Below are 54123 nucleotides of genomic sequence, written 5' to 3' on the forward strand. Positions count from 1 at the left end.
TCGTGACCGGCTTCATCACCGAGCGGGGCGTCTGTCCGGCGACGCGGGAGGGACTTCTGTCGCTCTATCCCGAGCGGGCCGGGGAGTAGCGACTACAACCTTTTATAGTTCTGCCATAGAACCTGTGGCAGGCTGCGCACCTAAAGTTGTGGTCGCGAGAGCCGAGCGTGAAAAAGAGCAAAACAAAACCCAAAGCCAGGGATGCCGAGAAGGTGGCGCGGCAGGTGGTGATCGACGCCGCGCTGGCGATGAGCGGCTCTGGCCTGTCGCCGGGTCGCTCGGGCAACGTCTCGTGCCGCTGGAAGGGCGGCATGCTCATCACGCCGACCGGCATGGCGTATGCGGAGATCCGTCCGCGCGACATCGTCTTCGTCAATGCGAAGGGCAACGTGCCCGACAAGAAATCGCGCAAGCCGTCGAGCGAGTGGCGCTTCCATCTCGCCGCCTATCACGCACGTCCCGACGTGAAAGCCGTGGTGCACACGCATTCGCTCAACGCGACGGTCCTGGCCTGCGCGCACAAACCGATCCCGGCGTTTCACTACATGGTCGCGGTGGGCGGAGGGAACGACATTCCCCTCGTGCCGTACGACACATTCGGCACCGATGAGCTGGCGCAGTTCGTCGCCACTGGGCTCGCGCAGCGCAACGCCTGCCTGATGGCGAACCATGGGCAGATTGCCATTGGCGCCAACCTGGGGGCGGCGCTCGAGTTGGCGCGCGAGGTCGAAGTGCTGGCCGAGCAGTACGTGAAGGTGCTGACGCTCGGCGGCGAGCCGCACATTCTTCCCGAGGACGAGATGGCGCGGGTGCTAGAGCGCTTCAAGAGCTACGGGCAGAACGCGCAGGGATAAGCCGCTCGGCGGCTAATCCATGAACTCGCCGAGCGTCGTCTTGCAGGTCCGGCGCCACTGCTGCTTCGTCATGTGCGTGCCCCGATCCCAGATCGCCATGCAGTCTTTCATGCGCTGCTCCGGTGATGGGTCGAGATTGATGCTGCCGGTGGTGGTCGTTGCCGTCGGCGTCGTTCCCGCCGGAGTGTTAGCCGTGGCGCTGGTGCCGGGATCGGCAAGCGCTGTAGCGCTGATCAATAGAGCGCCGGCAATGGCAATCATGCTGGCCTTGGCAATTCTGCTCATTCGTTTGTCCGTTGTCTGTCAGCGGGAACAGCGGCGATGCCGCTGCTCCCTGCGAGCCTAGCTAACGCGCGGGCCCTGCATTTGGCGCAGCGCCGCTTCAATTCGCCGCCAAGTCTCTGCCTGCATTGTGTCGCCCTCGTGCTCGAAATCGCGAGCCTTTTGAGCCGCGTGCGCCACGGCCAGTTCGCCCCGCGCTTCGCGCAGCTTGCGCGCATGCTCCTGAATTTCCATCGCCTGCATGTCGGATCCTCCATGGTGTTGGCGATGGAGGGGATGTGGGGACGGAGCGGCGAGGTACCAAGTCGGTAACCGTTCCCGGTCAGGCGGCTGGCGGGAAAGGCGAGAGACCGGTAGGCTTTCGCGATTGCAGTTCACCTGCGAAAGCAACTGCGCACCGTACCTTTCGGTGGTTCCCATGCGCCGCCCTGCCATCTTCCTAACCGCCCTGACCGCGTGTGTCGCCCTCGCCATGGCAGAGGCAGTCGGCGAGCAGTACCAACAGTTCGGCGACGCTCAATCCGCCGATCTCGATCTCCTGAACAGGAGCAGCGACGGGACCCGCGAGCTGAGACGAAGTGAGGGCAAGGCCTACGACATCGAGGTGTGGGACACAGAGGCGAAGAAGACCCTGGGCGCCATCACCGGCCTGTCAGGTGTGGTCAACGTGGCGAACCTCAGTCCGGACGGAACGAAGGTCGTCACTGCCGAACGCACGGGCATCGTCGGACTGTGGGACGCCGCAACCGGCAAGCAGATCCGCTTGCTGCGCGGGCACGAGGACCAGATTCACGACGCGCGTTTCAGTCCGGACGGGACGACGATCGCGAGCGCCGCACGCGATGGGACGGCGCGGACGTGGGACGCCGAGACCGGTGCGCAGATCGTCGGGCACAAGCAGTCGGGCGGAAGCTACGTCGATGCGGTCTCGTTCAGCCCCGACGGGCGATGGGTGCTGTCGTCGGGTAACGGGTGGGTCGATATCTGGAATGCGCGAACGGGCGACGTTCACTCCTCGACGAGGATCGGCCCCGAGGACGAAGGCGCCTTCACGACGTTTGCCCGCTTCAGCCCGGACGGCAAAGCTATTGTCGTCATGGACGACGATAAGCCGAAGGATCAGATCCCCCTCGTAATGCCGCTGCCGCGGAATTAGCCGTCAGCGTGCATGACTTCGCCCTATTGCGGCGGCGGCGCCGCAGCGCTGACGATCGTAAAGGTCGCGTCGACCTCCTCCGCCGGCGAGGGGGAGAATGCTGGTGGCGGGGCAAATGGTTTGGCGCGATCCAGTGCGGAGAGGAACACGGCGTCGAGCGGCTCGTACCCGCAGCTCATCTCGATGCGGCGGGAGAGCAGCTGGCCCGAGGGGCCGATCCTAATCTTGAACCGCACGCTGTTGACTTGCAGCATGCCGCCGGCCTCCTTCACGAGAGCGCCCACCTCGGCCATGTCGATCTGCCCGCCAATGAAACTCGACAGATAGGTACGGTATTTGACCACCTCGGCCTGCTGCTCCGGGGTCAACGGCGGCGGCGCGAAGTTGAGCGGCGGCGGCCCGTCTTGGTCTTTCGCCTGCTGTTGGGCGAAGCTGACGCAATGGCAGCTCAGGAGGGCGATGATCGCCAACAATGTCCGTCGCATACTGAACCCAAACGCGGTCGTCTCTCATACTAGAGACGATTCCGGGTGCTAGTTTGCGAATCGGAAGTGCATGACGTCGCCGTCCTTGACGACGTACTCCTTGCCTTCCAGCCGCATCTTGCCGGCGTCTTTCGCCCCGTTCTCGCCGCCGAGCGCCACGTAGTCGTCATAGGCGATGGTCTCGGCGCGGATAAATCCCTTCTCGAAATCCGTGTGGATGACGCCGGCCGCCGCCGGACCCTTGGTGCCGCGCGTGATCGTCCAGGCGCGCGCCTCTTTCGGGCCGACGGTGAAGTAGGTGACGAGATCGAGCAACTTGTAGCCGGCGCGGATAAGCCGATTGAGGCCCGGCTCGGCGAGGCCCATCTCGGCGAGGAACTCGGTGCGGTCCGCCGGCGGCAGGCCGGCGAACTCGGCCTCGATCTTGGCGGAGATGACGACGCTGACGGCGCCCTCGGCCTGCGCCTTCTCCTCGACCTTCTTGGAGTACGCGTTGCCGTTGGCGGCGGCGGACTCCTCGACGTTGCACACGTAGACGACCGGCTTGGAGGTGAGGAGCTGCAAGCCGACGAAGATCGGCCGCTCCTCGGGCGTGATGCTCGCCATGCGTGCCGGCTTGCCGTCGCGCAGGGGGACGAGCGCCTTCTCCATCACGGTGAACAGCGCTTTCGACTCCTTGTCGCCGGCCTTCGCCTTCTTCTCGGTGGCGACGCTCCGCTTCTCCAGGCTCTCCATGTCGGCGAGCATCAGCTCGGTCTCGACGACCTCGGCGTCGGCCAGCGGGTCGATGCGGTTCTCGACGTGCGTGATGTCGTCGTCCTCGAAGCAGCGCAGCACGTAGGCGACGGCATCGACCTCGCGGATGTGCGACAGGAACTTGTTGCCGAGGCCCTCGCCCTTGGAGGCGCCGCGTACCAGGCCGGCGATGTCGACGAACGTCAGCCGCGTCGGGATGATCTGGCCGGACTTGGCGATGGCGGCGAGCTTGTCGAGGCGCTCGTCGGGCACGCCGACCTCGCCGACGTTCGGCTCGATGGTGCAGAACGGATAGTTGGCGGCCTCGGCGGCAGCGGTCTGCGTCAGGGCGTTGAAAAGTGTCGACTTACCGACGTTGGGCAAGCCAACGATGCCGCATTTGAAGCCCATGAAACCCGCGCCTGGCTGATGAGGAGATTGGCTTGGGTTGCCTGGGACGTCGTGGCCACCCGCCGGAGCTGCCGCATGCCTAGTGGCTTCGGGCCGGAAAGTGAAGCCCGCCGTTGCCGCAGCGGGTACGCTGGGGCGCTCTCCCAGCATTTCGGGTGACTTTGTTGTGTCCTACCGCGATCCGCGGCCCTTGGCGGCGAGATCGCACGGGTAGATGCCATTGACGATGCGGGCGATGACGGAGTCCACATCGGAGCCGGCGTCGCCGAAGCGGGCCGCGGAGAGCTGCAACCGCACGTGCTCGAGCAACGACACCGGGATGACGCCGCTTTCGACCATTGTGCCACCGAAGCTCCGCGGCAGGCAGATACGCCGGTTGGTGCCAGTGTTGAGGCTACTCAGCCGCGTGCCGATGCGATTGAAGCAGTGGCCTAGCTTCTCGTCATGGCAATGCTTCACGAACTCGTAGACGGCCTCGGCATGCGCCGGGCGGGCGAGCAGCACAGCGCAAATCGCGATCGCCGTTGCAGTCAGCTTGGTCACCGCCATGCTCCTCGGTTACACGAGGCTAACGCGCAGCGATGCATTCTGGATCAGTATCTGGCCGGCAGGCAAGGTATTGGCGCGGCCGCGAAGCACTATGGCGGGCGGCGCTCGTCGGTCGGCAAATCGTCCCGCTAAAGCCTAGCCCGCGCGCGCTCCATTCCCGCGCAGCGCCGCGAGCTGCCGGCCCTCGTGCATCAGCTGGGCGATCTCGCTCTCGGCAAACGTGCGCTCGGTTCGATTGGCCACGCCCAAGGCGCCGACGACCTCGGTGCCGTCGAAGATCGGCACGACGATCGAGCCGGCGAGGCCGGTGGCTTTGGCACCCGGGCGCACGTCGCCGGAATTGTCCGTCTGGATGTTGCAGGCGTTGACCGGCTCGGCGCGTTCCACCGCGAGCCCGGCCATGCCCTTGCCGACCGGGATCGTGCGGATGATGGCGACGACGGCTTCGGGCATGCCGGCACTCGCCGCCGCCAGGTGCAGCATGCCGTCGTCACCGAGGAAGTGGATCGTGCCGCTGTCGGCCGCGAAATCGCTGACGATCCGCTGCAGGGCAAGCGAGCAACCGTGGGCGCTAGGGGTCTCGGGCATCTGTGGCGCTCCTCTCATGAGCGGAGAAGCGTAACAATATTACATGAACGCGCAAGCGCCGGACGGCACCGGCTACAAAGAGACTAGCGGAACTGGGTGAGCGTAAAGGCGGAATAACTCGCCGGGCTCGGCAGCTTCTCCTTGCCGCTCATGGCGTCGGCGAGCGCTTCCCCGATGTTGGTATCGGGATCGGCTTCCTTCACCGCGATGACGATGAACGGCCGCTGCCAGCTCGTGCCGCCCGTCTCGCAGTTGGTGCACGGGTCGCGGTACTGGCCGAGGTTGAGCGTCCAGATCGGTATGTTGGCCGTCACGGCGCCCGACACCAGCGTCGCCGCCTGCTTGGCGCGGCGCTCGGCGCGGGCCACCTCGTCGGCGGCATTGCCCTCCTGCGAGGCGGTGCCGACCGTGATCACTTCCTTGGCGTCGGCAAGCGCGTTCTTCACCTCGTCGTCGAGTACGGCGGCGGCGACCTGATCGCGCGGGATCGTCACGCCGTCCTTCTCGAGGTCCTCGGCGCTGCCGCGCACCCACAGGAAGCTCTTGTTCAAGACGACGACGTCGAAGGCGGCGTGCCGTCCGGCCTTGTCCTTGCCCTCGATGGCGAAGACGGTGGAGTTGCGCGTCTGGCGCACCTCCGCCTGCGGGTTGACGGCAGCCGTCTCGACTTTCAACGGCTCGATGACACGCTTGTGGATTTCGACGGCGCCGTAGGTCGCCGCGGCGCCGGTCGTGGCGACGAGCATGGCAACGCCGGCGTTGGTCTTGAAGAGACCCAGGAACCAGGAGATGCGATCCCACCAGCCGGCGCCCCTGTCGTAGGCGCGGTAGCCGCGCCAGAACCAGCCGAGCACGCCGCGCCGCCGCTCCTCCTCGCGCACGAGCGCGGCAGCTGCCGCGGCTTCCGGGTTGCCGCACGCGATCCACGCCACCACAAAGCCGACGGCGAATGCGCCAGCGATGTACCAGGAGAGATTGGTCATCAGGTCTTGCGGCATTGTTTCCCCTGACGTGGCGGTAGCAGCGCGGCACCGCGTCGTGTGGCGCCGCGGCCGGCGATACGTGCGCCGGCCCAGCGTGCAGCGACGCTAGAAGTTTACGTGCTGGATCACGTAGCCGGCGGCGAAGGCGATGAGGCCGGCAATGACGATCTGCGGCATCACGGAAACGAACTTGCCCAGCAACTCGACAAAGGCGTGGAACAGCGCGACGACGCCCGACCACAGCACCATGAACGCCTTGTAGAGAATGTAGGCGATGGCGCCGAGGGCGATGATGAGGATCACGATCTTCCAGATCGGCAGCGACTGCCAGTCGGACGAGAAAACGGAGACGATCTGGCCGAACGACCAGGTCCAGACCAGCTGCAGAAACTTGAAGATTGCAGCGATGCCCTGCTGCAGAAACTGAACTATGGAATTGATGATCCCTTCCACGTGCGCCTCCCCTGGCGATCCCAACCTGTCCGGTCACCCCGGCCCGCGCCCACACTGACCCGAGCGTGGTGTGTACGCAAGCTGCGGCGCACAAGTGCTCAAGCTTTGAGCCGGTACCCGGTGGCGAAGATGCGCCAGATGATGGCGAGGCAGACGATCAAGAAAACGAACGTCATGCCCAGGCTGACGCCGACGTTCACGTCGGAAATTTCATAGAAGCTCCAGCGGAATCCGCTGACCAGGTACACGACAGGGTTGAACAGGGTGACCGTCTGCCAGAACTCCGGCAGCATCTTTATCGAGTAGAACGTGCCGCCCAAAAATGTCAGCGGTGTCACAATCAGCAGCGGGATGACCTGCAGCTTCTCGAAGCCGTCGGCCCAGATGCCGATGATGAAGCCCAGAAGCGAGAAGGTCACGGCCGTCAGCACCATGAAGGCCAGCATCCACACCGGATGGGCGATGTGCAGATCGACGAACAGGGCCGCCGTGGCGAGGATGATGAGGCCGAGCATGAGCGACTTCGTCGCCGCGGCGCCGACGTAGCCCAGCACGATCTCGAGCGGCGAGATGGGCGCCGACAGGAGCTCGTAGATGGTGCCGGTGAAGCGGGGGAAGTAGATGCCGAACGAAGCGTTGGCGATCGACTGGGTGAGGAGCTGCAACATGATCAGCCCCGGCACGATGAAGGCGCCGTAGCTGACGCCGTCGATCTGCGCGATGCGCCCGCCGATCGCCGCGCCGAAGACGATGAAATAGAGCGACGTCGACAGCACCGGCGAGATGATGCTCTGCATGATCGTGCGAAAGGCGCGCGACATCTCGAACGCGTAGATGGCTTTGACCGCGTGCAGGTTCATTTCTTGCTCCTGACGAGATCGACGAAGATGTCTTCCAGGGAAGACTGCGTCGTGTTGAGGTCGGCAAACCCGATGCCCGCGGTGCGCATGTCGTTGAGCAGCGCGGTGATGCCGGTGCGGCCGGCGTGCGTGTCGTAGGTGAAGGTGAGCGCGCGTCCGTCGGTCGACAGCTCAAGCGCGTGCGGGGCGAGGGTTTCCGGAACGACGGCGAGCGGCTCGCTCAGCTGCAGCACGAGCTGCTTCTTCCCGAGCTTGGCCATCAACACGGCCTTCTCCTCGACAAGTATCAGCTCGCCCTTGGCGATGACGCCGACGCGGTCGGCCATCTCCTCGGCTTCCTCGATGTAGTGCGTGGTGAGGATGATGGTGACGCCGGTGGCGCGCAGCTCGCGCACCACCTGCCACATGTCCTTGCGGAGCTCGACGTCGACGCCCGCGGTCGGCTCGTCGAGGAAGAGGATGGTCGGCTCGTGCGCCAACGCCTTGGCAATCAACAGACGGCGCTTCATGCCGCCCGAGAGCGTCATGATGCGGTTGTCTTTCTTGTCCCACAGCGACAGCGCCTTCAGCACCTTCTCGACGTAGGCGGGGTTGGGCGCCTTTCCGAAGAGGCCGCGGCTGAACGAGACGGCGTTGAATACGGATTCGAAGGCGTCAGTGGTCAGCTCCTGCGGGACGAGGCCGATCATCGAGCGGACGCGGCGGTAGTCCTTGCGGATGTCGCCGCCATCGACGGTCACGGAGCCGGTCGTGGCATTGACGATGCCGCAGACGATGGAGATGAGCGTCGTCTTGCCGGCGCCGTTGGGGCCGAGCAGCGCGAAGATTTCGCCGCGGCGGATGTCCAGGTTGATGTCCTTCAGGGCCTGGAAGCCGCCGGCGTAGGTCTTCGACAGGTCTTTGATGGAGATGATTGCTGTCATGCGGGAATGGCGGCTCGCGGCTGTTATGGCAAGGCGACTAGGTGCTGGATGAGCGACGCTAGCGGTTCTCCAGTCCGGTCTTGGTGCGACTGGCGCGGATCCGGTCCGCCTCGGCGAGCATCTTTGCCTTCATTGCCGTGAGGCCGTCGCGGACGCTTGCATGCGCGGCGGCGGATCCGGCCTGAGAGCCAAACGTGTCGGGATTGGCTGTATCATAGGCGAGGACCGCATCGATCGTGCGCGCCAAGCCGGGAATATCGCCGAAGGCATACTGATTGATCGGCTTGCCGGTGACTTGCGACAGTGTCGCGAAGAGGGTCGGGTCCTCTGTTTTGGGATTTGCCAGCAGGAAGGTGCGATAGCGTAGCTGGCCGAGGTAGAAGACGAATACGGCATCGTCATTCTTGCCGGCTTGGAGCAACTCGCCGGCGCGCTTGTAGTACTCGGCGGGGTGTTGACCGGCGAGCTCCTGCACGGCCGGCGGCGTGGCGATCGGCGCCTCTGCCCGCACGCCGATACTTGCGGTCAGTGTCACGAGCGCGAAGACGAATGGTGCGAGGCCGCGGCCGAGGTTCATGGCTAACTCCCAAGTCCTTACACAAAACCGCATCTAGAGCGCCACGGCTGGTGGATCAAGCGATGGCCCCGGCTTACTCTTTGTCGGTGCGGCCGGCGAGCCACTTTTTCAGGTTCTCGGCGAGCGCACCGGCGCGTTTTGACGCTCGTTCGCCGGCCGGATGCTGTGAGGGCGCCGCCTTCTTCGGCGGCGGCGGCTCGCGCTCCTCGGGTGCCTCCTCGGCGTCACGGGTCTTGAGCGCGACCTGTGACAGGAAGCGGGCGCTGTCGCCCTTGGCGAGAAGCGGCGCGGCATCGGCCATCGCGTCGAGCAACGGGTCGAGCCAAGTATATTCGACCTTGGCGAAATCGCGCAGCACGTAATGGGCGACGGCGTCCTTGGCGCCCGGATGGCCGACGCCGATACGCACGCGGTTATACTCATTGCCCAGGTGGGCGGTGAGGGAGCGCAGGCCGTTGTGGCCGGCGTTGCCGCCGCCTGCCTTCACCTTCAGCTTGGCGGGGGCGAGGTCGATCTCGTCGTGAAAGACGTAGATGTCCTCGACGGGGATTTTGAGAAAGCGCGCGGCCTCGCCGACGGAGCGGCCGCTGTCGTTCATGTAGGTGGTGGGCTTCAGCAGCACGACGCGCTCGCCGCCGAGGGTGCCTTCCGCCGTCTCGCCTTGGAAGCGCTTCCGCCACGGGCCGAGGCCGTGCGCCGCAGCGATGCGGTCGAGCGCAACGTAGCCGACGTTGTGGCGGTGGCGGGCGTACTGCGCGCCTGGGTTACCCAGTCCGACGAACAGCTTCATGGACTTGCCCCGGCGAGGAAAGAGAAGGCGGGCGCGCTCTTACCGTCGCGCCCGCCTGCCGTGTGCGTATTACTTCTTCTTGGCGGCCGGAGCAGCGGCCTTGGCAGCCGGCGCGGCAGCGCCCTTGGCGGCAGCCGGAGCCGCACCGCCCTTGGCAGCCGCAGCGCCCTTGTCGCCAGCGGCGGGAGCCGCAGCAGCGCCTTCGGCCGGAGTTGCGGCGGCTGCGGCAGTCGGAACTTCCTCCTCCTGCTTCACGGCGCCGGCGATGGTGGCGATGGTGAAGTCGCGGTCCTTGATGGTCAGCTCCGCGTCCTTCGGCAGGGTTACCGCCGAGATGTGGATCGAGCGGCCGATCTCCAGGCCGGTAAGATCGATCTCGAAGTAGAGCGGGATGTGATCGTACGGGCAGATCACTTCGATGTCGTGGCGGACGATGTTGAGAACGCCGCCGCGCTTCAGTCCGGGCGAGAGCTGGTCGTTGATGAAGCGGACCGGAACCTCGACACGGATGCGTCCGTCCTTGCCGATGCGCATGAAGTCGACGTGGATCGGCTGGTCCTTGACCGGGTCGACCTGCAGGTCGCGCGGGATGACGCGGTTCTTCGTCCCGTCGACGTCAACGTCGAGGACGGTCGAGGTGAAGTGACCCTTGATGACCTGCTTCCACAGGTCGTTGTAGTCGAGGACGATGGTCAGCGGCGTTTCGCCGTTGCCATAGATGACAGCCGGAACTTTTCCTTCACGACGAGCTTGGCGTGCGGCCCCCTTGCCGGCACGTGGGCGCGCCGTGGCTTTCAGCTCGATCGGTTGCTGAGCCATGGACACTTCTCCAAAAAATTGCGGGCCTTGCGGCCCGTTGATCGACGCGGCCTCCAAGGGTGCCGGGCGCCGTCTCATGCTGAAATGCTTGAGATGGCGCGGGTTATAGCGGCGGATCAGGTGCTTGGCAATTGCCCGGGGCAGGGCCGGATCAGGCCCGGGCCTGCCGGATTGCGCCTATTGGCGTTGCCACAGCGGGAACGGATCGTCCAGCGATGTCCAGGACTTGGGGTCCAGCGGCCCGCTCTCCGGCACGGGCAGCAGGCAGTCGTCCAGCTCCTCGACAATGGCGCCCTTATCCATGTCGCCGACACCGATGAAAACGAGTTCCTGGCGCCGGTCGCCCCACAGGGCGTGCCAGGCCTTGTCGATGCGGGCGCGCAGTTCCTCGTCCTCCGGCCACTTGGCCTTGGGCACCGCCGCCCACCAGTAGCCGGCGGCCTCGTGGCGGACGAGCGCCCCGGCCTGGCTCAACTCGCCGACCCAGGCTGGCCGCGTCGCCAGCCAGAAGAAACCCTTGGCGCGAATGACGCCGGGCCAAGGCTTGTTGAAGAAGGCGTGCAGCTTCGCCGGGGCAAACGGGCGGCGCGCACGGTAGACGAAGCTCGAAACGCCGTATTCCTCCGTCTCCGGCACGTGATCCTTGAAGCCGGCCAACTCGCGGTACCAGAGCGGGTGGCTGTGCGCCGCCTCGAAGGAGAACAGCTCGGTGTCGAGGATGGCGTCGATGGCGACCACGCCGCGCGTCGTTTCGATGATGCGCGCATCGGCGTTGAGGGCGCGAATGATCGATTTCGCCAGCTCGATCTCGCGCGGCGTCGCAACGTCGATCTTGTTCAGGACGATGACGTCGGCGAACTCGATCTGCTCGGTGAGCAGGCCGACGAGCGAGCGCTCGTCATGCCGCCCGAGCGATTGGCCGCGGTCGGTGAGAAAGTCCTCCGAGCGGTAGTCCTTGAGGAGATTGGCGGCGTCGACGACCGTTACCATGGTGTCGAGGCGCGCGACATCCGACAGGCTGCGGCCGTCCTCGTCGCGGAACTCGAAGGTGGTGGCGACGGGGAGCGGCTCGGCGATGCCGGTCGATTCAATGAGGAGGTAATCGTAGCGGCCGCTCGCGGAGAGCGCCCGCACCTCGGTCAGCAGGTCGTCGCGCAGGGTGCAGCAGATGCAGCCGTTCGACATCTCCACGAGCGTCTCGTCGGTGCGGGACAGGTTCGCCCCGCCGTTGCGCACCAGCGCCGCGTCGATGTTCACCTCGCTCATGTCGTTGACGATGACCGCGACGCGCCGGCCGTCCCGGTTGTTCAGCACATGATTGAGCAGCGTCGTCTTGCCTGCACCGAGAAAACCAGACAGTACTGTTACCGGGAGACGCTTACCGAGCTGCATGTTTTTGCTCCTGTTTTGATCGTGATGTTATAATATCCGAACTGAGACATTCGCGAAGAGCCGGGATCGCCTGATGGTTCGCAAGGTGGCCAAACGCCGGCCTGCCCCCGAGCAGGACAAGATGATCGTCGAGGCGCTGCGCGACGTCGGGCGCCCGGTGAGCGCGTACGAGCTGATCGAGGAGCTGCGCAGCAAGGCGAGCCTCGCGCCGCAGACGGTCTATCGCTCGCTCGACCGGCTCATCGCCGATGGGCAAGCGCATCGTCTGGAATCGCTCAACGCATTCGTCGCTTGCCGGCATGCGAGCCACGAGGGCGAGACGGCGGTGTTCGCCATTTGCAACGACTGCGGCACCGTCAGCGAGTTCGACGAGCCGGCGGCCGTCGATCGGCTCGCTGCGTGGGCGCGCAAGGCTAAGTTCGCCGTCGACCGCATGACGCTCGAGTTGCGCGGTCACTGCCGTGAGTGCATCGCCCGCACGACGCGTTGAGGCGTTGCCGGCCAGCGCCGCGCTCTTGGTAATCGCGCCGTGCACCCATGCCGCTGTGTCGTTCGCAACACGCTGCATCACGTAACGTCCTTCGTTGCTACCGCCACGGCACCCCGCTTCGGCGCGAAGCCCTTGACCACGGTTAATATGCGGATATTATAACATCCGTAAAGCGTATTCTCGGGGGCGTTCAGTGAAAGTATGCGTAGCGTTGGGTGCTGCAGCCGTGGCTGTGGCGATGCAGGCCGCGCCGGCACAGGCGCAATCGGCACAGGGACAGGCGCAGCCGGCGGCGCCACAGGCGTCGGACACGGTGCAATTGCCGGCGGTCACCGTGACCACCGCGAGCCCCGTCGCCAAGCCGAAGAAGACCAAGCACAAGTCGACGAGCACGGCGCCGGCTTCCGGCGAGCCGGCAGAAGCGCCCTCCGCGCCGCTACCGGCCGTGGAACTGCAGCCGCTTCCCGGTGCCATCGTCGATGATCAGTCGTTCGTCGCGGTGACGGTGGCGACGGCGCGCGAGTTCGCGGCCAGCGGCGGCGCCACGATCACCGACACGCTGGAAATGAAGCCCGGCATCGCCGGCACCAACTTCGCGCCGGGCGCCAACCGGCCGATCATCCGCGGCCTCGACAGCTATCGCGTGCGCACGCAGGAGAACGGCATCGGCACGCATGACGTGGCCGCCATCTCCGAGGACCACGCAATCCCGCTCGACCCGCTGGCGGCCGATCGTGTGGAGGTGGTCCGCGGACCGGCAACGCTGCGCTATGGCAGCCAAGCCATCGGTGGTGTCGTGGCGGCCGAGAACGAGCGCATCCCGACGTTCATTCCCAAAGGTGGGTTCACCGGCCGCATCGTCGGCGGGTTCACATCGGTCGACGACGGCTCCGATGGGGCGCTGAGCGCTACGGCCGGCTCCGGCGGCGTCGCCGTGCATGCCGACGGCTTCAAGCGTAGCGCCGATGACTATCAGTCTCCACGCGGTAGCGTGCTCAACAGCTTCGTCGAAAGCGAGGGCGCGTCGATCGGCACCTCGCTGATCGGCACCGACGGCTTCGTCGGCGTCTCCTTCACGCGTTTTGCCAGCCTCTACGGCATCCCCGGCGAGGAGGCCGAGGAAGGCGTCAATCCGCGCATCGACATGGAGCAGAACAAGTTCATGGCCAAGGGCGAATGGCGCGTGCGTAGCTCAGGTGTCGACGCCATACGTTTCTGGTTCGGCGCGTCCGACTATGCGCATGACGAGCTCGCCATCCACGATCCGACAGTCGATACCGAGTTCGAGGTGGGCTCGCGCTTCACCAATCGCGAACAGGAGGCGCGCGTCGAGATCCAGCACGCGCCGTTCATGACCGGCCTGGGCGAGATCAGCGGTGCCGTCGGCGTGCACGTCGACAACCGCGACACGCGCGGCCAGAGCTTCGAAGGAGATTCTCTGCTCGAACCGGCGCAGACGCAGAGCGTCGCCGCCTTCTGGTTCGAGGAGCTGGCGGTCACGCGACAACTGCGCCTGCAGGCGGCGACCCGCGTCGAGCACACGGCGGTCGACGGAACGGGTTGGGCGGATGTGACCGATCCGCTTGCGCCCGCGGTGTTTGCCGGCGAGCGCTCGTTCGCGCCGGTGAGCGGCGGCGTAGGGCTCCTCCATGCATTGCCGGCGGGTGTCGAAGCGCGTCTTAATGGCCAGTACGTCGAGCGCGCCCCAGATGCGGCGGAGCTGTTCTCCAAAGGTATGCACGAGGCAACGGGCACCTTCGAGATCGGCAATCCGTTCCTCACCGAAGAGAAGTCGGCCACCGTCGAGGCCGGCTTGAAGCGCGCGCATGGAGGCTTTCGCTTCGACGCTTCGGCCTACTACACGCGCTATTACGGCTTCATCTACCGGCAGCTCACCGGCGTCACCTGCGGGACGACGCTTGCCGAGTGCCCGCCGACGGTGCCGACGGACGAGGAGTTCGATCAGGTGCTGTTCCAGCAGCGCAACGCGACGTTCTATGGCGCCGAGCTTGCGGCGCAACTCGATGTGGGGCGTGTCTGGAACGGCATTTGGGGCATCGACGGCCAGTATGACTTCGTGCGCGCCGAGTTCGAGAATGGCGAGAATGTCCCGCGCATCCCTCCGCACCGGCTCGGCGGGGGCGTCTACTACCACGACGCGGCCTGGCTGGCGCGCGTCGGGCTCCTGCACGCGTTCGCCCAAGACCAGATTGGCCTCAACGAGATCGAGACGCCCGGTTACACGCTGGTCTCGGCGGAGCTGAGCTACACGACCGACGTCAAGGCGCCGGACGGCACGGCCTCGCAAGTCACGATCGGCATCAAGGGTGAAAACCTCGCCGACGAGGAGGTGCTCGATCACACGTCGTTCAAGCGGCGCGAGGACGTGCTGCAGCCCGGCGCAAGCGTGCGCGCCTTCGGCATCGTCAAGCTGAACTGAGGGTGGTCATTGGCGCCGAAGCGACGTAGCTTGGCGCCAATGACACGCGCAGGGAGGCCACCATGTCGACGTGCAAGGAACCACATCACGCCAATCACTCGCATCAACACGGCCCCAACTGCGGGCACACCGCTGTGCGCCACGGGGACCATGTCGACTATCTGCACGACGGGCATCTGCATCACATGCACGGCGACCACGTCGACGAGCACGCCATCGAGGTCTCAGACAAGAACCCGGACCGCTGCACGCCCGAGCATCGTTGCAAGGGGCACGAGCCGGGGCACAAGCACGGACCCGGATGCGGGCACGAGGCGGTGCCGCATGGCGATCACGTCGACTATCTCGTCGACGGTCACCTGCATCACCTGCACGGGGACCACTGCGACGACCACGGCCCGCTCGACAAGGCCTGAAGGCACATCGGCCCCACACTGCGCCCGCAAACCGATTTGTGCCGCGAACGCAAGTCCCAGCGGCACAGCGAGGGCTGGTGAGAAGCAGTGATGAGGAGGGCAAAGATTTCCTTTTGGAGTCTCCCATGCCGGCGGCTGCATTCGATCTTCTGATCCTCGCCAATCCTCAAGTGACGGTCCACGGCGCCTACACGGTCCTCGCGGATGCGGTGGAGGTTGGCCGCTTTACGGTGTCGGGCGAGGTTGGCGACCCGATCGAGGTGCGCATAGCCGTTCCTCGTGATGCCAGGAAGCTTACGCTCGCGCGCAAGCGGATGCCGATGATCGCGGCGATGCTGGGTGCTCCTGAGCGGACCTTCGATCTGGTCCCCGTCGATGGCGTGACTTCACCACTGCGCCATGCGCCCCCCGCTACGTCACTCGCCAGCCTGAGGAGCGGCGTCGACAAGCTCCTCGCCGAGATCGGGTGGCAAGGCACTGGCGAAGACCTTGGGCTCGTTTTTGATCAACCCCAATCCAAAAGCGTGCTCGAGGCGGCGGAGCTGCGGCTAGGGTTTGCGCTCGATCCTCAATTGAAGGCGGCGCTGTCGGGTCCGGGGCCGCTGAGGCTGCAGGACTCGCGCATGACTACGGCCATCGAATTGGCACCGACGGATCGGCAGTTCGTCACGCTATGGGGACACGCCGAGAACGTGTCGGCGGAAACGCTCGCCATCTATCGATCGTCGACCATGGTCTGGATCGAAGCCGGTGACGGATATGGCGCCGTGATCTACCAGCCCGAGGGACCGCAGCGCTGCAGCGCTGGACCCGCCTACTGGCGCATCCATCAGGAGCACATCGATAGTCCGCAGCTCATCCTTGGGCGAGACGGAGGCTGCGGCGGACCTTCAGACGCCCTGTTCCCGATGTTTGCGCGCGAGCTCATCGAGCGTATCGAGGATGAAGCCTCAGAGACCCAGCTTCTCGTCGACCGCGACATGCCGGACTTTTCGGTATGGCTGCAAACGGACCGCAATGGCATGCCGCGCCTGCGACCGGATTGGAGCAAGCTGCGCTGAGGTTTGCGCCTCAGTAGAAGAGGCTGGAGACGCTTTCCTCGCGCGCGGTGCGCAGGATGGCCTCGCCGATCAAGGGCGCAATCGACAGCACGCGAATGTTCTTGGCGGCGAGCACGGCGGCGGTCGGCTGGATCGAATCCGTAATCACGAGCGACTTGAGCTTCGAGGCCTGGATGCGGCTGACCGCACCACCCGAAAGTACGCCGTGCGTAATGTAGGCCATCACCTCGACGGCGCCGTGCTTCAGCAGCGCTTCGGCGGCATTCACCAACGTGCCGCCGGAATCGACAATGTCGTCGATCAGGATGCAGCGCATGCCCTTCACATCGCCAATGACGTGCATGACTTCGGATTCACCGGGTCGGTCGCGGCGTTTGTCGCAGATGGCGATGGGCGCCTCGATGCGCTTGGCGAGGGCACGCGCGCGCACCACGCCGCCGACGTCGGGCGAGACAACCATCAGGTTGCTGCCCTTGTGCTGTTCCTGAATGTCGCGGACCATCACCGGCGCGGCGAACAGGTTGTCGGTCGGGATATCGAAGAAACCCTGGATCTGCCCGGCGTGCAGGTCGAGCGTCATAACGCGGTCGGCCCCGGCGCGCTCGATCAGGTTGGCGACGAGCTTGGCGGTGATCGGGGTGCGCGGACCGGGTTTGCGATCCTGGCGGGCGTAGCCGTAGTAAGGGATGACGGCGGTGATTCGGGCTGCCGACGCGCGCTTGAGCGCGTCGATGAGGATCAGCAGCTCCATCAGGTTGTCGTTCGCCGGGAACGAGTTCGACTGGATCACGAAGAGGTCCTGGCCGCGGACGTTCTCCTGGATTTCGACGAAGATCTCCATGTCGGCGAAGCGCTTCACCTGGCCCTTGGTGAGGGGCAGCTTCAGGTGCGCGCCGATCGCCTCGGCGAGAGGGCGGTTGGAGTTGCCGGCGACGAGTTTCATCGTCGGGGTCGTGCGACCCTCTGGACGGGGATCGAAAGGCATGTACGCCTCCACAGCCGTTCGCCGGGCGCTTCTAGCAAGAGGGCCCACACCTGTAAACGGCGGGGCCCTCAAGTTACGACGGATTTTTGACGCGGCGTCTTAGCGCCGTGTGAACTCAGTTCGAACTGGTCGTCTGCGTCGGCTGCGGCAGGAGCTTGACGATGCCCTGGGCTGCGGCGGCTGCCGCGGCGTCGGCCGTCTTGCCCCACGAGCCGTCGAGCGAGCCCTGCGGAACCTCGTTCTTCTGCGAGACGGTGCCGAGCTTCTTGCCAGAGGGGTCGGTCACGCTCCAGTCGATGGTGATGGGCTGCTTGCCGTCCTTGCCGGGGCCCATCACGACCTTGCCTTCGACGATGTAGTTGTCGGCCGATGGCGCCTCGGCGAGGGTCACGTTGCTGCGCGTCAGCTCACGCTGGAGCGCTGCCCGCAATGTCGAGCTGCCGTCGCCGGGAGCGCCGGTTACGGTCGGCACGAAGGCCTTCACCTTGCCGCCGGTGCTGCCCGTAACGATCTGCTTGGCGGGCGTCGGCGCGGTGTAGGCACCCGGCGTCGCCGCCGCGGTCTGCACCATGCCGCCGGCAGTTCCGGCGCTCGCAACGGCCGCGCCGCCGCCCGGCATCCAGGCGGTGACCGAAGTAACCGTCTTCGAAGCGATCGTCTGCACGAGGGGCGGCGTGACGGCCGTCCACGGGTCCTTGCTCTTGCCGGCAGGGGCCGTCTCTTCGCCGCTCACGCGGTGGACGCCCTTGCCCGAGGCGTCGGTGACGTCCCAGATGTAGGACACCTTCGACTTGTTGCCCTTCTTCTCGAGCGATGACACGACGTAGCCGCGGAGCGTGTACTCCGCTTTCTCGTCGGGCGTCTTGGCGACGCGGATGTTCTGGCGCTCGAGTTCAGAGATGAGCTGATTGCGCAGTTCGCCCGACACGTTCTCGGGCGGACCGATCACGGGCGCGATGGCAAACTGGGCGCCGCGCGCAGTCGCCGCCATCGGCGGCGGGCTCGCGACGGATGCCGTCGGGGCTTCACCGCCCGACGAACTGAATAGCGAAGTGAGCGAATTGGCCGTCTCGCATCCTGCGAGTCCGAAGGCCAGCAACCCCGCAAATAGTGCGGACGCTAGTGGCTTCTTTTTTTGCCAAGCCGCAGCAGCATCAAAGGTCGTCACGGCGACGCTCCCCCGTTGAGTCCCGCTGTTTCTTCCGGCGGCCGGCGTACATACCCTGCGGCCTTACTCTCCTTAATGACCGGTACCTCTCTAAGAATCGTCTAACCAGTCACCCAGGCCACGTCCAGATCGAATCCGAGCGTTTAGGCGTTCGAGCGTATTTCGCCGAACAAAACGCAAGACGCCATTGTGGATTGTGCAATTACGCCACGACAATGGCGGAGATTTGACGTCCGTAATCCCCCTCTGAACGGTGCTGAGAGCGCCGAAAACTGAAGAACTTCGATTCGTTCACGTACGTGCACGGGCTCTGCCTCTCAACCCCGCCGAGACCACAGTCCTGCAGCCGTTTGGCCACAAATCCCGGCAAGTCGAAATGTGCCCGCTCCTCCGGACTATTGCGAGCCAGAAACGTTTCGTTGCTCGCGCAACTTTCCAGAAGGGTTGCTACGAAGTCTGGGCCGACTTCATATGAAACTTGGTTAATGCAGGGTCCAATGGCCGCGACAATGCGATTTCTCGCGGCGCCGAGCTTCTCCATTTCTGCAACGGTCGCCTCGAGCACCCCGGCGACGGCGCCGCGCCAGCCCGCGTGGGCAGCGGCGACGATCCCGGCTTCAGGGTCGGCGAAGAGGACGGGCGTGCAGTCGGCGGTGAGGATGCCGATGACCAGACCCGGGGTCGCGGTGACGATGGCATCGGCCTTGGGACGGGCGTTTGGATCGACCGGGGCGCCGAGGGCGACGGCGTCGCCGCTGTGCACCTGGTACACGGTGGTCACGTCGGAGTGGCTGCCGCCGAGGTGGCGTGCAACCCGGGCACGGTTCTCGGCGACGTTGGCAGGCACGTCGGCCGACCCTGGCCCGCAGTTGAGGCCCACATAGAGACCCTCCGAGACGCCACCGGCGCGGGTGAAGAACCCGTGGCGGATGTTCGGCAGGCGGGCGAGCGCCGCAGCTTCGATGGGTTTCAGCATGGCCTGAGCACTTAAGGTGCGCTACCCGGCATGTCCACGGGGGCGAGCCCCGGAAGTGGTGGCAATGCCGGGCCGCGGAAGCCGAGGACGCGGAAGCGGGTGCCCATGCCGTGCGGCGCGATCAGCCGGGCGACGGACGCTTCGATCTCAGCCGCCTTTGCCGGATTGGCCGCCATCAGCCGCGAGGCGCGCTCGACGATCCCGAGCCGCCCGAGGAACTCGCCCTGCGCCACCGGCCCGTCGCTGGCAAGACCGGCATCGTGCAGGGCTGCGGCGAGGGCGGCGAAGTCGACCTGCAGCGACAGGTCCGTCTCGCCCGGTGCGGCGAGCGGGTCGATGTAGCGATGCGCGGCGACGGCCTGCAGCGTGTCGCCGAAGCTCGGCCGGTCGTGCCCGTAGTCGATGAGGAGACCGGCGCAGGGCTCGCCCGCGGTCGCGAGGGCGCCGGCAAGATCGGGAAGGGCCGCGGCGGGCGGCTGAAAGATGTCGCCTTCCGTGGGCGGCGGAAGCTCCGGTGCCAGTACGGCTCCGGCGACGGGCGGACCATCGACGAAGGCGAGGTTCCCGTCTGCATCGGCGCCGACGCAGCGCGTGTGCCACGTGCCGCCGCGGCAGACCCATTGGTCCGCAGCCAGCGTGTCGACGAACTCGTTGGCAATGATGATGGTGGGCGTGTCGCCGGCGGGGATGGTGCGCTCCCAGGTGATGGCGACGCCCTCGACGGCAAGGGTCTCGCGCTGGACTTGTTCCAGCGCGTGGTTGCTCTCGACGAGCGTGACGGCGAGCGCCGCGTTGAACGCCGGCACGAGCCGCGCCGCACGCAGCCCATCGCGCATCAGCGTGCCGCGACCAGGCCCCAGCTCGATCAGGTGCAGGCGCGCGGGCGAGCCCATTTGTTGCCAGACGACGGCGCACCACAGCCCGATGAGCTCACCGAACGCCTGGCTGATCTCCGGCGCGGTGACGAAATCGCCGGCGCGGCCGATGGCCAGCTGCCGGCGATAGTAGCCGTGCTCGGAATCGTGGAGGCAGGCTTCGATGTAGGCGGCGATGCCGATCGGGCCGTCGCGGGCAATGCGCTGGGCGAGCTTCTGCGCCAGCGGCGTCGGCGCGCGCTGTGCGTCGCCGCTCACTTCAAGTCGCGGGTGCGCGCCAGGTAGATGACGGCGAGCCCGGCGAGCAGCATGGGAATGGAGTAGACGATGCCGGGCGTCAGCGGACCGATGTTGAAGGCGTGCGCAAAGTGCGGCTCGCGGAACAGCTCGGAGGTCGAGCGGGCGAGCGCATAGCCGGCGAGGAACACGCCCGATACGACGCCCGGACGCTTCAGCGCGTCGAAGTAGTGCGTGAGAAGCCGCAGCACGAGAAAGAGCAGCAGGCCTTCGAGTGCCGCCTCGTAGAGTTGGCTCGGGTGGCGCGGGGTCGGCTCGACGTTCGGGTAGTGGAAGGCGGCCTCGGGGAACACCATGCCCCAGGGAAGCGTCGTCGGCCGGCCGAACAGCTCGCCGTTGATGAAGTTGGCGATGCGTCCGAAGAACAGTCCGATCGGCACCGCCGCGGTGACGAGGTCGCCGGTGCTCCATGGATTGACGCCGTTGCGGCGCGCGAATGCCCAAATGGCGATGAGGCAGCCGACGAGTGCCCCGTGGAACGCCATGCCACCTTTCCAGACGGCGATGATGTCTTGCGGGTTCTCGAGGTAGTAGCTCGGCTCATAGAAAATGACGAAGCCGAGACGCCCGCCGAGCACGACGCCGGCGGTGATGTAGAGGAGCAAGTCGTCGACCTTGGCCGCCTCGAACGGTGGCCGGTCATTGGCCCATAGGTAAGGCTCGGACAGCAGGCGGCGAATGTATAGCCAGCCGAGCAGCAGGCCGGCGAGGTAGGCAAGGCCATACCACTTGATGGCCACCGGTCCGATCTGCAGGGCAACGGGGTCGATGTTTGGAAACGGAATCGTCCACAGGGTTGTCAGCAGGTTCATGCAATGCTTCGGCCGGCGCGGTGCGGCCGCTCCCCTGGGATTACGGCGTAGACGCCCGTGATGGGCGCCGCACGATTTCGGCAGGCGCGACGGCTGTCAAGGGCCGTGGCTGTCTTGAACGGCTCGCCGCTGCCGCTCATAGTCCCCACCTCCAGCACAGTCCAATGCATGCGGCGCAGCTCCGCGGAGGTAGATGCCATGACCCAGACGACCAATCGCTTCCTCGACGAGTTTGCCAAGTTGATGACAGATGCCGCCGGCGCGGCCGATGGCCTCAGGAAAGAGGCCGAGACGTTCTTCAAGGCGCAGGGCGAGAAAGTCCTTCGCGACATGGACGTGGTGCGCCGGGAGGAGTTCGAGGCGGTGAAGGCGATGACCGAGAAGGCTCGCGCGGAGAACGAGCGCCTCGAAGCGCGCATCCTCGCGCTGGAGACACAACTCGCGCAGCGCGGCACCGCGTGAGTCGCCAATCGTTCAATTGCCGGCACATTGGCCGTGGACAAGGCCGGGGCGAACTTGCGACTCGTGGTCCCGTCTGTTTTCGTCGCGACCGTTGATTGCATTCGTCGCTCTGTGGTGTCGCGTAGCTTTGTATCGACTACGAAAAAAGACCGCGAGACCTATAGAGGGATCCACGAAGCATGTCGGCTGAACACGTGGGCTACGGCCGGGTGACCAACCCTATCGATCTCATCGAGCGGCTCTCCGCCGCGCACGACTGGTCTTGCGACCGCACGAACGACGACGAGCTGACGCTGGTGATCGCCGGCACGTGGACCGACTATCACGTCTCGCTCAACTGGCGCGACGACCTCGAGGCGCTGCACGTCGCCTGCGCGTTCGACTTCCGCGTGCCGGAGAACCGGCTCAACGAAATGTACAAGCTCGTGGCGCAGATCAACGAGCAGCTCTGGCTCGGCCACTTCGACCTGTGGACCGGCGAAGGCCTCGTGATGTTCCGCCACGCGCTGCTGCTCAACGGCTCCGTCGCCACGAGCGCGCAATGCGAAGCGATGCTGCATGCTGCGCTCGAGGCCTGCGAGCGCTACTATCAGGCCTTCCAGTTCGTGGTCTGGGCGGGTAAGCAGAGCCGCGAGGCACTGGTCTCCACGATGTTCGAGACCGAAGGCCAGGCCTAACAACGCGGGCGCGCTCACGTCGCCCGCAGAAGCGGGGCGCCGATGACGTTCACCTCACAAGGTCCGCTGCTGCTGGCCGGTGCCGGCAAGATGGGTGGAGCGATCCTGGAAGGATTGCTCGCCCGCGGGCTCGATCCGCGCACCGTGATCGTGCAGGACCCCGATCCCGCGCCGGCTGTCGGAGACCTACTCGCCGACAACGGCATCGACGTGCTGCCGTTCATCGACGAGCTGACCCAGCCTCCGGGCGTCATCCTCATCGCCGTCAAGCCGCAGATCATGGAAGCGGTGCTGCCGGGTCTCGCCAAGCTCGCGGGGCCGCATACGCTGGTCGTGTCGATTGCAGCAGGGCGACGCTTGGCGAGCTTCGAGAAGTTCATGCCGGGCGCTGCGGTGGTGCGGGCGATGCCGAACACGCCGGCCGCGATCCGCCGCGGGATCACGGTCGCCGTTGCTAACAAGCGGGTCACGCCCGTGCAGCGCGCGTTCGCCGATGACCTGCTGTCGGCGGTCGGCGAAGTGCTTTGGGTGGACGATGAGGCTCTGCTCGATCCGGTGACTGCCGTGTCGGGATCGGGACCGGCCTACGTGTTCCTGCTGGCCGAGTGCCTTGCCGAGGCGGGCCGGGCCGCAGGGCTCGATGCCAAGCTCGCCGCGCAACTCGCGCGCGCGACCGTTGCGGGCTCGGGCGCGCTGCTCGAGCAATCCGATCTTTCGGCCGAGCAACTTCGGAAGAACGTGACGTCGCCCGGCGGGACGACGGCGGCGGCGCTCGAGGTTCTTGGCGGTGTGGACGGCCTGCAGAAGTTGATGACGGCCGCCGTGGCGGCGGCAACGAAACGCGGCCGCGACTTGGCGAAATGAGCGGGAGAGCCCTGGAGCCAATGTGCGGCCGCGTCTCTTGCGTTGCCTGAGCGGGCGTGAGCCCCGGCGGGCCCAGGCAAATTTGGTGGGCGGTGGGCACCAACGGCTCGGAAACCAAGGAGGATAGGTCCCAGAGCCGGTTGCGCGTAAGGCGCCGTCCCGCGTCGCACCGTGTTTTCAGTTATGATATACTGTTACACATATGGCAAGCCCCAGTTTGCCGCGCTCACGCGTTCGTGTGCGGCCAACTATGCGAAATATCACGGGAATTTTTCCCGGCCCGGCGTCTTGCCGCGGCTCAAGAGGGGCGCGGGTTTGCTGCGATCAAAGCTCAAGTATTTGTAGCCTCGGGCGGATTTCGCCTTGGTCGTCACCGGTGATCCGCGTCTTCAACCTTTTGGCCGCGCCTTCCGCTACCTACGTGTCTCGAAGGACAACACGGGAGCAGGCCATGCTGGACCAACTCACCATTCGCGGGCGGCTGGTCGCCGCTGCGCTGAAGCTCGCCGCCGAGCGCCCCTGGCGGGAGGTGACGCTGGCGAACATCGCCGAGGCCGCCGGCGTGAGCCTCGTCGACGTGCGGCGCGAGTTCAACGGCAAGTCCGACGCGCTCGCGGCGTTCGTGCGCATGGTCGATGACGCAGTGCTGGCGCGCGCGCCGCATCGCACGGGCACGCAGCCGGCCCGTGATGCGCTGTTCGAGGTGATCATGAGCCGTTTCGACGTGCTCGCCGCCTACAAGCCGGCGCTGAAGTCGATCGCGGCGTCCTGGACGCTCGATCCGTCGGTCGCGTGTGCGGTCGGACAATCACAGGCGTGGATGCTGCGCGCGGCGGGTATCCGGGCTGAAGGTCTGGAGGGGCAGGCGCGTGCCGCGGGCCTCGCCGCCGTCTACGCTTCGGTCTATCGCACCTGGCTCTCCGACGACGATCCGGGTTTGGCGAAGACGATGGCGGCCCTCGACCGGCATCTGCGCCGCGGCGAGCGCGCGTTGCAGTCGATCGACGATGTGACGGCGAAACTGTGCAGCGCGTTCAAGTCGTGCTGCGAGACTTTCCGCAATCGGTCGAAGCCAGCATCGGGCGCGGCCCCGGGTGACGCCGATCCGGCCGCCGCCGTTCCTCCCGGCGCTCTGTCGTAGGGCTCTACAGCGGGACGGAGATGACGGCGCGCAGGCCGCCCATCGAGCTTTCGCCGAGCGTGATGTCGCCGCCGTGGCTCTTGGCTATATCGCGGGCGATGGCGAGGCCGAGACCGGTGTTACCCTCGTCCTGGTTGCGCGCGTGGTCGAGCCTGTAGAACGGCTTGAACACGTTGGCGCGCTCGTCGGGCGGGATGCCGGGACCGTTGTCGTCGACCTCGACGCGCACCCACTGGCCTTCGACGGCGCCGCGAATGATGATCTGATCGCCGAAGCGCGCCGCGTTCGACACCAGGTTGGTGACCGCACGCTTGAACGCCTGCCGTTTCAACGGGAGCACGAGGTCCTCGCGCCGCTTGCGCATCTTGAGCTCGATCGGCGTGCCGAAGTACTGCGCCTCGACCTCCACCTCCTCGAGTAGCTCGCGCAAATTGGTCGGCGCGGATTCCTCGCCGCCGTCGCCTTTGGCGAACGCAAGGTAATCCTCGAGCATGTCCTGCATCTCACGCACGTCCGCCTGCAGCGAGAGCGCCTCGGGCGTATCGCCGAGCAGCGCCAGCTCCAGCTTGAAGCGGGTGAGGATGGTGCGCAGGTCGTGGCTGACGCCGGCGAGCATGGTGGTGCGTTGCTCGACGTGCGTGGTGATGCGGTCGCGCATTTCGAGGAACGCCGTCGCCGCCTGCCGCACCTCGCGGGCGCCGCGCGGACGGAAGTCGTCCGGTACCCGGCGCCCTTTGCCGAAGGCGTCTGCCGCCTCGGCGAGCCGCAGGATCGGACGGATCTGGTTGCGCAGGAAGAGAATGGCGACGGTGAGCAGGATCACCGACGAGCCGATCATCCACAACAGGAAGATGTGCGAGTTCGACGCGTACGTTTGCGAGCGCGTGGCGACGAAGCGCAGGATCGCGTTCTCGAGCTTGACGCGGATTTCCACGTGGCGCGACTGGCCGACGGTGTCGATCCAGAACGGCTTCTGCACCTGGCGGCGGATCTCGACCGACAGCGCCCGGTCGAGCAGCGCGAAGAACGGCTTCGGCCGAGGTGCGGGCAGGTCGCCGGGCGGCAGCACCTGCATCGACAGGTTGAGACGGTCGCGCGCCATCTCGATGAGCTGGCTGTACTCGTCTTTCTTCGGATAGTCCTCGTAGATGTCGATGACGGCGGCGATGTCGCGTGCCGTCGCCTCCGACAGGCGTCGCGTCACCGCCTGCCAATGCCGCTCCATGAACACGAAGGCGACGACGCCCTCGAGCACGACGATGGGCGCGATGATGATGATGAGCGCGCGGGCGTAGAGGCCTTTGGGCAAAACGTCGGCGATCCAGCCGCCGATGATTTGCATGTTGCGATTATGCGTCTTCGCGAACCACGTGAAGAAGACCGTCAACCAAGCGGGTGCCGGCGGTAGCTTCTCCCAGAGTTTCAACACGGGCTGGGGGACGTAAAAGTCGTCGCGGCGCGGCCAGCGCCATCGCGGCAGGCGGGCACGCGCAAGCGCCTGCCGCAGCGCATGCCAGGGCAGAAAGGGACGGCGCTCGGGCTCCTCGCCTTTGGCGAGCATCAACCGACCTCGAAACGCGGCGGACTAGTGCGATGATCGAGAAATTCGCAAGCGTCAGCGGCGAGGTACTGAGCGAATTTCTCGATCTGAATCGCACTAGCGAGTTTATGGTTCTAGTGTCCCTTATGATTTCGAAGTTCGCTCGGCTACTAGCATCGAACTCTGGCGAACTTCGAAATCGGGACACTAGTCGGAATAGAGGATATACCCTTTGCCGCGCACTGTCTGGAGGTACACGGGATTGGAAGGGTCAGTCTCGATTTTCCGCCGCAGACGGTTGATTTGCACATCGATCGCGCGGTCGCTGCCGGTGGAATCCTCCGGGGCAAGCTCGTGGCGGGGAATGGGGCTGCCGATGCGCTGGGCGAACATGCGTAGAAGGTCGCGTTCGCGCTCGGTGAGCTTGATCGTCTCGTCGTTGTGCTTGAGCTCGCCGCGCGACACGTGGAACACGTGGTTGCCCATGCGCACTTCTTCGCTCGGTCCGGAGCCGCCCGCGGCGCGACGCAGGATGTTGCGCAAGCGCAGAAGTAGCTCGCGCGGTTCGAACGGCTTCGGCAGGTAGTCGTCGACGCCGGCTTCCAGACCTTCGATGCGGTGCTCGGGCTCGGAGCGCGCGGTCAGCATGCAGATGGGAATGGAGCGCGTGGCCTTGAGCTCGCGCGCCAGGTCGAGGCCGTTCTCGCCGGGCATCATCACGTCGAGCAGCACCGCGTCGAACTCGAGCCCGCGCATGCCGGCGCGCGCAGTGGCTGCGTCCTGCGCGGTCGTCACGCGGAAGCCCTGCTCCGAAAGGTAGCGGCCGAGGAGGTCGCGGATCTTCTGATCGTCGTCGACGATGAGCACGTGCGGAGCGTTGTCGGGAAGCGGTGCGCTCGCGACTTTCGCGGTTCTCATAATTGCCCCTCGTCCTCGAGCCGTCGTCTCGTCAGGCGCGCGTTTCGGATGCGAGCTTTACCAGCGCCTCGACGCGCGGACGATCCGACTCCGTAATCATGGCAAAAAGGAAGCGACGCGCAAACTCTGCCGCCCCCGGGCCCGCTTTGGCCAGGGCAGCCTCGATATGCTTGATCTGCTGGATCGATAGCTTGTCGGCCAGGCGCCCGCCCTTTGCCGTCACAAACAGACGCCGCTCGCGCCGGTCGTCGTTTCCGGCGCGCTGCATAATGAAACCTTTATCGATGAGCTGCTTTAGAACGCGGGCGAGGCTCTGCTTGGTGATTTTGAGGATGTCCAAGAGATCGGCGACGCGCAGGCCCGGATTGCGATGCACGAAATGTAGGACCCGGTGATGGGCGCGGCCGAAGCCGTACTCCTCGAGCACCGCGTCGGGGCCGCCGGTGAAATCCCGATAGGCGAAGAACAAGAGCTCGACGCAGGCGACGAGGTCGGTCTGGGGACCGTCCTCAGGCTGAGGGCGCGATGCCCCGTTGGTGGTTGATTGCGCGGCGGATGAGCGCGACATGCGGCGGCCCGCAACGCTGTCGGACGTTATGTCAGTCATGTTGACTTATTTGGCCTCGATTGTTAGTCATGGCAAGTCATTTTGCGCAGGCGATCGGCGCGTTCGCACGAGCAGCACAAGCTTGAGCGAGGGGCGCGGGGGCGATCTGGATCACCAGCAGCGTTGCCCGCCAGCAGGCTCGTCACCGAGCCAGCTTAAGTAACGATCTTGGCGCAAAAGTCTACGGAGAGAGAACGCATGTCCGGGACAACTCCCTTTCACGATCGTGACGGCCTTATCTGGCTCGATGGCAAGATGGTTCCCTGGCGCGAGGGAAACATCCACGTCCTGACGCACGCTCTCCATTACGGCAGTGCGGTATTCGAGGGTCTGCGCGCCTACGGGGGCGAAATCTTCAAGCTGTCCGAGCATTCGCAGCGCCTGATCGAGAGCGCTAAAATGCTCGACTTCGACGTGCCCTACACCGCCGCCGAGATCGACAAGATCTGCCGCGACGTCGTCGAGGCCAACAAGCTTTCGGACTGCTACATCCGGCCGCTCGCCTGGCGCGGCTCGGAGCAAATCGGCGTGTCGGCGCAGGCGACCAAGATCCATCTCGCAGTTGCGGCGTGGCAGTGGGGCTCCTACTTCCCGATGGAGCAGCGGCTGAAAGGCATCCGCCTGACAATGGCGAAGTATCGCCGCCCCGATCCGGCGACGGCGCCCTCGAAGAGCAAGGCCGCCGGCCTCTACATGATCTGCACGGTCGAGAAGCATCGCGCCGAGAACGCCGGCTATGCCGACGCGCTCATGCTCGATTGGCGTGGCCGCGTTGCCGAGTGCACGGGCGCCAACATCTTCCTGATCAAAGATGGTGTCATCCACACGCCCGATCCCGACTGCTTCCTCGACGGCATCACGCGGCGAACGGTCATCGATCTGGCCAAGAAGCGCGGCTATCAGGTGATCGAGCGGGCGATCATGCCGGAGGAGCTCAAAGACTTCTCGGAGGTGTTCGTGACCGGCACGGCTGCCGAGGTGACGCCGGTCTCCGAGATCGGCGAGCACAAATACAAGCCCGGGCAGATCACGGAAAACCTGCTCAACGACTACATGGCTGCCGTGCAGCAACCGGCGCGCAAGGCGGCAGAGTAATTGAAGGCGCTCGCCGCCCTCCGCTAGTGCAAGGTTCCGGCCGCCGGCTCACGGCAGAATGTCGAAGTGCAGCACGTCCTCGCGCGTCCCGAGCTTAGTGTAGAGCGCGATGGCGGGTGGGTCGATGTAGTCTGCCTGCACGTAGATCACGTACGCGCCGCGCCTGCGCGCAATCGCCTTGAGCTCGTCGATCATCGCGGTCGCGATGCCCTGCCGCCGATACTCCTCGCGCACGGCGAGGTCGTAGATGTAGATCTCGCAGCGCGCCTGCTCGAACTTCTTCAGCTCGTACGCCGCCAGCCCTCCGGCCACGATCCCTTCGTGCAACGCGACGAGCGCAATGAAGGTATCCCCGGCGAGCAGCTTCCCGATGTAAGCATCGTCCGGCTGCGCGCGCATGTAGCTCTCGGTATCGCTGAATACCTCGCCGAACATCGTCAGCAGCGCGCGAAAGAGATCGGCATCGCCCGGCTGCAGTTGACGGTAGGCGTGAGATGCGGCTGGCGGCATGCGGCGATCCCGTTCACGTGTCCGCCGCAGTGCAAGTCGAGAAATCGGGCGACATTCAGGATCGCCGGGTCCGGCGCAGGCCACGTGTACGACACCCCATCCACAGGGCGCCGAGCCTGGACACCGTTCCAGATTGTCCCGCGGGGTAAGGCGCGCCCATACAAGGCGTGGCCACAACGGCACACCGGTGCGCGTGTCGTGCACTGAGAATCGGCCACTCGGTTGCCACCGCTCCGTCTCTCCCACACACTGTTCGCGCTTGGGATGCATCGGGGCATGCGCATGCGGCGACTGGGTCTATTGGCGATGACGTTGGCCGCGGCGATGGCCATGGCGCCTGATCTGCGTGCCCAGGAGGGGCCGGGCGGCCTCATCAATCCGCAGCGCGACTGCCAGACAATTCGCACCTGCAACTTCCGCAAGGGCGGGTCGTATCGCGGCTGCCTGTCGAGCTACAGCTGCCGGGCGTGCCGTTTCGTGCGCGTGCCGTGCAAGGGCGTGCGCGGCGGCACCTGCCAGCGGATGCGTTGCGGCTGGGGTGGCGTCAGCTAAGCGACTTCAGGATTTTTGGCTGAACAGCATCTGGCCGACGCCGGCGCAGAAGATGGCGATGGCCGTGCCGATGGTCATGAGCGACACCGCGCTCGGGCTGTGGCCAACGGCGGCCCCGATGCCGGCGATGAGCGCCGTCCAGAAGAGTGCGGGAAAGAGCGAGACGATCAGCAGCCCGGCGAACTGGTAGGAAGCCTCGTCCTGCGCGTCGCGGCGGGTGATGGCCTTGGCGTTCGCGGCGATCTGCATGGCGTTCCAACTCCAGGCGTCCGGATCTGATACGGCAACGCTAGGCGTTTGCTCTAAACGACATACTAACGGCTCCAATTGAAGCAAGATCCGGGTGATCAGTGTTAATTACGAGTATTAGATTGTTCGCTACCGCACACAGAGCCCCGCGTCCCGCGTCGCGAGGCCTTGCGGCGTGACCGCAGACTGATGGCTACGAGCATGCAATCTTCGGGCGACTTCGATGCCGTTCTCATCGGCGGAGGGCACAACGGTCTGACCTGCGCCGCCTATCTGGCGGCGGCGGGGCTCAAGGTCGTCGTGCTCGAGCAGAACGATGTGGTCGGCGGCGCGGCGGTGACGGAGGAGTTCCATCCCGGCTTTCGCAATTCGGTCGCTGCCTACACGGTGAGCCTCCTCAATCCGAAGGTCATCGCCGATCTCGAGCTGGCGCGGCATGGGCTGAAGATCGTGCAGCGTCCGGCGGCGAACTTCTGGCCCATCGACGACAAGCGCTATCTGTTGATGCGCGGCGACCAGGCCGAACGGCAGGCGGCCATCGCCCGCTTCTCCAAGCGCGACGCGGAGCGGCTTCCCGCATACGAGACGATGTTGGAGCGCGCCGCCGACGCCTTGCGCGATCTCGTGCTGGTGACGCCGCCCAATGCCGGCGGCGGCATCCTCGAATTGCTCAAGGGCGCCGGCGTCGGCAGGCGCCTGCTGAAGCGCAGCGTCGATGAGCAGCGCGTGCTGCTCGATCTCTTCACGCGCAGCGCGGCGGACTTTCTCGACGATTGGTTCGAGAGCGACGTCGTCAAAGGTGCGTTTGCGTTCGACGGCATCGTCGGCAACTACGCGGCGCCCTCGACGACTGGTACTGCCTACGTCCTGTTGCACCACTGCTTTGGCGAGGTGAACGGCAAGCGTGGCGCCTGGGGGCACGCCATCGGCGGCATGGGTGCGATCACGCGGGCGATGGCGTCGTCGGCGCAGGCGCGCGGGGCGCTTATCCGTACCGGCGCCAAGGTGCGCGAGGTCATGGTGCGCGACGGCGCGGCCCGTGGCGTTGTCCTCGAGAACGGCGAGGAAATCCCGGCGCGCGCCGTCGTGGCCAATGTCGGCCCAAAGCTATTATTCCGCGATCTGCTGCCGTCGGATGCGGTCGCTCCGGAAACGCGCTCTCTCTTCACGCGCATGAAAACCGGCTCCGGCACCTTCCGCATGAACGTGGCGTTGAGCGAGCTGCCGAGCTTCACCTGCCTGCCGGGCACCAACGCGCAGGACCACCACGGCGCCGGCATCATCATCGGGCCGGACATCGGCTATCTCGAGCGTGCGTACGACGACGCGCGGGCGGGCGGATGGTCGCGCGATCCGGTTGTCGAAATGCTGATCCCTTCGACGCTCGATGACTCTCTGGCGCCCCCGGGGCAACACGTCGCCAGCTTGTTCGTGCAGCACGTCGCGCCGCACTTGCCCACGGGTCGCAGCTGGGAGGACGCGCGCGAGAAGGAAGCCTTCGCCGACCTCGTCATCGATACGGTGAGCAAATACGCGCCGAACTTCGAGCGCGCGGTCATCGCTGCGCAGATCCTCTCGCCGCTCGATCTGGAGCGACGCTTCGGCATGATCGATGGCGACATTTTCCACGGCGCGCTGACGCTCGATCAGCTGTTCTCCGCGCGCCCGAGCCTCGGCTACGCCGACTACCGGCTGCCGCTCGCGGGGCTCTATTTGTGCGGCTCGGGGGCCCATCCGGGCGGCGGCGTCACCGGCGCGCCGGGCCACAACGCGGCCCGCGAGATTGTCCACGACCTCAAAGGCTGGCGGACGTTCGTGCGCCGCGCGAGGAGCTGAGCCGTGGGCACGATCCGCATCAGCGAAAGCGTGACGATCGACGAGAGCGAGCTGGAGGAGCGCTTCGTGCGCTCGTCCGGCCCCGGCGGCCAAAACGTCAACAAGGTGTCGACGGCGGTGGAGCTGCGGTTCAACGTCGCCGCCTCTTCGGCGCTGCCGGGCGAGGTGCGGGCGCGGTTGGTTCGGCTTGCTGGCCGGCGGCTGACGGACGACGGCGTGCTCGTCATTCGCGCCGAGCGCTTCCGCACTCAGGAGCGCAACCGCGAGGATGCCCAGGAGCGCCTGTTCGATATGATCCGCGAGGCATGCATCGTGCCCAAGCGACGCATCAAGACCAAGCCGAGCCGTGGGGAGAAGGAGCGGCGGCGGGAGGCGAAGGCGAAGCGCAGCCACGTCAAGCGGTTGCGCGGCTCGAAGCCTGATTTCGGCTGATCCGCCATCGGCCGAACGCGAATCACGCGTTCAATTGCGCCACCCGTATTTATTGGCTTATCGTCCGTTTGAGGCGTTGGACCGCGTGACATCTGACCGGCGCAATTCTAAGACATGCGATGAGCAGGGTGGGTGCGGCGAACGGCCGAGTGGGCTGTTGCCGTAAGGATTTCGGCAGGGGAAGTGCAATGACTAGACTTGCAAAGGTGGGCCTCGCGGCGGCCGCGTTGGTGACAGCGGCGGCAGGTTTGTGCGCGGCGGCCGAGGAGGGTCCGCTCGGCGTGTGGATCGATCACACCGGCCGCGGTGCGGTCGAGATCACCAAGTGCGGCGATGCCCTGTGCGGCAAGGTCGTGTGGGTTGCCGACATGAAGAATTCCGAAGGTTGCGGCTTGGAAATCCTCGGCGACGTGAAGCCCATGGGTGACGGGACCTACGACGAAGGCTGGATCTACGATCCCGACAGAGACGCCAAGTTCAGTGTCGAACTCGTGCCGCAGGGCAACAAGCTTTCGGTCCACGGGTACAAGGGCATCAAGATGCTCGGCGAGACTTTTGTGTGGACGCGTGCCCCGGCGGATCTCGCGCGCTGCCCATCGTAAACTAAGCGTCAAATCGCCTAGCGTGCCGTCGCCGTCGCTTCCACCGCGGCGATCAACGGATGGCGCGCGCGCTTCAGGCGCTGCACCTCTTCCAGTCCCCACCAGTAGGCGTTGCGCACCAGCTCCGCGTGCCGGTGCCAATCGAGAATGCCCATGTCGGCGGGAATGGGCGGCACGAACAGGACGTCGTCCTGCTTCATCTGCCGGAGGAAGTCGTCGCGCCCCGCCATCAGCGAGCGCATCAGCACGGTCGTGAGCCCCGGCGCGGCCGGCAGCTTGCCGCGCGTCAACGGGTTGATGGACATGCGGATCAGCTCGGCGCGTGAGGGAAGCGATTCATACTTCACGTCGAAGCGCTCCAGCTCCGGGATATCGAAGCTCACGACGACGTTCGGTCCGCTCTTCAGCGCATGCATGGTGGTGATGGGCAAGTTGTCGAGCAGGCAGCCGTCGACCAGCATCTCCCCTTCGGGCGTATAAACGGGCGGTAGCAGCACCGGGATCGACGACGAAGCGCGGATCGCCTCGAACAGGTCGCCGCGGTCGTGGCGGTGCAATTGGTAGCTCGACAGGTTGGTCGAGACGGAGAAGAACGGGACCCAGAGGTCCTCGATGTTGACGCCGCCGAAGTAGCGCGACAGCTGCGTGTCGTAGTGGCGGTGGTCGAGCAGCGAGTAGCGCGGCCAGGTGTAGCGCTGCATCGCCCGGTTGGTGACGAAGATGTCGTGTGTGCCGCGGTCGATGTCGTCGGGGTGCTTGTCCATGGCGAAGGCGCCGGTCATCGCCGCGCCGGCTGACGTGCCGCCGACAATGTCGAATTCGAAACCCGACTCGAGCAGCGCTTTGTAGAGGCCGACGTGCGCGGCGCAGAGCGCTCCGCCGCCGCAAGCGACGAGGCCCAACGCGCTGCCGTTGATGAACCGATAGAGCCGCGCCATCGTGCTGCGGTCGTCGAGCGCCACGTGATGATGCATGGCGACGCTGCGGCGACGCAGCCAGCGGGCGGTACCGGAGAGAGGCGCGCGGCGCTCGTGCACGACGACGAGGCGCCGGGCCTCCGTATCGACGAATGCCGCGGCAAGCTGTTCGAGCGCATTGGGGGCCGGATCGGCGTCGGGCGTGGCGATGGCCAGCACCAGATCGGCGTGGCGGATTGCCTTCTGCGACCAGGGTGTGAGCTCGGCGTCGGCGAGGAAGACCAGGTAGTCATAAGAGCTTTCGAGCTGGTTGAGGGCTTGCGTCGCCTCGGCGCTGTCGAGGGGGGGAAGGAGCTCGGCAGCGCGCGCCGAATTGAGCACCAATGTGTTGGCGCTCGCCGAAAAGACGGCGTTGAGCTGATCGAGGAAGCGCTCCGGGACATGGGCGCCGCCGGCGCGGATGACGGCGATGGTGCGGGGCCGCGGGTCGGGTGCCGACGGCTGCGAGATGCTGGTGGTGGCGGCGAGCCGCTGGGCCAGCGAGGCGGTGAGCGTCCGCCAGATCCCGGGGCACTTAGCGGCGATGGAATCGAACTCGGCGCGCCCGAGGCGCAGCACCAGGCTGTCCCGCATGGCCGTCACCGTTGCGGTACGCGTGCCGCCGGTAAGGAAAGCGATCTCGCCGATCGGCTGCTCGGGTCCGATCTCGGTGAGCGGTTCGCGCCGTCCGTCGAGGGTCACCGAGAAGCGCCCGGAGATGACGATGTATAGCGCGTCGGCGGCCTCTCCCTGCCGCACCAGCACGTCGCCGCGCTTCAGTGGTTGCGTCTCGAGCCCGGACATGAGCGCGGCGCGCTCGTCCGCGCTCAGCTCGGAGAAGATGCCGATGACGGGAAGCCCGGCTTTGGACAGGAGCGAATGCATCGGCGCTTGGTGCCTTCAAAGCAGCTCGGCGGGCAGCATAGTTCAGTTCCGGCGCGAGCGCGCCGGCAATCGGCCGAAAGCGTTCACGCCTCGTGCATCTGGTCGCCGAGCCGGGCTTCGGTTACCCTGATGCATGGTGGTGCGGTCTGGCGGACGCGGGGGATATTGCCATGCGCTTCATTGTATTTTTGCTGGCCCTAGCGGCGGCGCTGACCGCGGTCGCAGCGCTTCTCATCGCGACGATGTCGATCTTCACCGACAATCCTCACGACCCCAAGGTTCCCTGGGGCTACGCATTGGTGGTCGCCGCCGGCGTCGCGATGGCACTATCGGCAATCTCGGCCTTGGCGATTTGGGGCAGTCCGCGCGCTGCGGCATGGCTGCTGTCGAGTGCTGCAATGGCCGGCGTCGTCGGCATGGCGGCTCAGGGCGTCATCATGTTCCTCGTCCGGAACAATCCGAACGCTCCCGATGCCTATAACATCGCGACTGCCATAGTATTGGCGGGCGCCGCGCCGGCGCTGCTGGCCACGCTAGGAGCGTGGCTGTCACGGCGCGTCGCAACGGCCGGTTAGGCGGCGAGGCGGGCAGCCTCCTCGGTCGACGGCGCGGGGCGCTTTTCAAGTGTGACGACGTTGGCGGCGCGTACCTCGTTGAGGGCGATGAGGAAGCGCTGCGGGCTGAACCCGCGATGGCCGTTGAGGCGCTGGCTGGCGGCAATGGCGATGGCCGGGGCGAGCAGCGCATGCCCGCCATCGAGCAGCATGTCCTTGAGGCGGCGGGCGCCGAACACTTCCACGAGGTGGCGGAAGCGGACGAAGGAGGCCAGCGCGCTCTGAGGCTCGGCGTGATGACGGCTCTGCATGACAGTACGCGCTGTGTCGAGATCGGCATCGGTGGCGCCATTGAGTAGCACCAGCCCGCGGCCACTCTCGACAAGGGATCGCATGGCGGCTGCAAGATCGGCGGCATCGACGGCCGGGATGTCGCTGAGGTCGAAGGTCATGGCCATTGGTCTGTGCTCCCGCTCGATCGTCAGTGGCTGCCGCCGCCGAAGGCGGTCCAGGGCGAGCCGGTCATGAGGAAGATTTCCTTGCCGCGGCGGGCGGAAACCAGGAAGTCGACCGAGTGGCCGACGAGCTTGCCATTGAGGTTGACGACCTCGTCCTTGGCGAAGCGGTACTTGGCGCCGTTCTCGGCTTCGATGACGCCGAAGCCGACTTCCGGGCTGAACTTCGTGATGCGTCCGTGCATGGCACTCTCCCTGAATTTTGCGGCCATTCCTGGCCGGCTATGGGGGCAGATTGCCTCAGGGCTCGGGGAGCGCGCTGTTCCGGCAGTGACAGGTTTTTGGAAGTTTTTCGCCGGCGGCCCGTGCCCGTCGAGAGCCCTCGCCGGGGCCGCATTTGCGGTGTATTGAACTGGGCTTGGCGGGCGTTAACCGTGCACGCCGGGCATTCAGTCTGGGTTCATGGCTGCGGCCCTAGGGTCGAGATGCGATCCGTAAGAGGACGTTGAAGGTGAGGACGATGACGAGCGCTCTGCGTGCAGCGTTTCCGGTGCTGGCTCTGATCGGCGCGGCCGCGGGGCTAACTGCTCCCGCGCTCGCCAACTGCGACTGGTACGTGAAGACGTCGCTTGAGCAGCAGCAGCGCAACCTGAAGCTCAAGTGCGGGTTGTCGGGTGCCGAGTGGTCCGTCGACAAGGGGGCGCACGCGGCGTGGTGCGCTTCGGTAAGCCCCGACACGTCGCGCTCGACCGCGCAGAAGCGCGAGGCCGACCTCGGCAAGTGCGCGGCGAAGTAGTTTGCGACGGCGCACGCGGCGCCGGAAATTTCTCCATCGGTGTGCACGAAGGTTGGGCGCTCTAACGCCACACCCGGCTTGATCGCGCGCGCGACGCAGCCGATGCTGTGCACATGGAAGATCCGATCCTGATCGAAGTCACGCGCGGCCCGCTGGTCGAGAGCTGGCATCGCGGCGCGGTCGCCGTTGCGGCGCCATCCGGCGCGCTGGCGTTGCGCCTGGGCGACGTCGAGCGCTTGGTCTATCCGCGTTCGGCGGTGAAGGCGCTGCAGGCCCTGCCGCTGATCGAGACAGGCGCTGCCGATCGTTTCGGCTTCGGCGCGGCCGAGATCGCGCTCGCCTGCGGCTCGCACGCGGGCACGGAGCGGCACACGCATCTCGCCGCCGCCATGCTCGAGCGGGCCGGCTTGAGCGAGAGCGCGCTCGGCTGCGGGGCGCACGCTCCGCTCGGCGCCTCGGCTGCCAATGCGCTGATCAAGGCCGGCGAAACGCCGACGCAACTCCACAACAACTGCTCCGGCAAGCACGCGGGCATGCTGGCGACAGCCGTGCACTTGAAAGAGCCGATCAAGGGCTATTGGGAGGCGGCGCATCCGGTGCAGGCCCGCGTACACGAGGCGCTGGCCGACATTTCCGGGCTGCCGTTGGGAGATGACGTGCGGGGCTTCGACGGCTGCTCAGTGCCGAACTGGGCGATGCCGCTGTCGGCGATGGCGCGCATGTTCGCTAAGCTCGTCACGGGTCAGGGAATGACGCCGGAGCGACGCGCCGCCGTGTCGCGCATTCTCGATGCGTGCTGGGAGTTCCCCGACATGGTCGCCGGCAAGAGCCGCGCCGACACCGTCGTCATGCGCGCGCTGCCGCGGCAGGTGTTCATGAAGACGGGCGCCGAGGGCGTCTACTGCGGCGCTTTTCCCGAGCTGGGCCTGGGTTTCGCGTTGAAGATCGACGACGGCGCCAAGCGTGCGGCGGCCGGCGCGGCGATCTCGCTGGTCGAGCGTCTATATCCGGCGGCGCGCGGGCTGATGCCGGTCGGGGCGCTGAAGACGTGGCGCGGGCACGAGGTCGGCGGCGTGCGCTCGTCACCGCTGTACGAGGACGCCCTCGCCAAACTCAAGGTTTAGCGATCAGACCGACAGGTTGCCGGCGATAGCGAGCAGCTTTTCGGAGCTGCCGCCGTGCGTCAGCTCAGGGCCGGTGGGGTTGCCGGCCGCGTCCATGGCGCGGATAGCCCCATCGCTCGCGCCGGAGATCATGTTGTTGGCGAGCACGCAGGCGCCGGCCGCCCGGTCCGTCGAAACGAGGATGCCGACGCGCGAGGCGCGCACCAGGTTCCCCGTCGCCACTACCTCACGCATATAGGCGCCCCAGCCGATGACGATGCCGGCGGTCGGTGCACCTTCGACGACGTTGCCGGTTATGGCCGTGTCGGCCTCCACGGTGATGCCGTGGCCGCGCTTGTCGACCGGCTCCTGCTCGCGGCGGAACAGGTTGCGCACGAGGTTGCCCTGCACGACGCCGAGGCGTCCGCCGTCGTTGAAGTTGGTGAGCGTGATGCCGGTCGCCGCGGTGTCGACGACATTGTTGGCGACGAGCGCGCCCTCGAAGCCGAACTCGGCGTAGATCGCCACTTCGCCGAGGCGCGCGCACGAATTGGCGAGGATCTGGATGTTGGAGGACGCGTTGCCGCGCACGGCGCTGAAGGCGCAATCGGTGATGCGGTTGCCCGAGACGAGCACGCTGCCGGCGCGAAAAACGTTCACGCCGTTGCCGTTCTCGCCGGTGCCGCCGCCGTCGGCGCGGATGCGCGCGATGCGGTTGCCGGTGACGATGCTGCCGTCCTCGCCGGGCTCGGAGCGCCACACCTGGACGCCGTTGTTGCCGCAGTGGGCGATGTCGTTGTGCGTGATTTCGAGACCGGCGGCGTCGACGCTGCGGATGGCCGCCTGCAAAGTATTCGAGACGGTGCAGTCGGCGACGGAACCTGCACAAGCCATGAGCGAGATGCCGTTGGCGGGGCTGCGGCTCAGAGCGAGGTGCCGCAAGCGCACGCCGCGTGAGTTGCGCACGTCGATCAGGCCGTCGGCGGCGCCAAGCATCTGGTAACCGCCGTCGAGCACCAGACCTTCGATGAGGATGTTGTCGGCGTGGTCGGCGGTGATGAAGCCTTCGCCACCGGCGAACTCCAAGGTCGTCGCGCCGGCAGCGCCGACGAGGCGTGCACCGGCGCGCAATTCGAGCGCGCCTATGCGAAAGCGCCCGGCGGGGAGCTCGAGCGGCTCACCTCGGTTCGTGGCGGCGTCGAGCGCGGCCTGCAGTGCCACCGTTTGATCGGAGGTGCTGCCGGGAACGAGACCGAGGTCGCCGGCCGCCGACGCGCGCTTGCGCGCCTCGGCCGGGCGTGCGCCAGCGGCGGCACCGGCAGCGATGCCAGCGGCGAGGCCGGCGGACAGCATATGGCGGCGATCGATGGTCATGGGGCTCATTGCTCGGCTGCTTCAGGGAAGCCAAGCAAGTCTGAGGCCAGCTCCGGTTAACGGAGGATTAGGCAGGCGCATCCTCGAGGCAGGTTGCGATGATTTCCAGGCCGCCGGCCACCGCCGTGGGCCAGGTCAGCCGGCATTCGACGATTTCGGCGGGGTCGCAGGCGCCGGCGGCCAGCGCGGCCGGGATGTGAACGAAGCCCGCGATATGCGGTCTCGCCTGGGTGCTCGCGGCGGCCAGCGAATGATAGAGCAGGGCATTGCACAGGTAGGCGCCGGCGTCGTCGGAGGTACAACATGGGACGCCGATTGCCTTCAGCCGCTCGACGATGCGTTCGATCGGCAGCGTCGTGGAAAGCGTGTCGGCGCCGGACTTCACCACGGCGACCTCCGCTGGCAGCGCGCCGCAGGCGTCATGGCGGGGCTCGCAGACGTTGCGGGAGACCCGCTCGATCCGGAAGTCCTCCGCGCCCTGGGATATGCCGAAGTGCAGCGCCAGGCGTGGCGCATTCGCACTGAGGAGGGATTGCAGCAGCTCGGGTGCCCGGTTCCAATCGACGGGAAGCACCGCATCGACGATGTCATAATCGGGAAAGCGCTCACGCGCGGCGGCGGCGAGCTGCGGCACGAGCGTCTCGGTGGCGTTGGCGGCAATGCCGGGAAACGCGCCGAAGCCGGTGAGTAGAACTGTGGGGCGCTGTGAGGTCACGACGGCTCGCTGCAGCGCCGGCTTACGCTCGAATGCCGGCCAACGCCATTATCTCGTCGACGGCAAGCGTGGGCAACAGGCGTCCCTCGCGCACGTCGGCCTCCAGCTGCGGCAGTCGCTGCGCGACCTGCGCATTGGCCTGCACCGCGCCCATGATGCGGTCGGACAGCATGTCGCGCATCCAGGCGACGGCCTGACGCTGACGGCGCTCGTCGAATTCGCCCGACGCGGTGAGTGCCTTCTTATGCGCGAGGATGCTGTCCCACAGCTTGTCGAGGCCCTTGTTCTCGCGGCCGGAGATGGTGATGACCGTCGGCGTCCAGGTCGGCGACGGCGGGTTGAGGATCTGCAGCGCCGCGCGATATTCCGCGGCGGCGCGCTCGGCGCGCGTGACGTTGTCGCCGTCCGCCTTGTTGATGGCGATCATGTCGGCGATCTCGATGATGCCCTTCTTGATGCCCTGCAGGTCGTCGCCGCCGCCGGCGAGCAGCAGCACGAGGAAGAAGTCGACCATGTCGGCGACGGCGATCTCCGACTGGCCGACGCCCACCGTCTCGACGATGATCACGTCGAAGCCGGCCGCTTCACACAACGCCATCGTCTCGCGTGTCTTGCGGGTGACGCCGCCGAGCGTGCCGGAGGTGGGCGATGGCCGGATGAAGGCGTTCGGCTCCTGTGCCAGCCGGTTCATGCGCGTCTTGTCGCCGAGGATGGAGCCCCCGGTGCGCTTCGACGTCGGGTCGACGGCGAGCACGGCGACGCGACGCCCCATGCCGACGAGATTCATGCCGAGTTCGTCGATGGTCGTCGACTTGCCGACGCCCGGCACGCCGGTGACGCCGAGCCGCAAGGCGCCGGTCTTCGCCGGCAACAGGGCCTGCAGCAATTGCTGCGCCCGCGCCTGATGCTGGGCTTTGGTGCTTTCGACGAGCGTGATGGCGCGCGCCAGCATTGCCCGGTCGCCGGAGCGCACGCCCTCGACGTAGGCGTCGAGCGAGGGTCCCGTTGCGGCGGCGGCGGTTTGCATGGCTTCTCCTAGAATCCGGCGCCCTGTTGATAGTTTGACGAAATCATTGTTCGCAAGCGTGGCATGCCGACGCCTGTGTGGGATCGGCACCTTGCCGGGTACATCCCCGGTTCATAATCTGCCGGATAAGCAAAAAGGGATAAACGAGGGGAGGGGCGTCGATGCCCGCGCTTTCCGGCCTGATGTTGGCGGCGCTGGGGCTTCTGGCGGCGCTCGTCGTCTATTTTCTCGCCTGGCGCGCGACCGCCCACCGCTCGATTGCGACGCAGGCGCTGGTGCGCGGCGGCTTGTTCGTGCTGCTCGCCGTCCCGCTCGCGGCGGTATTTCTTCTCAGCCCGACGATGCACCGCGCCTTCGACAAGCGCGAGCCGCAGCTTTCCTCGCCGCTCGATGACGAGGCGCCCCCGACGCCGACGGCGAAGTCGGATGCCAAGCCCCGAGGTCGCTTGGGTGATCCGGCTGACGGTTCCAGTCCGCCGATGGCGACAATGGCCCGGGAGGCAGCATGGGATGTGGTGCCGGTGTTCTTCGGCACCGACCGCGAGGAGAAGCCTGACCCAAAGCGCCTGGCCTACAGCGCCGAGCGTGGTCGCCGGTTGGAGCTGGGTCGCGCAATGGTGACAGTGCCCAAGAGCCATCAGGTTCCGAACGTCGAGCGGCCGTGGGTGGTCAAGATCCCGTATTTCGACGTGACGATCTACGAGCAGGCGGAGGATCCGGCCCAGCATTTCACCATGCAGGAGATGAAGAAGCTGTCGCAGACGGACTTCGTCGCGCTGGTGGGCGAGCGTCTCACGGCATCGAACCGCTACAAGGATCACGCGCTCGTTTTCGTGCACGGCTACAACACGTCTTTCGACAATGCGGTCTACCGCACAGGGCAGATCGCCTACGACTTGAAGTTCGACGGCGCGGCGTTCCTCTACAGCTGGCCCTCCGGCGGTGCCGTGGCGAGCTACACCTACGACCGCGAGAGCGCGCAGGCGTCGGAGCCGTACATGCGCGCGTTCCTCGATCTCGTCATCAAGCAATCGGGGGCGAAGTCGGTCAGCATCATCGCCCACTCGATGGGCAACCAGCCGCTGATGGATGTCTTGAAGGACATGCGCAACGCCGCGCCGGAGGTGGCTATCAACGAAGTGATCCTTGCTGCTCCCGACGTCGACGCCGACAATTTCGCCAACGTCGCGCAGCGTATCGAGGGGATTGCCCGGGGTGTCACGCTCTATGCCGCCGCCAACGACCGGGCGCTGATCGTATCACGCAACTTCTGGCAAAATCCGCGGGCCGGCGACGTTACGGCTTCTGGCCCCCTGATCGTGCCGGGCATCGAAACCATTGATGTGACAGCGGCGTCCACAGACAGTTTCGCCTTAAATCACTCGGGTTACGCGGAGAACAACGAGCTGTTGCAGGATATTGGTAAGCTCATTCTGAGCGGCCTGCGTCCGCCCGATCAGCGGTTGCCGGCCCTCAAGCGCACGTCCTCGCCAAAGGGGGACTATTGGCGCTATACGGCGCCCTAAGGGAGCCACAGCTGGAGCGTAATGCGGCGCGTCGTTTGCCGCCTTATTGAGGAATTCGACCGTGTTCGCCCGAAAAACGATTGCCGTTACGAGCCTTCTGGCGCTGCTCGCGCTGTTCTCAGTGCTGATGCACGGCGCCGCCGACGCCCAATCGCGCTGGCCGCCGTGGCAAAGTTACGGTGAAGCGGAGGATGCGTCTCGCAAGAAGCCGCGCAAGGCTCGGCCGGGCGAAACCGCCCTGCTCAACCGGCAGATCGCCCAGCTGAAGGCCGCCGGCAAGTATGCCGAGGCGATACCGCTGGCGCAGAAGGCGCTGGCGCTGGCGGAAAAGAAAGGTGCGACGAGCCCTGACGTCGCCAATGCACTCGATACGCTCGCCTCGCTCTATGAGGCACAGAACAACTACGCGGAAGCCGAGCCGCTCTTGAAGCGCTCGCTGGCCATCCGCGAGGAGGCAACAGGGCAACCGGGCGTCGCTGCGTCGCGCGAGCGTCTTGCCGTCACCTATGACAAGCTCGGTCGTTCGGCTGACGCGCAGGCCACGCGCGAGGAGACGATCGTCGTAGGCAAGGGCGGCGGCAACGGCGCGGCCATGAAAGAAGCGCCCAGTGCCGAGGTTGCCGTGAAGGAAAAGGCCGCCCAGGAAGCAAAGAAGGCCGCCGAAGAAGCGAAGGAAACGGCTGAGGAAGACCTGGCGCGGAAACAAGCAGAGCAGCAGCAAGCCAAGCAAGAGCCGGCCAAGCCGGACGCGCCGCTGCCGCGCTACAGCGCGCGGCCGGTCGAGCCGCAGGAGCCTGCCGGTGGCGCCGCACCGCCCGATGCTGCCCCGCCTGCGGCAGCGCCCGATGATCCTGCCACCGTCCAGATCCCGGCGGCGGACGGAGCCGGTTCATCCGGTGGCGGTGGCGCGAGCACGGCCGAGGCCCCGCCCGCCGCAGCCAACGGCCAGCCGCACGTGCCCGAGCCGCCGGTCGGCGCGCCGAGTAGCGATGCGGGCGAGATGAAGCCGGGAGCGCCGGCGCCCGATTCCGCTGAAGCCGCCAAAGCGGAGGAGCCCGCAAAGGGCGAAATTGAGTCTCCCTCCTGGTTGCGCTTGGAGCGCGAGGCTCCGCCACCGGTCGCCGAGCCCTCGCCTCCTCGTCCTCCACCTGCAGCAGCCAACGGTACCCCTCCTGCAGACGCCGCTCCGCCGCCCGAGGGCGCCTTCGGCGGTGCCCCTCCGCCGATGGCCGAGGCTGCCCCGCCGGCGGATGGAGACGACGCGGCGGGACCGCCCGTTGCGACCGCACAGCCGCCGCCTCCCCCTCCGGACGCCGTGCCACCGCCGGCGCTGCCTGACACTGGAACGGATCAAGACGGTGTCGGACGTGGCCGCGCCGACGCAAAGCGTATGGGGGCGCCGCGGGCTCCGTCGGCTGCCGCACCGGCGCCCGTTACGGAAGCACCCACAGGCGGCGGCGCCGCTGCTCCGCCCGCCGGACCGGAAGGCGACTGGCAGGTCGTTCCCGTCTATTGGGGAACCGACCGCGCCGTTCAGCCGAACGCGCAACGGCTGGTGTTCGGCTCTGATCGCGCGCGCAAGCTGCAGCTCGGCATGGCCGAGATCACCGTGCCGAAGGTGCACGAGGTGCCGAACGTCGAGCGGCCGTGGGTGGTGAAGATCCCCTATTTCGACGTGACGATCTACGCCGAGAAGGAAGACGCGAAGAAGCACTTCACGGTGAAGGAGATCAAGGCCCTCAGCCGCGAGGAATTGGTGGCGCTGGTGAAGGCGCGCCTCAAGGATTCAAAAATCTTCAAGGATCAGGCGCTCGTCTTCGTGCACGGCTACAACACGTCGTTCGACAACGCGCTCTACCGCACGGCGCAGATTGCCTACGACCTCGACTTCGACGGCGCGCCGTTCCTCTACAGCTGGCCGTCGGGCGGGGCAGTGGCGAGCTACACCTACGATCGCGAGAGCGCGCAGGCGTCCGAGCCGTACCTGCGCGAGTTCCTGCAAATGGTCGTGAAGGAGACCGGCGCGAAGCAGGTGAGTATCATCGCGCATTCGATGGGCAACCAGCCGGTGATGGACGTGCTGCGCGACATGCGCAACGCGGCGCCGGAAGGCGTCGAGATCAGCCAGGTGATCCTCGCCGCCCCCGATGTCGACGCCGACAGCTTCTCCAACCTCGCCAAGACGATCCAGGGGCTTGCCAAGAACGTCACGCTCTATGTGGCGGGCAACGATCGGGCGCTGATCGTGTCGCGCAACTTCTGGGGCAGCTACCGCGCCGGCGACGTGCCGCCGGCCGGGCCGCTGATCCTGCCGGGCATCGACACCATCGACGTGACGGCCGCCTCGACCGACACGTTCGCCATCAACCACTCGGGCTATGCCGCCAACAACAAGCTGCTCGACGACGTCGGCGAGCTCCTGAAGACGGGACTTCGGCCCCCGGAGAAGCGGGTTCTCAAGCCGGACAAGGTCACCATCCAGGCCGGCGATTACTGGAAATACGTGCCATCGCTTGCGGCGCCGGTGGTCACCGGGTCGCCTCCATAAAGAGCCGGCGCCCGCAGCTTCTGGGCGCCGGAAGGTTTTGTTTACCCTGCCTTGCGAGACTTGCCGCCGGTCAACGTCGACCGGTGGTGAGGGCGCACGCCGGCAAACGGCGGGTCGCAGTGTGGTGTATGCGTTGGCAGCGACTTGAGAATTCTGATCATTCCACAGCGCGCTCGGTGCGGCTGGCATCACCCCTGGTCTTTGCAACCTGCATTGCCGCGGTAGGCGCGCTGCTCTTTGCCTCGACCCCGGCGCCGGCCGAGGAGGAGCTGGTCGAAGGCGGCAAGGTCACGGACATCGAGGACCCCGGGAGCGGCATGCCGGCTTCCAATCCGCGCGTGAAGAGCCTCCTCGCCGGACATTCCAACGACTTCGTAACGCTTTGCGTCGCCGGATGCGCAGGCAAGCCGGCGATCGTGCAGGTGCTGCCGAAACCGGTTCAGGCGCGCACGGCGGCCATGCGCACCACGGCAGCCGGCGGCGCGCGGCAGCCAAGCCCTGCCGCCGCGGACAACAGCGTCACGTGCGTTGCCGGATGCGGCGGGAAGGCAGGCGAGGCGGTGCAGCGTCTTCCGGATCTGCTGCCGCCCAAGCCGGTTGCGCCACGCTCCGAGGACGGCAATGAGCCGCTCGACATCGTCCGCTGAACGTTTCGCGCTTCACTCGATGAGCTTGCGCACGTCGTCGTAGCTGGCGACCTTGTAGACCATGCCGTTCTTGATGAAGTAGAGCCACTCGAGCTTGTCGCTGGCGGCGAGGTTCTCCGGCGTCACTGATTGCAGCGCGTCGAAGTTCTGCTTCCTGAACAGCACCGCCGTCGTCTTGGACGTCTCGTCGTCAAGGTAGCCCCAGTCCTCCTGCGCGGGCAGACGTGTCGCCGCCTCCGGCTCGAAGACGACCTCGTTCAGCGCCGAGGCTGGCAATTGCCCCGCCTTGATGTATTCGATCGCCGCTTCGACGAAGCCGACCTGAACCAGGCCCGAGCAGATGAACTCGTTCGGCGCGTCCCAATTGCGCTCACGGAAATTGCGCACCGCGTCGCGCTCGCCGGTGACGCTGCGCTCCACGCCGAACCACAGGCTGCGCGCGATCGAGCCGATCGCCCAGTAGTTATAGCTCGCCTTGATCTTGTCGAGCAGCAGCCCGCGCACGCGCGACTGCTTGGGCTCGTCGAACCATTCCTTGCGGAACCGCTTGATGGCGATGAAGGCGCTCTTGTCGGCGATGTAGTCGCGCAGGTTGGTGAGATCGACGCCGCCGGTGCCCGCTTCGATGACGAAGGTGCTCGTGTAGCCCGACTCGAACTGCGGCCCGGTGAACACCATCGCCGAGTGCGAGAACGGCGAGTTGGTCGCCCAGCGGATGGCCCACGAGGCGACGTCCCATTCGCGGCGCGTCAGCACCACGTCGGCACGCTCGAGATACTTGCCGGCGAGGAAATCCTCGACGGGCATCGGCCACACCTCTTGGACGACCTCTTCCTCGAGCGGCGGCGGCTCCCCGCCAGTGGCGGGTTGCGGGGCGGGCACGGGGGCCGGCGTCGGTGCAGACGGGGCTGCTGCTGGCGGTTGTGTGGCGGGCGCAGTCTCACTTTGCGCCAGCGCATCGGGGCGCTCGGCCGGGATCGGGGTCGGCGGCGTCAGGGCGAAAGGCGTTCCGGCAATGGCGAGAAGCGCCAGAACCGCCAGTCCGGTTGCGATGAGATAGCGATGCATCGACGGCCCCCTGGAGTGAGCGCTGCTTTGCCTGATGGCTTAGTCCAACGACGCGCGCCGGCAAGCGGAGCTCAACATAGCTTGTTAACGGACGGAAGGCACCGCCGGCGGACCGGCCAATTCACTGCCGCGGCCCGGCGTGCGACCGCGCTGCATCATCGGCCTTGCCGAGGGGCCCCGCCTCGTCCAAAAGATCGGCCCTTGAACTCAGCTACAGCTCTGGAAGCGGTTATGGGCGCGGCGCAGCCGGTAAATTTCGAGGCACTCGAGGCGCAAGCGCGCACGCTGCTGGCTGTTTTCATCGCAGCGGGCTACGAGGCCGTGGCGCCCGACATCATTCAGCCGGCGGGCGTATTCCTCGACGTGGTCGGCGAGGCGCTGCGCGGGCGCACCTATGTGTTCACCGACTTGAGCGGCGAGGAGCTGTGCCTGCGGCCCGACCTTACGGTGCCGACGTGCCGGCTCTACCTGCAGCGGCACCCGCACGCCGACCGCGAGGCTTTCTACAGCTACAACGGCCCCGCCTTCCGCTTCCAGCCGGCGAGCGCCGACGCATCGCACCCGCGCGAATTCCGCCAGGCGGGTATCGAAGCCTTCGGCGACAAGGACGCGAGCGAAGCTGATGCGCGCACGCTCGTGCTCATGCTGCGCGCGCTGCAGCAGGCGGGACTTCCCGGCTGGCGGTTGCGCATCGGCGATGTCGGCTTGTTCGACGCGCTGCTTGCTGCCGGCGATATGCCGGAGCGTTGGCGGCGGCGGCTGCGGCACCAATTCTGGCGTCCGGACGCGTTCCGTGCCGAGCTGAAGCGACTATCGAGCGGCCCGGCTCGGTCGGCGGCGTCGTTTCCGCGCGCGCTGATCGACAAACTCGATCCCGAGGATGCCGCCGGCGCCGAGCTGCTGGTGACGGAGTATCTGGACGCGGGCAACGTGGAGCTCATTGGCGTACGCTCGGCAGCGGAGATCGCCGAGGGCCTGCTTGCCGTCGCCGCCGATGCGAAGGCACCGCCGCTGAAACCGGATACGGCGGCGCTGATTGACGCGTACGTGCGCACGCGCGTGCCGGCACCGCAGGCGACCACCGCGCTGCGCGACCTGGTCGGTACCGGAAGCGAGCGCTTTGCCGCGGCGCTCGAGGCCTATGATCGGCGCTGCATGCTGCTTGCCGAAAGCGGCGTCGACATCGCCGCGATGGAGTTCTCCGCCGAGTTCGGGCGCAGCGTCGGGTACTACACCGGGTTCGTGTTCGAGATCGTAGTCGATGCGCTCGGGCCGACGAGCCCGGTTGGCGGCGGCGGCCGCTACGACGGCCTGTTGAAGGCGGTGGGTGCGCCGCGCAACGTGCCCGCCGTCGGCGGCGCCGTGCACACCGAACGCCTGCTAACCGTCGTGCGCGGGGGCAAGCGATGAGCACGCGGCTGACATTTGCGGTGCCGTCGAAGGGGCGGCTGATGGAGCAGACGGCCGAGTTCCTCGGCAAGTCGGGCCTGAAGCTGCGCAAGGTCGGCAACGAGCGCGGCTACCGCGGCGAGGTCGAGGGCGTCGACGGCATCGACGTCGCGTTCATCTCCGCATCCGAGATCGTCTCCGCGTTGAACAACGGACGCGCACACATCGGCGTCACCGGCGAGGATCTGGTACGCGAGAACATCGTCAACGCCGACGAGCGCGTGGCGCTCCTGAAGCCGCTCGGCTTCGGGCATGCCAATGTGGTCGTCGCGGTGCCGTCGTGCTGGATCGACGTGAACGAGGTGAGCGATCTGGAGGCTGCGGCCGTTGCGTTCCGGCGCGAGCACGGGCGGCCGTTCCGCGTGGCGACCAAGTACCTGAACTTGGCGCGCCGCTTCCTGTCGGGCAAAGGCCTGGCCGACTACCGCATCGTGGAAAGCCTGGGCGCCACCGAAGGCACGCCGGCCGCCGGCACGGCCGATCTCATTGTCGACATCACATCGACCGGGGCGACGCTCGCTGCCAACGGCCTGAAGGTGCTCGAGGACGGCGTCATCCTGCGGTCGGAGGCGAACCTCGTCGCCTCGCGCATGGCGACGTGGGCGCCGGAAACGAAAAAGGCGCGCGATACTCTGCTCGCGCGCCTCGGTATTTCTCACACTCTAGCCTAGCCGATCAGCGATCGGGGCGCACGAAGGCCTCGACGCGCATGCCGGGCAGCAGTGGCACGTCGCCTTCGAGATCGATGGTCATCTCCAGCACCTCGATGTCGGACGGGCGGCGCGGACCGCGGGCGGAGATTCGCGGGGTGGCCATGGTCGGCGCCAGCGCGGTCACCTTGCCTTCGAAGTCCTTGCCCGGATAGTTGATCGAGCGCACGAACGCCTTCTGGCCGACCTTGATCTTGGCGACGTCGCCGTCGTCGACCTCGGCCTTGACCTTCAGCACGTCCATGTCGCCGACGACGACGAGCGGGTGCTCGGGCGACGGCGAGACGATCTCACCCTGCTTGACAGAGAGTTGCAGCACGCTGCCCTTGCGCGGGGTGCGAATACGCGTCTTGTCGAGCTGCGAGGCAGCCAGCGCCACGTTGGCACGAGCCGCAGTGAGCGCCGACTCGAACTGGTTCGGCGACGGCAAGCTCGCCTTCGCCTGCGCCTGGGCATACGACAGGCGCTCGCGCTCGACGCGCTCCTGCGCCTTGCCGAGACGGCGGCGGGCGTCGGCGAGCTGCTGCTCGGTCGCTTCGCCGCGGCGCTTGCCGGTGAGCGCGGCGTCGAGCTCGAAGCGAGCGCCGATGACCTCGCGCTCGGAGGAGAACACGTTGTCCTCGCCCTTGGTCACGTCCTCGCGGCCGCTGGTCGAGGGCTCGGCGTCGCGCTGACGCTTGCGCAGGCCCGCTTCGGCCTCCGCCGCGGCGAGACGCGCACGTGCCTCCTCGTCATCAAGACGGATGAGCAACTCGCCCTCCTCGACGTCGTCGTTGAGCTTCACCGTCACGTCGGCGACTTGGCCGAGGATGGCGACGCCGATGTTGACCTCGCCGGAGCCGGGCTCGACCCGGCCGGGCGCGGCGGCGACCCATTGGGCGCCGGTTTTGGGCGTCTCCTTGGCGGTTTTAGTCTCGCCGGAGAAGTAGGTGCCCTCGCTCAGCACGTAGCCGAGAAGGGCGGCCGCGACCAGCGCCGCGACGATACCGATAGTTCTAAGCATTTCGTCTGATCCTATAGCGGCCGCCGAGACCTTTCGGCGATGTGTTGGAGTCATCGTCATTCGGCGTCGGCTCGGTGACGGGTATCACCAGCTCGGCGCGTTCATGAGCTTCGTGTTGTTCGGCGGCATGGGCGTAGGTCGGGTTGGCACCTTTCTGCGGCCGCTCGTCACTGTGAATCTTACCGTCCTCGATGCGCACGATGCGGTCGGCATAAGGCAGTGTGCGGTGATCGTGTGTAACGGCGAGAACAGCTCGGTTGGGATCTTTGGCGACCTCGGAGAGAAGCGCCATCACCGCCCGGCCGTTCTCCGCGTCGAGTGCAGCCGTCGGCTCGTCGGCGAGGATCACCGACGGCGCGCCGGCGAGCGCGCGGGCCAGCGCGACGCGCTGCTTCTCGCCGCCCGACAGTTTTGCCGGGTAGGTGTTGGCGCGATGGCCAAGGCCCACCGCGATGAGCGCATTGAGGGCGTGGACCGGAGGGTCGACGACCGGCTTGGCGCGCACGTCGAGGGCCAGCATGACGTTCTCGGTTGCCGTCATGGTGGGGAACAGGTTGTACCCCTGGAACACGAAGCCGACGTGCTGGCGCCGGACGTTGGCGAGACCCTCTGCATCGAGGCCGACCGTCTGGTTGCCGGCCACATCGAGCTGGCCCTCGGTCGGCGACAGGATGCAGCCGAGGATCGACAACAGAGTCGTCTTGCCCGAGCCCGACGGTCCCATGAGTAGGGTGAGCTCGCCCGAGTAGAGCTTGAGATCGATGCCTTTCAGCGGCCTCACCTCGTAGGCGCCCGAGCCGAACACCTTCACAATGTCGCGGGCCTCGAGCAGGACCTTGCGGTCCGGGTTGGCGGTCATCGGCTGAACACTCCTGCGGGATCGATGCGCGTCACCTTGAAGATGGCCGAAACGGCGGCGATGGCGCACATGCCAATAGTGAGAGCGAAGAGAAGCAGGGCGAGGCCCGGCGTCATGATGATGAATAGAGTGGTGTCCTTCGACGCCCAGATGACGAGCATCGACAGCACCATCCCGATGCCGTAGCCGACCACGGCCGACATCATGGCCTGGAAAAGGATGACCTTGTGAATGTATCCGGCCGAGGCGCCGAGGGCGCGCAGGGTGGCGAACTCATTCAAGTGGTCCTTGGTGCTCGAGTAGAGCGTCTGGGCGACGATGACGACGCCGACGATCATGCCAAGCGCGGCACCGGCGATGAGCGCCGAGCCGGCGCCCGTCTGGAACAGCCAGTAGTCGACGCTGCGGTTGCGGAACTCCTGTTGGGTGAGGATCTCGCGATCCTGCAGCCGGGCCATGAGGTCTGCGCGCACGGTCTCGATGTCGGCGCCGGGCTCCAGCCGCACCAGCGTATAGGAGGACTGGTTGCTGCCGGCGTCGAGCAGCGTACGGGCGAGGTTCAAGGAAGTGAACACGTAAGGCAGCGTCGTGAAGGAGCGGATGGCGTGCGTCACGGCGGCTATCTTGACGCGCATACCGTTGATCTCGGCCGTCTCACCGTTGTTCTCGACGCCGAGATCCTTGAAGTAGGTGTCGTCGACGGCGACCGACAAGGGTGCATCGAGGTCGCCGAGGTTGCCGGCGACGAGGTTCCAAGGCTTCAGCGTGCCGTCCTCATGATCCGAGCCGACGATCAACACTGCCGTCATGCCGCCCTTGGGCTTGCGCCAGGCAGCAAAGCCGACAACCAGCTCTTCGCTGCCGGCGACGCCTTTCGTCGACAGCACCGAATACTTCTCGTGGCCGATGAGCAGCGATGGATCGTCGAAGCTTTTAGTGCCGAGCGGTGCCACCCAAAGGTCGCCCTTCGACTGGTCGAGCATGGCGGCGATCATCCGCTCCGAGCCGATGTACAGGCCGCACTGAACGGCGACGAGCACGACGGAGAAGACGATGCCGGTGAGCGTGACGATGAGACTGAGACGATCGTGAAACAGATTTCGGTAGGCAAGCTTGCCCGCCATCTTGACGGTCTTCGGCTTGCCTTGCGGTACCTGTGCCTGGATAGGCAAAGTATCGGCTTGCGCCATGTTGGATCCCCTTCGCCGGCGTAATCGACTGCGGGCGGTTGCGGCGGTGCATCAATAAGGTCCGGCCAGCGCCGGAGAGTGTCACGAAGCCGCGAGCCGGTACACCCGGCTCGCGGCCGTCAGAAGGTCAAATCCTCATTCGCACCGCACTGAAAGCGTCATGCCAACGGAGGGAAAGAACTTCTTGCAGTCAAGCTTTCCGGCGGTCTTGTCCGGCTTTGCCTCGTCTTTCGCGGACTTGGCATCGACCTTAACTGCAACCGGGGTTTCGGTTTCCGGCTCGGCGATGGCCGAAGTCTTGATGGGCTCGGCAGCGCTCGCGATCGACGAGTTCTCGGTGTCGGCGATCACCTCCACCTCGTCGGTGACCGGCGCAGTGGCGACGACCTCCGGCTTGGACACCTTCTTGTCGACCTTGGCGACCTTGGAAACCGACGGCGTCGACTTCTTGGCGACGTATGTCTTCTTCGCGACCCGGCGCGCGATGTAGCGCTTACGCTTGTAGTGGCGATGACTGTAGCCGCCACCGCCGCCGTGCGAGTTGAATGCCGGGAACCCACCGAACCCGAGCCGGATCTTGAGACCCGCCTCCGCCGACGACGCGAAAATGGTCGCCGCCGCGATCAGCGTGCCGATGAGAGCGACTAGGGACTTATTCATTTCTTTCTCCAGTGCCTTCCTGTTCGTGTTGCGAACGATGGGCGGCGCGGGTTGCGCTCACCTTGGCGCTTGTTTGCCAGGGATTGGAAATGGACGCTGTTCCAGCAGGCACAGGTCGAGAGTGTTTCGCGGGCATGCGTCGGCGACCGCCACGTCGAAAAGCAAACGGCCCCGGACACGATGCCGGGGCCGTTGCGTGCTGCTCAATTTAGGCGGGTTACTTGGCGCAGGGGACCGAGAGGGTCATGCCCACGGTGGCGAAGAAGGATTTGCAGCCGATGTCCTTGATGGCCGCGGCGACCTTCTGCGCCGGCTCCTCGGCCGGAGCGGCGGCAACCTTCGCGAGCTTCTTCGCGGGCACGTCCACCGGAGTTTCGACGACGGCCTCGGCGACTTCCTTCGAGGTCGAAATCGACGAGTTCTCGAACTCGGCCGACTTCTGCGCGATCTTCTCGACAGGCGCCGTCTTGGGCTCGGCCTTGGCGACGACCGCAGGCTTTTCGATCGTACGGCTCGCGGTCTGCACCTTGGCGGCGCTGCGGCGCACGGACTGACGCACCACGCGCTTGCGATAGGCGCGGTAACCGCCGCCACCGCCGCCACACCCGGCCTTGTGGACCTGGTTGAAGCCGGCGGGAGCGGCGAGGCGGACATTGAAGGCGGCCTCGGCGCCGGTGGCGACGGAGGCGAGGGCGACGAGGGTGGCGGCGATCACGGTGAGCAGCTTGGTCATGGTCGTCTCCGGGGACTGGTGTTCAAATCTGCGTCCACTTTGGGCGAGATGCCGCGCCGTCGCTGTCTCGGCCGGAACAGGGCTGGGGAATTTCGCGGGCCGGCCGCCCGCGCTGCAAAGCAAACGACCCCGGCCGGAGGCGCGGGGTCGGTGCAGGCGCGGGGCTCTGGGACGGCGCTAATCGCAGGGGACCGACAGCGTCATGCCGACGGAGGGGAAATAGCTCTTGCAGCCGGTCGAGCGGCTCGCCTTACGCTCGCGGGGCGCATCTTCATGGCTGGCGTCGTCGGCCGCGACTTCGCTAGACCCCGTGGCAACGGAAGAATTCTCCTTGGCGACCTTGGTGCGGACCGTGCGCGGCTCCGACTGGGCCGGGGCGGACGGCTTGGGCTCGGCGACGGTCTGTTCGGGCTGCTGCTGTCGGGGAGCGCCGCGTTGAGCGGCACGGCGGCGCGAGGCGCCGGAAGATCCGGGAGACCCGCGACTGTAATAGCCCTCCTCGGCGGCTTCCTCGCGGGCGGATTCGCGGTCGTAAGCGCGTTCGTAGGCGGCTTCGTGGCGCTCGTAGGCGCAGTCCTCGTCGCAGGCTTTGGCGCCCGGCGTGACGGTAGCTGCGAGGGTTAGAAACGTGACGGCGGTAGCGGCGAGAAGTTTGAGCATGTCGTCCCCAAGCGGTTAGGCATCGCGGGGAGCATGATGAATGCCGGCTGAACGCTGCGCTGTTCCGCGCGGTACACGCGCGTCGAGCGTCCGGCGCTCCAACGCAATCGACCCCGGCGTTTCCGCCGGGGTCGATGATGTCAGGAGGCAGATGTGCCCGGTTCCTTTACTCGCAGGGCACCGACAGCGTCATGCCGGCCGAGGGGAAGAACTTCTTGCAGTCGAGGCTCTTCGCTTCCTTGCTCGCGGTCTTGGTGTCGGTGTCGGTGTCGGTGCTGGCGGTATCGATCTTCTTCGCCGTGTCCTGCGACTTGGCGTCGGCGAGCGAGATTGACGAATTCTC

Annotated in this window: 62 protein-coding genes (2 of these 62 cut by a window edge); 24 read left to right on the forward strand and 38 right to left on the reverse strand. The window is 66.3% G+C overall.

The window, feature by feature from the left end; genetic code table 11:
* Both mtnA and GIW81_RS15060 read left to right on the forward strand, forming a co-directional pair.
* A protein-coding gene (mtnA, locus tag GIW81_RS15055; protein WP_154740179.1) for an S-methyl-5-thioribose-1-phosphate isomerase crosses the window boundary here: on the forward strand, positions 1–89 show its final stretch. It extends 1009 nt beyond the left edge of the window; 89 of the gene's 1098 nt are visible here — the last part of the coding sequence; its start codon lies off the left edge, out of view; it ends in the stop codon at positions 87–89.
* Between the two features lie 78 nt (positions 90–167).
* Positions 168–854, forward strand: coding sequence for a class II aldolase/adducin family protein (locus GIW81_RS15060; RefSeq protein ID WP_324615059.1), 687 nt, complete (start codon positions 168–170; stop codon positions 852–854).
* Between the two features lie 12 nt (positions 855–866).
* On the opposite strand, the gene GIW81_RS15065 is transcribed toward GIW81_RS15060, so the two are convergent.
* The gene (locus tag GIW81_RS15065; protein WP_154740180.1) at positions 867–1139 is read right to left on the reverse strand and encodes a hypothetical protein; all 273 of its coding nucleotides are present in this window, start codon (positions 1137–1139) and stop codon (positions 867–869) included.
* 57 nt (positions 1140–1196) lie between these two features.
* Positions 1197–1379, reverse strand: coding sequence for a hypothetical protein (locus GIW81_RS15070; RefSeq protein WP_154740181.1), 183 nt, complete (start codon positions 1377–1379; stop codon positions 1197–1199).
* Between the two features lie 175 nt (positions 1380–1554).
* Between GIW81_RS15070 and GIW81_RS15075 the strand changes: the two genes are divergently transcribed.
* Positions 1555–2292, forward strand: coding sequence for a WD40 repeat domain-containing protein (locus tag GIW81_RS15075; RefSeq protein ID WP_195930584.1), 738 nt, complete (start codon positions 1555–1557; stop codon positions 2290–2292).
* Between the two features lie 23 nt (positions 2293–2315).
* On the opposite strand, the gene GIW81_RS15080 is transcribed toward GIW81_RS15075, so the two are convergent.
* The 12 genes from GIW81_RS15080 to zigA form a co-directional block, all read right to left on the reverse strand.
* Positions 2316–2777 carry a TonB family protein gene (locus GIW81_RS15080; protein WP_154740183.1) on the reverse strand — a complete coding sequence of 154 codons (462 nt, stop codon included), beginning with the start codon at positions 2775–2777 and terminating at the stop codon, positions 2316–2318.
* A 48-nt stretch (positions 2778–2825) separates the two neighbouring features.
* Positions 2826–3923: a redox-regulated ATPase YchF gene (gene ychF, locus GIW81_RS15085; protein ID WP_154740184.1), complete on the reverse strand. Its 1098-nt coding sequence runs from the start codon at positions 3921–3923 to the stop codon at positions 2826–2828.
* A gap of 171 nt (positions 3924–4094) precedes the next feature.
* Complete coding sequence (locus GIW81_RS15090; RefSeq protein WP_154740185.1) at positions 4095–4466, reverse strand: hypothetical protein; 372 nt, start codon at positions 4464–4466, stop codon at positions 4095–4097.
* Positions 4467–4607: 141 nt separating this feature from the next.
* Positions 4608–5060 carry a GAF domain-containing protein gene (locus GIW81_RS15095; RefSeq protein ID WP_195930585.1) on the reverse strand — a complete coding sequence of 151 codons (453 nt, stop codon included), beginning with the start codon at positions 5058–5060 and terminating at the stop codon, positions 4608–4610.
* An 83-nt stretch (positions 5061–5143) separates the two neighbouring features.
* On the reverse strand, positions 5144–6058 hold the full coding sequence (locus GIW81_RS15100; protein ID WP_154740187.1) for a LapA family protein: 915 nt from the start codon (positions 6056–6058) through the stop codon (positions 5144–5146).
* A 90-nt stretch (positions 6059–6148) separates the two neighbouring features.
* A complete protein-coding gene (locus GIW81_RS15105; RefSeq protein ID WP_324615060.1) occupies positions 6149–6496 on the reverse strand; it encodes a hypothetical protein in 348 nt (115 codons plus the stop codon).
* Between the two features lie 98 nt (positions 6497–6594).
* Positions 6595–7356, reverse strand: coding sequence for an ABC transporter permease (locus tag GIW81_RS15110; RefSeq protein WP_154740189.1), 762 nt, complete (start codon positions 7354–7356; stop codon positions 6595–6597).
* Complete coding sequence (locus tag GIW81_RS15115) at positions 7353–8279, reverse strand: ABC transporter ATP-binding protein (RefSeq protein WP_154740190.1); 927 nt, start codon at positions 8277–8279, stop codon at positions 7353–7355. The genes GIW81_RS15110 and GIW81_RS15115 overlap by 4 nt, the downstream gene beginning before the upstream one ends.
* Positions 8280–8337: 58 nt before the next feature.
* Complete coding sequence (locus tag GIW81_RS15120; protein ID WP_154740191.1) at positions 8338–8856, reverse strand: hypothetical protein; 519 nt, start codon at positions 8854–8856, stop codon at positions 8338–8340.
* A 73-nt stretch (positions 8857–8929) separates the two neighbouring features.
* Positions 8930–9646 carry an aminoacyl-tRNA hydrolase gene (gene pth, locus GIW81_RS15125; protein WP_154740192.1) on the reverse strand — a complete coding sequence of 239 codons (717 nt, stop codon included), beginning with the start codon at positions 9644–9646 and terminating at the stop codon, positions 8930–8932.
* Positions 9647–9715: 69 nt separating this feature from the next.
* Positions 9716–10465: a 50S ribosomal protein L25/general stress protein Ctc gene (locus GIW81_RS15130; RefSeq protein WP_154740193.1), complete on the reverse strand. Its 750-nt coding sequence runs from the start codon at positions 10463–10465 to the stop codon at positions 9716–9718.
* A 177-nt stretch (positions 10466–10642) separates the two neighbouring features.
* On the reverse strand, positions 10643–11857 hold the full coding sequence (gene zigA, locus GIW81_RS15135) for a zinc metallochaperone GTPase ZigA (protein WP_154740194.1): 1215 nt from the start codon (positions 11855–11857) through the stop codon (positions 10643–10645).
* Positions 11858–11930: 73 nt separating this feature from the next.
* On the opposite strand from zigA, the gene GIW81_RS15140 reads away from it, so the two are divergent.
* The 4 genes from GIW81_RS15140 (at position 11931) to GIW81_RS15155 (ending at position 16264) form a co-directional block, all read left to right on the forward strand.
* Positions 11931–12347: a Fur family transcriptional regulator gene (locus GIW81_RS15140; protein WP_154740195.1), complete on the forward strand. Its 417-nt coding sequence runs from the start codon at positions 11931–11933 to the stop codon at positions 12345–12347.
* A 193-nt stretch (positions 12348–12540) separates the two neighbouring features.
* The gene (locus tag GIW81_RS15145) at positions 12541–14787 is read left to right on the forward strand and encodes a TonB-dependent receptor (RefSeq protein ID WP_324615061.1); all 2247 of its coding nucleotides are present in this window, start codon (positions 12541–12543) and stop codon (positions 14785–14787) included.
* A gap of 62 nt (positions 14788–14849) precedes the next feature.
* Positions 14850–15203 carry a hypothetical protein gene (locus GIW81_RS15150; protein ID WP_154740196.1) on the forward strand — a complete coding sequence of 118 codons (354 nt, stop codon included), beginning with the start codon at positions 14850–14852 and terminating at the stop codon, positions 15201–15203.
* Positions 15204–15328: 125 nt separating this feature from the next.
* The gene (locus GIW81_RS15155) at positions 15329–16264 is read left to right on the forward strand and encodes a hypothetical protein (RefSeq protein WP_154740197.1); all 936 of its coding nucleotides are present in this window, start codon (positions 15329–15331) and stop codon (positions 16262–16264) included.
* Between the two features lie 10 nt (positions 16265–16274).
* Here GIW81_RS15155 and GIW81_RS15160 read toward each other — a convergent pair whose 3' ends face one another.
* The 5 genes from GIW81_RS15160 to lgt form a co-directional block, all read right to left on the reverse strand.
* Positions 16275–17207, reverse strand: coding sequence for a ribose-phosphate pyrophosphokinase (locus tag GIW81_RS15160; protein ID WP_154740791.1), 933 nt, complete (start codon positions 17205–17207; stop codon positions 16275–16277).
* Between the two features lie 157 nt (positions 17208–17364).
* Positions 17365–18240 (reverse strand): LPS-assembly lipoprotein LptE, encoded by an 876-nt coding sequence (locus GIW81_RS15165; protein WP_229309327.1) that lies wholly within the window; start codon positions 18238–18240, stop codon positions 17365–17367.
* Positions 18241–18619: 379 nt separating this feature from the next.
* Entirely contained in the window at positions 18620–19393 is a 774-nt protein-coding gene (pgeF, locus tag GIW81_RS15170; RefSeq protein WP_154740198.1) for a peptidoglycan editing factor PgeF, read from the reverse strand.
* Between the two features lie 11 nt (positions 19394–19404).
* A complete protein-coding gene (locus GIW81_RS15175) occupies positions 19405–20526 on the reverse strand; it encodes a class I SAM-dependent methyltransferase (protein ID WP_324615062.1) in 1122 nt (373 codons plus the stop codon).
* Positions 20523–21377 carry a prolipoprotein diacylglyceryl transferase gene (lgt, locus tag GIW81_RS15180; RefSeq protein WP_195930587.1) on the reverse strand — a complete coding sequence of 285 codons (855 nt, stop codon included), beginning with the start codon at positions 21375–21377 and terminating at the stop codon, positions 20523–20525. The genes GIW81_RS15175 and lgt overlap by 4 nt, the downstream gene beginning before the upstream one ends.
* Before the next feature lie 198 nt (positions 21378–21575).
* Between lgt and GIW81_RS15185 the strand changes: the two genes are divergently transcribed.
* The 4 genes from GIW81_RS15185 to GIW81_RS15200 all read left to right on the forward strand — a co-directional run bounded on the left by GIW81_RS15185 (position 21576) and on the right by GIW81_RS15200 (position 24521).
* Positions 21576–21839 (forward strand): accessory factor UbiK family protein, encoded by a 264-nt coding sequence (locus GIW81_RS15185; RefSeq protein WP_154740199.1) that lies wholly within the window; start codon positions 21576–21578, stop codon positions 21837–21839.
* A 179-nt stretch (positions 21840–22018) separates the two neighbouring features.
* Entirely contained in the window at positions 22019–22516 is a 498-nt protein-coding gene (locus GIW81_RS15190; RefSeq protein ID WP_154740200.1) for a type III secretion system chaperone family protein, read from the forward strand.
* A gap of 42 nt (positions 22517–22558) precedes the next feature.
* Positions 22559–23380, forward strand: coding sequence for a pyrroline-5-carboxylate reductase (gene proC, locus GIW81_RS15195; protein ID WP_154740201.1), 822 nt, complete (start codon positions 22559–22561; stop codon positions 23378–23380).
* Positions 23381–23831: 451 nt separating this feature from the next.
* On the forward strand, positions 23832–24521 hold the full coding sequence (locus GIW81_RS15200; protein ID WP_195930588.1) for a TetR family transcriptional regulator: 690 nt from the start codon (positions 23832–23834) through the stop codon (positions 24519–24521).
* A 4-nt stretch (positions 24522–24525) separates the two neighbouring features.
* Here GIW81_RS15200 and GIW81_RS15205 read toward each other — a convergent pair whose 3' ends face one another.
* From GIW81_RS15205 to GIW81_RS15215, 3 genes are all read right to left on the reverse strand, one after another.
* Entirely contained in the window at positions 24526–25863 is a 1338-nt protein-coding gene (locus GIW81_RS15205; protein ID WP_154740795.1) for an ATP-binding protein, read from the reverse strand.
* A 405-nt stretch (positions 25864–26268) separates the two neighbouring features.
* Positions 26269–26979, reverse strand: coding sequence for a response regulator (locus GIW81_RS15210; protein WP_154740203.1), 711 nt, complete (start codon positions 26977–26979; stop codon positions 26269–26271).
* 31 nt (positions 26980–27010) lie between these two features.
* Positions 27011–27586, reverse strand: coding sequence for a MarR family winged helix-turn-helix transcriptional regulator (locus GIW81_RS15215; RefSeq protein WP_154740204.1), 576 nt, complete (start codon positions 27584–27586; stop codon positions 27011–27013).
* 198 nt (positions 27587–27784) lie between these two features.
* Between GIW81_RS15215 and GIW81_RS15220 the strand changes: the two genes are divergently transcribed.
* Entirely contained in the window at positions 27785–28681 is an 897-nt protein-coding gene (locus tag GIW81_RS15220) for a branched-chain amino acid aminotransferase (RefSeq protein WP_154740205.1), read from the forward strand.
* A 48-nt stretch (positions 28682–28729) separates the two neighbouring features.
* Here GIW81_RS15220 and GIW81_RS15225 read toward each other — a convergent pair whose 3' ends face one another.
* Positions 28730–29191, reverse strand: coding sequence for an AAC(3)-I family aminoglycoside N-acetyltransferase (locus GIW81_RS15225; RefSeq protein WP_154740206.1), 462 nt, complete (start codon positions 29189–29191; stop codon positions 28730–28732).
* A gap of 276 nt (positions 29192–29467) precedes the next feature.
* Here GIW81_RS15225 and GIW81_RS15230 point away from each other — a divergent pair, with 276 nt between their 5' ends.
* Positions 29468–29743: a hypothetical protein gene (locus GIW81_RS15230; RefSeq protein ID WP_154740207.1), complete on the forward strand. Its 276-nt coding sequence runs from the start codon at positions 29468–29470 to the stop codon at positions 29741–29743.
* 6 nt (positions 29744–29749) lie between these two features.
* Here the strand turns inward: GIW81_RS15230 and GIW81_RS15235 are convergent, their stop codons facing one another.
* The gene (locus tag GIW81_RS15235) at positions 29750–29992 is read right to left on the reverse strand and encodes a hypothetical protein (protein WP_154740208.1); all 243 of its coding nucleotides are present in this window, start codon (positions 29990–29992) and stop codon (positions 29750–29752) included.
* Positions 29993–30193: 201 nt separating this feature from the next.
* Here GIW81_RS15235 and GIW81_RS15240 point away from each other — a divergent pair, with 201 nt between their 5' ends.
* The 3 genes from GIW81_RS15240 to GIW81_RS15250 all read left to right on the forward strand — a co-directional run bounded on the left by GIW81_RS15240 (position 30194) and on the right by GIW81_RS15250 (position 32862).
* The gene (locus tag GIW81_RS15240; RefSeq protein ID WP_154740209.1) at positions 30194–31828 is read left to right on the forward strand and encodes a phytoene desaturase family protein; all 1635 of its coding nucleotides are present in this window, start codon (positions 30194–30196) and stop codon (positions 31826–31828) included.
* 12 nt (positions 31829–31840) lie between these two features.
* Complete coding sequence (arfB, locus tag GIW81_RS15245) at positions 31841–32260, forward strand: alternative ribosome rescue aminoacyl-tRNA hydrolase ArfB (protein WP_324615107.1); 420 nt, start codon at positions 31841–31843, stop codon at positions 32258–32260.
* A gap of 188 nt (positions 32261–32448) precedes the next feature.
* The gene (locus GIW81_RS15250) at positions 32449–32862 is read left to right on the forward strand and encodes a DUF2147 domain-containing protein (protein WP_195930589.1); all 414 of its coding nucleotides are present in this window, start codon (positions 32449–32451) and stop codon (positions 32860–32862) included.
* A gap of 17 nt (positions 32863–32879) precedes the next feature.
* On the opposite strand, the gene GIW81_RS15255 is transcribed toward GIW81_RS15250, so the two are convergent.
* Positions 32880–34703, reverse strand: coding sequence for a patatin-like phospholipase family protein (locus GIW81_RS15255; RefSeq protein ID WP_154740211.1), 1824 nt, complete (start codon positions 34701–34703; stop codon positions 32880–32882).
* 92 nt (positions 34704–34795) lie between these two features.
* On the opposite strand from GIW81_RS15255, the gene GIW81_RS15260 reads away from it, so the two are divergent.
* Positions 34796–35278, forward strand: coding sequence for a hypothetical protein (locus GIW81_RS15260; protein WP_154740212.1), 483 nt, complete (start codon positions 34796–34798; stop codon positions 35276–35278).
* Here the strand turns inward: GIW81_RS15260 and GIW81_RS15265 are convergent.
* Together GIW81_RS15265 and GIW81_RS15270 are read right to left on the reverse strand one after the other, a co-directional pair.
* On the reverse strand, positions 35275–35715 hold the full coding sequence (locus GIW81_RS15265) for a hypothetical protein (protein WP_154740213.1): 441 nt from the start codon (positions 35713–35715) through the stop codon (positions 35275–35277). The genes GIW81_RS15260 and GIW81_RS15265 overlap by 4 nt on opposite strands.
* A 23-nt stretch (positions 35716–35738) precedes the next feature.
* Positions 35739–35957: a hypothetical protein gene (locus GIW81_RS15270; protein ID WP_154740214.1), complete on the reverse strand. Its 219-nt coding sequence runs from the start codon at positions 35955–35957 to the stop codon at positions 35739–35741.
* A gap of 275 nt (positions 35958–36232) precedes the next feature.
* Here GIW81_RS15270 and GIW81_RS15275 point away from each other — a divergent pair, with 275 nt between their 5' ends.
* Positions 36233–36508, forward strand: a complete 276-nt coding sequence (locus GIW81_RS15275) for a hypothetical protein (RefSeq protein ID WP_154740215.1) — start codon at positions 36233–36235, stop codon at positions 36506–36508.
* Between the two features lie 113 nt (positions 36509–36621).
* A complete protein-coding gene (locus tag GIW81_RS15280) occupies positions 36622–37632 on the forward strand; it encodes an asparaginase (protein WP_154740216.1) in 1011 nt (336 codons plus the stop codon).
* 3 nt (positions 37633–37635) lie between these two features.
* On the opposite strand, the gene GIW81_RS15285 is transcribed toward GIW81_RS15280, so the two are convergent.
* The 3 genes from GIW81_RS15285 to meaB are packed head-to-tail and all read right to left on the reverse strand — an operon-like array spanning position 37636 to position 40727.
* Positions 37636–38994 (reverse strand): TIGR03808 family TAT-translocated repetitive protein, encoded by a 1359-nt coding sequence (locus GIW81_RS15285; protein WP_229309328.1) that lies wholly within the window; start codon positions 38992–38994, stop codon positions 37636–37638.
* A 58-nt stretch (positions 38995–39052) separates the two neighbouring features.
* Positions 39053–39700 (reverse strand): pyroglutamyl-peptidase I family protein, encoded by a 648-nt coding sequence (locus GIW81_RS15290; RefSeq protein WP_195930590.1) that lies wholly within the window; start codon positions 39698–39700, stop codon positions 39053–39055.
* 22 nt (positions 39701–39722) lie between these two features.
* Entirely contained in the window at positions 39723–40727 is a 1005-nt protein-coding gene (meaB, locus tag GIW81_RS15295; protein ID WP_154740218.1) for a methylmalonyl Co-A mutase-associated GTPase MeaB, read from the reverse strand.
* Between the two features lie 161 nt (positions 40728–40888).
* On the opposite strand from meaB, the gene GIW81_RS15300 reads away from it, so the two are divergent.
* The 3 genes from GIW81_RS15300 (at position 40889) to GIW81_RS15310 (ending at position 45448) form a co-directional block, all read left to right on the forward strand.
* Positions 40889–42253 carry an alpha/beta hydrolase gene (locus GIW81_RS15300; protein ID WP_195930591.1) on the forward strand — a complete coding sequence of 455 codons (1365 nt, stop codon included), beginning with the start codon at positions 40889–40891 and terminating at the stop codon, positions 42251–42253.
* 61 nt (positions 42254–42314) lie between these two features.
* Positions 42315–44801, forward strand: a complete 2487-nt coding sequence (locus tag GIW81_RS15305) for an alpha/beta hydrolase (protein ID WP_154740219.1) — start codon at positions 42315–42317, stop codon at positions 44799–44801.
* 128 nt (positions 44802–44929) lie between these two features.
* Positions 44930–45448 (forward strand): hypothetical protein, encoded by a 519-nt coding sequence (locus GIW81_RS15310; protein ID WP_154740220.1) that lies wholly within the window; start codon positions 44930–44932, stop codon positions 45446–45448.
* Positions 45449–45460: 12 nt separating this feature from the next.
* Here the strand turns inward: GIW81_RS15310 and GIW81_RS15315 are convergent, their stop codons facing one another.
* Positions 45461–46516: a C40 family peptidase gene (locus GIW81_RS15315; RefSeq protein WP_154740221.1), complete on the reverse strand. Its 1056-nt coding sequence runs from the start codon at positions 46514–46516 to the stop codon at positions 45461–45463.
* Between the two features lie 201 nt (positions 46517–46717).
* On the opposite strand from GIW81_RS15315, the gene GIW81_RS15320 reads away from it, so the two are divergent.
* A complete protein-coding gene (locus GIW81_RS15320; protein ID WP_229309330.1) occupies positions 46718–47926 on the forward strand; it encodes an ATP phosphoribosyltransferase regulatory subunit in 1209 nt (402 codons plus the stop codon).
* Positions 47923–48636, forward strand: coding sequence for an ATP phosphoribosyltransferase (gene hisG / locus GIW81_RS15325; protein WP_154740222.1), 714 nt, complete (start codon positions 47923–47925; stop codon positions 48634–48636). Before GIW81_RS15320 ends, hisG begins: the two co-directional genes overlap by 4 nt.
* A gap of 4 nt (positions 48637–48640) precedes the next feature.
* Here hisG and GIW81_RS15330 read toward each other — a convergent pair whose 3' ends face one another.
* The 7 genes from GIW81_RS15330 to GIW81_RS15360 form a co-directional block, all read right to left on the reverse strand.
* Positions 48641–49678 (reverse strand): HlyD family secretion protein, encoded by a 1038-nt coding sequence (locus GIW81_RS15330; protein WP_195930592.1) that lies wholly within the window; start codon positions 49676–49678, stop codon positions 48641–48643.
* A complete protein-coding gene (locus tag GIW81_RS15335; protein WP_154740224.1) occupies positions 49671–50537 on the reverse strand; it encodes an ABC transporter ATP-binding protein in 867 nt (288 codons plus the stop codon). Before GIW81_RS15335 ends, GIW81_RS15330 begins: the two co-directional genes overlap by 8 nt.
* Positions 50534–51727 (reverse strand): FtsX-like permease family protein, encoded by a 1194-nt coding sequence (locus tag GIW81_RS15340; protein WP_456077609.1) that lies wholly within the window; start codon positions 51725–51727, stop codon positions 50534–50536. Before GIW81_RS15340 ends, GIW81_RS15335 begins: the two co-directional genes overlap by 4 nt.
* A 135-nt stretch (positions 51728–51862) precedes the next feature.
* Positions 51863–52387, reverse strand: coding sequence for a hypothetical protein (locus GIW81_RS15345; RefSeq protein ID WP_154740225.1), 525 nt, complete (start codon positions 52385–52387; stop codon positions 51863–51865).
* Between the two features lie 217 nt (positions 52388–52604).
* On the reverse strand, positions 52605–53120 hold the full coding sequence (locus GIW81_RS15350) for a hypothetical protein (protein WP_154740226.1): 516 nt from the start codon (positions 53118–53120) through the stop codon (positions 52605–52607).
* Positions 53121–53297: 177 nt separating this feature from the next.
* The gene (locus tag GIW81_RS15355; protein ID WP_154740227.1) at positions 53298–53780 is read right to left on the reverse strand and encodes a hypothetical protein; all 483 of its coding nucleotides are present in this window, start codon (positions 53778–53780) and stop codon (positions 53298–53300) included.
* Between the two features lie 166 nt (positions 53781–53946).
* On the reverse strand, positions 53947–54123 hold the end of the coding sequence (locus tag GIW81_RS15360) for a hypothetical protein (RefSeq protein WP_195930593.1). Its footprint extends 528 nt past the window's final position; 177 of the gene's 705 nt are visible here — the last part of the coding sequence; the start codon falls outside the window, past its right edge; it ends in the stop codon at positions 53947–53949.

The sequence above is a fragment of the Hyphomicrobium album genome (genome assembly GCF_009708035.1).
GTDB classification, from domain to species: domain Bacteria; phylum Pseudomonadota; class Alphaproteobacteria; order Rhizobiales; family Hyphomicrobiaceae; genus Hyphomicrobium_A; species Hyphomicrobium_A album.

Coding starts and splice junctions, on each gene's coding strand:
- GIW81_RS15225 (WP_154740206.1), bottom strand. CDS start 29,191: ATGCCGCCAGCCGCATCTCACGCCTACCGTCAACTGCAGCCGGGCGAT.
- GIW81_RS15115 (WP_154740190.1), bottom strand. CDS start 8,279: ATGACAGCAATCATCTCCATCAAAGACCTGTCGAAGACCTACGCCGGC.
- lgt (WP_195930587.1), bottom strand. CDS start 21,377: ATGAACCTGCTGACAACCCTGTGGACGATTCCGTTTCCAAACATCGAC.
- GIW81_RS15270 (WP_154740214.1), bottom strand. CDS start 35,957: ATGCACGGACGCATCACGAAGTTCAGCCCGGAAGTCGGCTTCGGCGTC.
- GIW81_RS15300 (WP_195930591.1), top strand. CDS start 40,889: ATGCCCGCGCTTTCCGGCCTGATGTTGGCGGCGCTGGGGCTTCTGGCG.
- GIW81_RS15130 (WP_154740193.1), bottom strand. CDS start 10,465: ATGGCTCAGCAACCGATCGAGCTGAAAGCCACGGCGCGCCCACGTGCC.
- GIW81_RS15240 (WP_154740209.1), top strand. CDS start 30,194: ATGCAATCTTCGGGCGACTTCGATGCCGTTCTCATCGGCGGAGGGCAC.
- GIW81_RS15335 (WP_154740224.1), bottom strand. CDS start 50,537: ATGACCGCCAACCCGGACCGCAAGGTCCTGCTCGAGGCCCGCGACATT.
- ychF (WP_154740184.1), bottom strand. CDS start 3,923: ATGGGCTTCAAATGCGGCATCGTTGGCTTGCCCAACGTCGGTAAGTCG.
- GIW81_RS15340 (WP_456077609.1), bottom strand. CDS start 51,727: ATGGCGCAAGCCGATACTTTGCCTATCCAGGCACAGGTACCGCAAGGC.
- GIW81_RS15285 (WP_229309328.1), bottom strand. CDS start 38,994: ATGAGCCCCATGACCATCGATCGCCGCCATATGCTGTCCGCCGGCCTC.
- hisG (WP_154740222.1), top strand. CDS start 47,923: ATGAGCACGCGGCTGACATTTGCGGTGCCGTCGAAGGGGCGGCTGATG.
- GIW81_RS15070 (WP_154740181.1), bottom strand. CDS start 1,379: ATGCAGGCGATGGAAATTCAGGAGCATGCGCGCAAGCTGCGCGAAGCG.
- GIW81_RS15165 (WP_229309327.1), bottom strand. CDS start 18,240: ATGGCGGCGACTGCGCGCGGCGCCCAGTTTGCCATCGCGCCCGTGATC.
- GIW81_RS15205 (WP_154740795.1), bottom strand. CDS start 25,863: ATGCAAATCATCGGCGGCTGGATCGCCGACGTTTTGCCCAAAGGCCTC.
- GIW81_RS15280 (WP_154740216.1), top strand. CDS start 36,622: ATGGAAGATCCGATCCTGATCGAAGTCACGCGCGGCCCGCTGGTCGAG.
- GIW81_RS15100 (WP_154740187.1), bottom strand. CDS start 6,058: ATGCCGCAAGACCTGATGACCAATCTCTCCTGGTACATCGCTGGCGCA.
- GIW81_RS15185 (WP_154740199.1), top strand. CDS start 21,576: ATGACCCAGACGACCAATCGCTTCCTCGACGAGTTTGCCAAGTTGATG.
- GIW81_RS15110 (WP_154740189.1), bottom strand. CDS start 7,356: ATGAACCTGCACGCGGTCAAAGCCATCTACGCGTTCGAGATGTCGCGC.
- GIW81_RS15265 (WP_154740213.1), bottom strand. CDS start 35,715: ATGGCCATGACCTTCGACCTCAGCGACATCCCGGCCGTCGATGCCGCC.
- GIW81_RS15075 (WP_195930584.1), top strand. CDS start 1,555: ATGCGCCGCCCTGCCATCTTCCTAACCGCCCTGACCGCGTGTGTCGCC.
- GIW81_RS15080 (WP_154740183.1), bottom strand. CDS start 2,777: ATGCGACGGACATTGTTGGCGATCATCGCCCTCCTGAGCTGCCATTGC.
- GIW81_RS15095 (WP_195930585.1), bottom strand. CDS start 5,060: ATGCCCGAGACCCCTAGCGCCCACGGTTGCTCGCTTGCCCTGCAGCGG.
- GIW81_RS15250 (WP_195930589.1), top strand. CDS start 32,449: ATGACTAGACTTGCAAAGGTGGGCCTCGCGGCGGCCGCGTTGGTGACA.
- GIW81_RS15065 (WP_154740180.1), bottom strand. CDS start 1,139: ATGAGCAGAATTGCCAAGGCCAGCATGATTGCCATTGCCGGCGCTCTA.
- GIW81_RS15120 (WP_154740191.1), bottom strand. CDS start 8,856: ATGAACCTCGGCCGCGGCCTCGCACCATTCGTCTTCGCGCTCGTGACA.
- GIW81_RS15275 (WP_154740215.1), top strand. CDS start 36,233: ATGACGAGCGCTCTGCGTGCAGCGTTTCCGGTGCTGGCTCTGATCGGC.
- GIW81_RS15220 (WP_154740205.1), top strand. CDS start 27,785: ATGTCCGGGACAACTCCCTTTCACGATCGTGACGGCCTTATCTGGCTC.
- GIW81_RS15310 (WP_154740220.1), top strand. CDS start 44,930: ATGCGTTGGCAGCGACTTGAGAATTCTGATCATTCCACAGCGCGCTCG.
- zigA (WP_154740194.1), bottom strand. CDS start 11,857: ATGCAGCTCGGTAAGCGTCTCCCGGTAACAGTACTGTCTGGTTTTCTC.
- GIW81_RS15235 (WP_154740208.1), bottom strand. CDS start 29,992: ATGCAGATCGCCGCGAACGCCAAGGCCATCACCCGCCGCGACGCGCAG.
- GIW81_RS15255 (WP_154740211.1), bottom strand. CDS start 34,703: ATGCATTCGCTCCTGTCCAAAGCCGGGCTTCCCGTCATCGGCATCTTC.
- GIW81_RS15355 (WP_154740227.1), bottom strand. CDS start 53,780: ATGCTCAAACTTCTCGCCGCTACCGCCGTCACGTTTCTAACCCTCGCA.
- GIW81_RS15210 (WP_154740203.1), bottom strand. CDS start 26,979: ATGAGAACCGCGAAAGTCGCGAGCGCACCGCTTCCCGACAACGCTCCG.
- meaB (WP_154740218.1), bottom strand. CDS start 40,727: ATGCAAACCGCCGCCGCCGCAACGGGACCCTCGCTCGACGCCTACGTC.
- GIW81_RS15345 (WP_154740225.1), bottom strand. CDS start 52,387: ATGAATAAGTCCCTAGTCGCTCTCATCGGCACGCTGATCGCGGCGGCG.
- GIW81_RS15190 (WP_154740200.1), top strand. CDS start 22,019: ATGTCGGCTGAACACGTGGGCTACGGCCGGGTGACCAACCCTATCGAT.
- GIW81_RS15200 (WP_195930588.1), top strand. CDS start 23,832: ATGCTGGACCAACTCACCATTCGCGGGCGGCTGGTCGCCGCTGCGCTG.
- pth (WP_154740192.1), bottom strand. CDS start 9,646: ATGAAGCTGTTCGTCGGACTGGGTAACCCAGGCGCGCAGTACGCCCGC.
- GIW81_RS15215 (WP_154740204.1), bottom strand. CDS start 27,586: ATGACTGACATAACGTCCGACAGCGTTGCGGGCCGCCGCATGTCGCGC.
- GIW81_RS15330 (WP_195930592.1), bottom strand. CDS start 49,678: ATGCTTAGAACTATCGGTATCGTCGCGGCGCTGGTCGCGGCCGCCCTT.
- GIW81_RS15140 (WP_154740195.1), top strand. CDS start 11,931: ATGGTTCGCAAGGTGGCCAAACGCCGGCCTGCCCCCGAGCAGGACAAG.
- proC (WP_154740201.1), top strand. CDS start 22,559: ATGACGTTCACCTCACAAGGTCCGCTGCTGCTGGCCGGTGCCGGCAAG.
- GIW81_RS15160 (WP_154740791.1), bottom strand. CDS start 17,207: ATGAAACTCGTCGCCGGCAACTCCAACCGCCCTCTCGCCGAGGCGATC.
- pgeF (WP_154740198.1), bottom strand. CDS start 19,393: ATGCTGAAACCCATCGAAGCTGCGGCGCTCGCCCGCCTGCCGAACATC.
- GIW81_RS15350 (WP_154740226.1), bottom strand. CDS start 53,120: ATGACCAAGCTGCTCACCGTGATCGCCGCCACCCTCGTCGCCCTCGCC.
- GIW81_RS15150 (WP_154740196.1), top strand. CDS start 14,850: ATGTCGACGTGCAAGGAACCACATCACGCCAATCACTCGCATCAACAC.
- GIW81_RS15230 (WP_154740207.1), top strand. CDS start 29,468: ATGCGCATGCGGCGACTGGGTCTATTGGCGATGACGTTGGCCGCGGCG.
- GIW81_RS15315 (WP_154740221.1), bottom strand. CDS start 46,516: ATGCATCGCTATCTCATCGCAACCGGACTGGCGGTTCTGGCGCTTCTC.
- GIW81_RS15155 (WP_154740197.1), top strand. CDS start 15,329: ATGCCGGCGGCTGCATTCGATCTTCTGATCCTCGCCAATCCTCAAGTG.